The sequence below is a fragment of the Vreelandella songnenensis genome (genome assembly GCF_003002925.1).
GTDB classification, from domain to species: Bacteria; Pseudomonadota; Gammaproteobacteria; order Pseudomonadales; family Halomonadaceae; genus Vreelandella; species Vreelandella songnenensis.
In genome coordinates, this window is the sequence record NZ_PVTK01000009.1 from 114238 (window position 1) to 171568 (window position 57331).

At 59.8% G+C, this 57331-nt stretch carries 53 protein-coding genes and 1 tRNA gene (1 of these 54 cut by a window edge); 20 read left to right on the top strand and 34 right to left on the bottom strand.

Going from position 1 to position 57331, the window contains the following annotated elements:
• Positions 1-55: 55 nt before the first annotated feature.
• Positions 56-250, top strand: a complete 195-nt coding sequence (locus B0H98_RS14350) for a cell division protein ZapB (protein ID WP_106375750.1) — start codon at positions 56-58, stop codon at positions 248-250.
• Here B0H98_RS14350 and B0H98_RS14355 read toward each other — a convergent pair.
• From B0H98_RS14355 to B0H98_RS14390, 8 genes are all read right to left on the bottom strand, one after another.
• The gene (locus B0H98_RS14355) at positions 247-699 is read right to left on the bottom strand and encodes a GNAT family N-acetyltransferase (RefSeq protein ID WP_106375751.1); all 453 of its coding nucleotides are present in this window, start codon (positions 697-699) and stop codon (positions 247-249) included. The two genes, B0H98_RS14350 and B0H98_RS14355, sit on opposite strands and share 4 nt — an antisense overlap.
• Positions 689-1531, bottom strand: a complete 843-nt coding sequence (locus tag B0H98_RS14360) for a hypothetical protein (protein ID WP_106375752.1) — start codon at positions 1529-1531, stop codon at positions 689-691. Before B0H98_RS14360 ends, B0H98_RS14355 begins: the two co-directional genes overlap by 11 nt.
• On the bottom strand, positions 1528-1836 hold the full coding sequence (locus B0H98_RS14365; protein WP_106375753.1) for a BolA family protein: 309 nt from the start codon (positions 1834-1836) through the stop codon (positions 1528-1530). Before B0H98_RS14365 ends, B0H98_RS14360 begins: the two co-directional genes overlap by 4 nt.
• A gap of 40 nt (positions 1837-1876) precedes the next feature.
• Complete coding sequence (locus B0H98_RS14370; protein WP_106375754.1) at positions 1877-3280, bottom strand: MFS transporter; 1404 nt, start codon at positions 3278-3280, stop codon at positions 1877-1879.
• A gap of 101 nt (positions 3281-3381) precedes the next feature.
• Positions 3382-3768 (bottom strand): hypothetical protein, encoded by a 387-nt coding sequence (locus B0H98_RS14375; RefSeq protein ID WP_106375755.1) that lies wholly within the window; start codon positions 3766-3768, stop codon positions 3382-3384.
• A 90-nt stretch (positions 3769-3858) separates the two neighbouring features.
• On the bottom strand, positions 3859-5370 hold the full coding sequence (gene lysS, locus B0H98_RS14380) for a lysine--tRNA ligase (protein ID WP_106375756.1): 1512 nt from the start codon (positions 5368-5370) through the stop codon (positions 3859-3861).
• Positions 5371-5403: 33 nt separating this feature from the next.
• A protein-coding gene (prfB, locus tag B0H98_RS14385; protein WP_106375757.1) for a peptide chain release factor 2 occupies positions 5404-6502 on the bottom strand; the annotation gives its coding sequence in 2 pieces (ribosomal slippage) (positions 5404-6426 and positions 6428-6502; 1098 coding nt in all).
• Between the two features lie 236 nt (positions 6503-6738).
• Positions 6739-8094 (bottom strand): OmpP1/FadL family transporter, encoded by a 1356-nt coding sequence (locus B0H98_RS14390; RefSeq protein ID WP_106375758.1) that lies wholly within the window; start codon positions 8092-8094, stop codon positions 6739-6741.
• A gap of 286 nt (positions 8095-8380) precedes the next feature.
• Here B0H98_RS14390 and B0H98_RS14395 point away from each other — a divergent pair, with 286 nt between their 5' ends.
• The gene (locus B0H98_RS14395; protein WP_106375759.1) at positions 8381-8809 is read left to right on the top strand and encodes a MerR family transcriptional regulator; all 429 of its coding nucleotides are present in this window, start codon (positions 8381-8383) and stop codon (positions 8807-8809) included.
• On the top strand, positions 8806-11325 hold the full coding sequence (locus B0H98_RS14400) for a heavy metal translocating P-type ATPase (RefSeq protein WP_106375760.1): 2520 nt from the start codon (positions 8806-8808) through the stop codon (positions 11323-11325). Before B0H98_RS14395 ends, B0H98_RS14400 begins: the two co-directional genes overlap by 4 nt.
• Positions 11326-11389: 64 nt before the next feature.
• On the opposite strand, the gene B0H98_RS14405 is transcribed toward B0H98_RS14400, so the two are convergent.
• From B0H98_RS14405 to B0H98_RS14455, 11 genes are all read right to left on the bottom strand, one after another.
• Positions 11390-12007: a YitT family protein gene (locus B0H98_RS14405; RefSeq protein WP_106375761.1), complete on the bottom strand. Its 618-nt coding sequence runs from the start codon at positions 12005-12007 to the stop codon at positions 11390-11392.
• A gap of 43 nt (positions 12008-12050) precedes the next feature.
• Entirely contained in the window at positions 12051-13838 is a 1788-nt protein-coding gene (locus B0H98_RS14410) for a single-stranded-DNA-specific exonuclease RecJ (RefSeq protein WP_244183187.1), read from the bottom strand.
• Between the two features lie 15 nt (positions 13839-13853).
• Complete coding sequence (gene thrC / locus B0H98_RS14415) at positions 13854-15242, bottom strand: threonine synthase (RefSeq protein WP_106375763.1); 1389 nt, start codon at positions 15240-15242, stop codon at positions 13854-13856.
• A 6-nt stretch (positions 15243-15248) separates the two neighbouring features.
• Positions 15249-16565, bottom strand: a complete 1317-nt coding sequence (locus tag B0H98_RS14420) for a homoserine dehydrogenase (RefSeq protein ID WP_106375764.1) — start codon at positions 16563-16565, stop codon at positions 15249-15251.
• A gap of 126 nt (positions 16566-16691) precedes the next feature.
• The gene (locus tag B0H98_RS14425; protein ID WP_106375765.1) at positions 16692-17483 is read right to left on the bottom strand and encodes a DsbC family protein; all 792 of its coding nucleotides are present in this window, start codon (positions 17481-17483) and stop codon (positions 16692-16694) included.
• Positions 17458-18339 carry a site-specific tyrosine recombinase XerD gene (gene xerD, locus B0H98_RS14430; protein ID WP_106375766.1) on the bottom strand — a complete coding sequence of 294 codons (882 nt, stop codon included), beginning with the start codon at positions 18337-18339 and terminating at the stop codon, positions 17458-17460. Before xerD ends, B0H98_RS14425 begins: the two co-directional genes overlap by 26 nt.
• Before the next feature lie 147 nt (positions 18340-18486).
• Positions 18487-18843 (bottom strand): 50S ribosomal protein L19, encoded by a 357-nt coding sequence (rplS, locus tag B0H98_RS14435; protein WP_106375767.1) that lies wholly within the window; start codon positions 18841-18843, stop codon positions 18487-18489.
• Between the two features lie 173 nt (positions 18844-19016).
• Positions 19017-19778, bottom strand: a complete 762-nt coding sequence (gene trmD / locus B0H98_RS14440; RefSeq protein WP_106375768.1) for a tRNA (guanosine(37)-N1)-methyltransferase TrmD — start codon at positions 19776-19778, stop codon at positions 19017-19019.
• Between the two features lie 62 nt (positions 19779-19840).
• Positions 19841-20386: a ribosome maturation factor RimM gene (gene rimM, locus B0H98_RS14445; protein WP_106375769.1), complete on the bottom strand. Its 546-nt coding sequence runs from the start codon at positions 20384-20386 to the stop codon at positions 19841-19843.
• Positions 20387-20427: 41 nt separating this feature from the next.
• On the bottom strand, positions 20428-20676 hold the full coding sequence (gene rpsP, locus B0H98_RS14450; RefSeq protein ID WP_009724081.1) for a 30S ribosomal protein S16: 249 nt from the start codon (positions 20674-20676) through the stop codon (positions 20428-20430).
• A gap of 301 nt (positions 20677-20977) precedes the next feature.
• Complete coding sequence (locus B0H98_RS14455) at positions 20978-21964, bottom strand: LacI family DNA-binding transcriptional regulator (RefSeq protein WP_106375770.1); 987 nt, start codon at positions 21962-21964, stop codon at positions 20978-20980.
• A 195-nt stretch (positions 21965-22159) separates the two neighbouring features.
• Between B0H98_RS14455 and B0H98_RS14460 the strand changes: the two genes are divergently transcribed.
• The 5 genes from B0H98_RS14460 to B0H98_RS14480 all read left to right on the top strand — a co-directional run bounded on the left by B0H98_RS14460 (position 22160) and on the right by B0H98_RS14480 (position 26884).
• A complete protein-coding gene (locus B0H98_RS14460; RefSeq protein WP_106375771.1) occupies positions 22160-23200 on the top strand; it encodes an ABC transporter ATP-binding protein in 1041 nt (346 codons plus the stop codon).
• Positions 23197-24330 (top strand): extracellular solute-binding protein, encoded by a 1134-nt coding sequence (locus B0H98_RS14465; protein ID WP_106375772.1) that lies wholly within the window; start codon positions 23197-23199, stop codon positions 24328-24330. The genes B0H98_RS14460 and B0H98_RS14465 overlap by 4 nt, the downstream gene beginning before the upstream one ends.
• 67 nt (positions 24331-24397) lie before the next feature.
• Positions 24398-25276 (top strand): ABC transporter permease, encoded by an 879-nt coding sequence (locus tag B0H98_RS14470; RefSeq protein WP_244183188.1) that lies wholly within the window; start codon positions 24398-24400, stop codon positions 25274-25276.
• Positions 25273-26085 (top strand): ABC transporter permease, encoded by an 813-nt coding sequence (locus B0H98_RS14475; protein ID WP_106375773.1) that lies wholly within the window; start codon positions 25273-25275, stop codon positions 26083-26085. Before B0H98_RS14470 ends, B0H98_RS14475 begins: the two co-directional genes overlap by 4 nt.
• Before the next feature lie 31 nt (positions 26086-26116).
• Positions 26117-26884, top strand: coding sequence for a metallophosphoesterase (locus tag B0H98_RS14480; protein WP_106375774.1), 768 nt, complete (start codon positions 26117-26119; stop codon positions 26882-26884).
• A gap of 72 nt (positions 26885-26956) precedes the next feature.
• Here B0H98_RS14480 and ffh read toward each other — a convergent pair whose 3' ends face one another.
• Complete coding sequence (gene ffh / locus B0H98_RS14485; protein ID WP_106375775.1) at positions 26957-28381, bottom strand: signal recognition particle protein; 1425 nt, start codon at positions 28379-28381, stop codon at positions 26957-26959.
• 210 nt (positions 28382-28591) lie between these two features.
• Between ffh and B0H98_RS14490 the strand changes: the two genes are divergently transcribed.
• On the top strand, positions 28592-29389 hold the full coding sequence (locus tag B0H98_RS14490; RefSeq protein ID WP_106375776.1) for a cytochrome C assembly family protein: 798 nt from the start codon (positions 28592-28594) through the stop codon (positions 29387-29389).
• 85 nt (positions 29390-29474) lie between these two features.
• Positions 29475-30752, top strand: coding sequence for an HlyC/CorC family transporter (locus B0H98_RS14495; RefSeq protein WP_106375777.1), 1278 nt, complete (start codon positions 29475-29477; stop codon positions 30750-30752).
• Here B0H98_RS14495 and B0H98_RS14500 read toward each other — a convergent pair.
• Entirely contained in the window at positions 30749-31363 is a 615-nt protein-coding gene (locus B0H98_RS14500; RefSeq protein ID WP_106375818.1) for a 1-acyl-sn-glycerol-3-phosphate acyltransferase, read from the bottom strand. The two genes, B0H98_RS14495 and B0H98_RS14500, sit on opposite strands and share 4 nt — an antisense overlap.
• 53 nt (positions 31364-31416) lie before the next feature.
• Complete coding sequence (locus B0H98_RS14505; protein ID WP_106375778.1) at positions 31417-32031, bottom strand: TetR/AcrR family transcriptional regulator; 615 nt, start codon at positions 32029-32031, stop codon at positions 31417-31419.
• A 189-nt stretch (positions 32032-32220) separates the two neighbouring features.
• Here B0H98_RS14505 and B0H98_RS14510 point away from each other — a divergent pair, with 189 nt between their 5' ends.
• Both B0H98_RS14510 and B0H98_RS14515 read left to right on the top strand, forming a co-directional pair.
• Entirely contained in the window at positions 32221-32907 is a 687-nt protein-coding gene (locus B0H98_RS14510; protein ID WP_106375779.1) for an SOS response-associated peptidase, read from the top strand.
• Positions 32908-32960: 53 nt separating this feature from the next.
• A complete protein-coding gene (locus tag B0H98_RS14515; RefSeq protein ID WP_422822159.1) occupies positions 32961-35759 on the top strand; it encodes an insulinase family protein in 2799 nt (932 codons plus the stop codon).
• Positions 35760-35771: 12 nt separating this feature from the next.
• Here B0H98_RS14515 and sbcB read toward each other — a convergent pair whose 3' ends face one another.
• The 4 genes from sbcB to minC all read right to left on the bottom strand — a co-directional run bounded on the left by sbcB (position 35772) and on the right by minC (position 39317).
• Positions 35772-37265 carry an exodeoxyribonuclease I gene (gene sbcB, locus B0H98_RS14520; protein ID WP_106375781.1) on the bottom strand — a complete coding sequence of 498 codons (1494 nt, stop codon included), beginning with the start codon at positions 37263-37265 and terminating at the stop codon, positions 35772-35774.
• A gap of 79 nt (positions 37266-37344) precedes the next feature.
• Positions 37345-37596 (bottom strand): cell division topological specificity factor MinE, encoded by a 252-nt coding sequence (minE, locus tag B0H98_RS14525; RefSeq protein WP_018918334.1) that lies wholly within the window; start codon positions 37594-37596, stop codon positions 37345-37347.
• The gene (gene minD, locus B0H98_RS14530) at positions 37593-38411 is read right to left on the bottom strand and encodes a septum site-determining protein MinD (RefSeq protein WP_106375782.1); all 819 of its coding nucleotides are present in this window, start codon (positions 38409-38411) and stop codon (positions 37593-37595) included. The genes minE and minD overlap by 4 nt, the downstream gene beginning before the upstream one ends.
• A 147-nt stretch (positions 38412-38558) precedes the next feature.
• On the bottom strand, positions 38559-39317 hold the full coding sequence (minC, locus tag B0H98_RS14535; protein WP_106375783.1) for a septum site-determining protein MinC: 759 nt from the start codon (positions 39315-39317) through the stop codon (positions 38559-38561).
• A gap of 184 nt (positions 39318-39501) precedes the next feature.
• Here minC and B0H98_RS14540 point away from each other — a divergent pair, with 184 nt between their 5' ends.
• The gene (locus B0H98_RS14540; protein WP_106375784.1) at positions 39502-42318 is read left to right on the top strand and encodes a DUF349 domain-containing protein; all 2817 of its coding nucleotides are present in this window, start codon (positions 39502-39504) and stop codon (positions 42316-42318) included.
• 76 nt (positions 42319-42394) lie between these two features.
• Here the strand turns inward: B0H98_RS14540 and phbB are convergent, their stop codons facing one another.
• Positions 42395-43141, bottom strand: coding sequence for an acetoacetyl-CoA reductase (gene phbB / locus B0H98_RS14545; RefSeq protein ID WP_106375785.1), 747 nt, complete (start codon positions 43139-43141; stop codon positions 42395-42397).
• A 277-nt stretch (positions 43142-43418) separates the two neighbouring features.
• Here phbB and B0H98_RS14550 point away from each other — a divergent pair.
• From B0H98_RS14550 to B0H98_RS14575, 6 genes are all read left to right on the top strand, one after another.
• Positions 43419-43495: transfer RNA gene (locus B0H98_RS14550), tRNA-Met, on the top strand.
• A 364-nt stretch (positions 43496-43859) separates the two neighbouring features.
• Positions 43860-44792: a CysB family HTH-type transcriptional regulator gene (locus B0H98_RS14555; RefSeq protein ID WP_106375786.1), complete on the top strand. Its 933-nt coding sequence runs from the start codon at positions 43860-43862 to the stop codon at positions 44790-44792.
• Between the two features lie 218 nt (positions 44793-45010).
• A complete protein-coding gene (locus B0H98_RS14560) occupies positions 45011-46072 on the top strand; it encodes a sulfate ABC transporter substrate-binding protein (RefSeq protein WP_106375787.1) in 1062 nt (353 codons plus the stop codon).
• Positions 46073-46131: 59 nt separating this feature from the next.
• Positions 46132-46962 carry a sulfate ABC transporter permease subunit CysT gene (cysT, locus tag B0H98_RS14565; protein WP_106375788.1) on the top strand — a complete coding sequence of 277 codons (831 nt, stop codon included), beginning with the start codon at positions 46132-46134 and terminating at the stop codon, positions 46960-46962.
• A gap of 12 nt (positions 46963-46974) precedes the next feature.
• Positions 46975-47862 carry a sulfate ABC transporter permease subunit CysW gene (cysW, locus tag B0H98_RS14570; protein WP_208623623.1) on the top strand — a complete coding sequence of 296 codons (888 nt, stop codon included), beginning with the start codon at positions 46975-46977 and terminating at the stop codon, positions 47860-47862.
• Positions 47863-47896: 34 nt separating this feature from the next.
• Positions 47897-48976: a sulfate/molybdate ABC transporter ATP-binding protein gene (locus B0H98_RS14575; RefSeq protein ID WP_106375789.1), complete on the top strand. Its 1080-nt coding sequence runs from the start codon at positions 47897-47899 to the stop codon at positions 48974-48976.
• Between the two features lie 184 nt (positions 48977-49160).
• Here B0H98_RS14575 and B0H98_RS14580 read toward each other — a convergent pair whose 3' ends face one another.
• From B0H98_RS14580 to B0H98_RS14605, 6 genes are all read right to left on the bottom strand, one after another.
• A complete protein-coding gene (locus B0H98_RS14580) occupies positions 49161-49979 on the bottom strand; it encodes a hypothetical protein (protein ID WP_106375790.1) in 819 nt (272 codons plus the stop codon).
• Positions 49980-50166: 187 nt separating this feature from the next.
• Positions 50167-51186: an ABC transporter substrate-binding protein gene (locus B0H98_RS14585; protein ID WP_106375791.1), complete on the bottom strand. Its 1020-nt coding sequence runs from the start codon at positions 51184-51186 to the stop codon at positions 50167-50169.
• Positions 51187-51221: 35 nt separating this feature from the next.
• Positions 51222-52103 (bottom strand): ABC transporter permease, encoded by an 882-nt coding sequence (locus tag B0H98_RS14590; protein ID WP_106375792.1) that lies wholly within the window; start codon positions 52101-52103, stop codon positions 51222-51224.
• Entirely contained in the window at positions 52090-53397 is a 1308-nt protein-coding gene (locus B0H98_RS14595; RefSeq protein ID WP_106375793.1) for a threonine synthase, read from the bottom strand. The genes B0H98_RS14590 and B0H98_RS14595 overlap by 14 nt, the downstream gene beginning before the upstream one ends.
• Positions 53394-54251, bottom strand: a complete 858-nt coding sequence (locus B0H98_RS14600) for an ABC transporter ATP-binding protein (RefSeq protein WP_106375794.1) — start codon at positions 54249-54251, stop codon at positions 53394-53396. Before B0H98_RS14600 ends, B0H98_RS14595 begins: the two co-directional genes overlap by 4 nt.
• Complete coding sequence (locus B0H98_RS14605; protein WP_106375795.1) at positions 54251-55273, bottom strand: ABC transporter substrate-binding protein; 1023 nt, start codon at positions 55271-55273, stop codon at positions 54251-54253. Before B0H98_RS14605 ends, B0H98_RS14600 begins: the two co-directional genes overlap by 1 nt.
• A 218-nt stretch (positions 55274-55491) precedes the next feature.
• On the opposite strand from B0H98_RS14605, the gene B0H98_RS14610 reads away from it, so the two are divergent.
• Positions 55492-56418, top strand: coding sequence for a TauD/TfdA dioxygenase family protein (locus tag B0H98_RS14610; protein ID WP_106375796.1), 927 nt, complete (start codon positions 55492-55494; stop codon positions 56416-56418).
• Positions 56419-56552: 134 nt separating this feature from the next.
• Here the strand turns inward: B0H98_RS14610 and B0H98_RS14615 are convergent, their stop codons facing one another.
• Positions 56553-57331: the 3' portion of a Na+/H+ antiporter family protein gene (locus B0H98_RS14615; RefSeq protein WP_208623626.1), read on the bottom strand. It continues 559 nt past the right edge of the window; the window shows 779 of its 1338 coding nt (coding positions 560-1338); its start codon lies off the right edge, out of view; the stop codon is at positions 56553-56555.

The window sequence follows — 57331 nt, forward strand, 5'->3', positions numbered from 1 at the left end:
CTCATTCGCCCGGTGGGCACCTTAGTTGTTCGTTTTTTCAACCTTGGAGGTTTACATGAGCCTGGAACTGTTCAATCAGCTCGAACAGAAAGTCACCGATACGGTGGAAGCGCTGGAAATGATGAAGCTCGAAAACGAAGAGCTGCGTGATGAGAACGCCCAGCTCAAGCAGGAGCGCGAAGAGTGGGAACGCCGCCTGAACGGTCTTTTGAGCAAGTTCGAATCCAGCGACACCGGCAGCAACGCTTAATTCAGCACCAGCGACATCAGTAGCGCATCTTCACGCCCGGCGGTTTGATCGACAGCCGGGTAGTAGCCTTTGCGCTGCCCATCATGAACAAACCCGAAGTGTCGATAAAGCGCAATCGCCGCCTGATTACCGGCGCGCACTTCAAGCAGCAGACGCTCGCTTTGCCACTCACTCGCCTTGACCAGCACCGCCTGCATGAGCGCGCGACCCACCCCCTGATGACGACAGCTGGGCAGCACGCCAATGGCTTGAAGCTCTGCCTCGAACGGTAAGCGTGCCAGCAGGGCGTAGCCCACCAGCGTCTGCTCTTGAAAGCACCCAAGCACGCTACTGTCTGCGCGGGTAGCCATTAACGCTTCTTCAAGCAGGCTTGCGCTGACGCCACTCTGAGCCTGGGCTTCAAGCGCCGCCAACGGCGCGTAATCGCGTTGCGAAAGCTCAGTCACCATGTGGGGCGTCTTGTTTTGCACGTGCCTGCCACGCTTGCGCCAGAGCGCTCAGCATCGGCCAGAGCGCGCGCTTCGCCTCACCGCTTTGCAGCAGATGTTCAAGCGCAGGTCCTTGCCAGAGCGGCAGTGCCAGCGTCTGGCTTTGCGCATCCTGCACATTCAGCACGCGCAGGGTATCGGCAACGCTCTCGCTCTCTGCTCCCCCCCACCAGAGAACGCGCTCAAGCGCCCACTGCTTACGGCTGGCACTGCCGGCAATAAACGCCGAAAGCCCCTCGCGGGCCTCTTCCAGCGGCTCTTCCACGGCAAAGGTGTTGGCCATGGGCGGCCACTTGAACTGCGTGACCTCCGTTACGTCCTGCTCGATACCCGCAGCCAACAGCAGATTGCCCAGCAGGCGCTGCGCCTGGGGCGTGAGTTCGCCGGGGTGCAGGCTCAGCCAGCGATTGCCGATACACACGCAGGAGAGCGTAAAGTGCAGCGGTCTGGCAGGTGTCGCAGGTGAAGGTCTGGCAGCCGGCTCGACAGGCTTTTCAGCCTCCTGAGTGGCCGGCACTTCGGGCGCCGGCTGGCCAAGCAGTGCGCGCACCGCGGAAGGCGATGCCGAGGCGGGCGGCGGCTCGGCCTGCCGGGGTCTGGCGGGTTCAGCACGCGGAGCCGGGGCGTCGTCCAGCAGCGCCTGGAGGCGCTCGCGCGGCGGCGGCGCGGCTTGTGGCGTCTCATCCCACTCGCAGGCCTCGGTGGGCCGCGCATTGGGCAACTGATAGCGCGCCACCCACCCGGTAATGCCCATGGCATCCAGATAGTGGCGCCTTGCAACCTCCGGTGTCACTGGCCGCCGCCACGGCAGTTGGGCGAGTCCGGACGTTCACCGCCGCGCGCCTGCCACTCTGCAGGCGTATAAAGATGCAGCGCCAGGGCGTGTACCGGGCCCGACAGTTCGTCGGCCAGCAGGGCGTAGATCTTCTGGTGGCGCTTGACCGGCATCAGACCGTCGAAGCTCTCGCTTACCAGCGTCACCTTGAAGTGGGTTTCGGCGTTGGCGGGCACATTGTGCATATGGCTTTCATTCTCCACACGCAGCACGTCCGGCGTCAGCGCCGCCAACTTCTGCTCGATCTGTGCTTGCACTGTCATGCAGATTCTCCTCGACATTCAACGTTGTTATTGTACGCGCTTACTTGCCGCCAGACGATGCCCGGCGTTCAACAAGCGCGCGTCTTGCAAGCGGCATTCTGGAAAGACTGGCCAGCAGCGCAAGCCCGGATGTGGCCGCCCCCAGCCACAGCGTGACCTGAACCGCCAGGCCAAGCGCCAGAGCCGCCCCGACCAGCGCCACGCCAATCGATTGGCCGACGGTACGTACGGTACTCATCACCCCGGACACGTTGGCGCTGCGCTCAGCGGGCAGGCTACTCATCATTTCCCGGTTGTTGGGCGGCTGGAACAGGCCAAAGCCGATCCCGCACAGCGCCGTGCGCCACAGGCTTTCAGCCACGCCCATGGATTCATCCACCAGCGCCAGAGCCACCAGGCCCACAATCAAGAACCCAAGCCCGACACTGGATAAAACGCTTGGGTTGATACGATCAGCAAGCCGCCCGGCAAGCGGGCCTACCAGCATGATGGCGAGTGGCCAGGGAGTAAACAGCCAGGCGGTTTCCAGGGGCGTAAAGCCCATCTGCTCCTGGTAGAAAAACGACAGCGCCACGAAGGTCAGGCCCTGGCCGATAAACGCAAGCCCGGAGGCGGAAACGGCCAGGGTAAAGCGCTTTTCGGCAAATACGCTAAGCGGCAGCAGCGGATAGGGCGCGCGGCGCTGGCGGGCAATGAAGCCTGCGCCGCTGGCAACCGACAGCGTCACCCAGGCACCCGCCTGCCAAAACGGTGCAGCGTGCCCCACAGTATCCATGGCCAGAAAGAAGCTTGCCAGCATCAGCATGGAAAGCAGCGCCCCCAGAACATCGAAGCTTCCCAGGCGAGGCTTGTCGCGGGGCAGCGCACGGTGGGCAAGCCACAGCGAGCAAAGCCCGAGCGGCAGGTTGAGCGCAAACAGCCACGGCCAGTTCACAAAGGATAAAATCACGCCGCTCAGCGTAGGCCCGGCTGCATAGCCGCCCGCGACCACCAGTGCACTCAATCCCAGAGCGCTGCCCAGCAGGCGCGAAGGGAAGATTGCCCGGTACAGTGAAGGTCCGATGGAGAGCGTGGCCGCCGCGCCCAGCCCCTGCAGGGCGCGAAACGCCAGCAGCACCTCCAGATGACGGGAAAGTGCGGCGCCCAGCGCTCCCAGCATGAACGTGGTCAGTCCGAACAGATAGATACGCCGTCGGGTCGCAAGCTCGCTGATACCGGCGAACACCAGCAGAAAGGCCGCGCACACCACCTGGAACATGTTGGTGATCCATACCGCCCGCGCCGGGGAGGCGTCCAAGTCGGCGGCGATGGTGGGCAGGGCCAGGTTGATCATGGTGGTGTCGACCACCGCCATCAGTGTACCGGTGATCAGCGCCAGCACGGCCAGGGCGCGTTTTGGCCCGGGCAGGCCATCGTCACCGGGACGGGTTTCAAACAGTCGCATGGGCGGGGTTGTTCCTGAACGAAACGGCTAACACGTTAAAACCGGCCTGGGCCGGTTTTAACGTTTACAAGTGCTTTGACATCATGCCGAAGCGCTACGCGCTATTCCTGCTCGCTATCCAGCAGAAGCGCGTCATCCACATCGGAGATTTCCAGCGCCGTTTCGTCATCCAGATCGATGGCCAGATAGCTGTGCTCGACGCGTAGAAAGTGCTGAAACAGTGCCCAGTCAATCGAGTCCGGCCACTGGCGCTCGTCCTCTTCCCAGGCGCGAAGCTCGGTTTCGAGGATCTCGACATGGCGGTCGCGCACGAAGGTTTCGAGCGCTTCCGGGGTGTCCATTTCAGGAATCAGGTAAATGGTACTTTCACGTTCGACGTCGTCCAGTGTCAGGTCGTCGTCTCCCATGGTGGGTTCCAGCGCATTGATCCAGTCCACGAAGGGCTGGGTCGGCCTGACGCTCAGAGCGGAGCGGTTAAGCAGTTTCATGGGATTCTCCTCGCCGTCGAAACGTTGACCATTATGGGCGCTAAAACGCGCCCTTACCAACTTTTACTCTACCTCTTTCGATATGGGGCGTTACTCCACTTCCGGGCGCATGGCCGGGAACAGCAGCACATCGCGAATCGAGGCGCTGTCGGTAAACAGCATCACCAGCCGGTCGATACCGATGCCCTCGCCCGCCGTGGGTGGCATGCCGTACTCGAGTGCCCGCACGTAGTCGGCATCATAGTACATGGCTTCCAGGTCGCCGGCGTCCTTCTCGGCGGCCTGCTCGCGGAAGCGCTCGGCCTGATCTTCGGCATCGTTGAGCTCCGAGAAGCCGTTGGCGATTTCGCGCCCGCCGACAAAGAACTCGAAGCGGTCGGTAACGAACGGATTGGCATCGTTGCGCCGCGCCAGCGGGCTGACCTCGGCCGGGTATTCGGTGATGAAAGTCGGCTGGTCGAGCTTGTGCTCGGCCACTTCTTCGAAGATTTCCGTCTGAACCTTGCCAAGCCCCCAGCTCTCCTTGACCTTGATACCAAGCTTCTGGGCGGTGGCGCGCGCCGCCTCGAGGCTATCCAGATCCGCCTCAACAATGCCGTCACCATGATCCAGAATCGACTGCTTGAGCGTGAGGCGCCTGAACGGCTGGCCGAAGTCGTAGCTTGCGCCCTGGTACTCAAGCGTCGTGGTGCCCAGCACTTCCTCGGCGGCCGTGCGCAGCATCGCCTCGGTCATGTCCATCAGGTCATTGTAATCAGCGTAGGCCCAGTAGAACTCGACCATGGTGAATTCAGGGTTGTGGCGCGTGGAAAGCCCTTCATTGCGGAAGTTGCGGTTGATCTCGAAGACCTTCTCGAAACCACCCACCACCAGGCGCTTGAGGTAAAGCTCCGGGGCGATACGCAGATACATGTCCATGCCCAGCGCATTGTGATGGGTCACGAACGGACGCGCCGTGGCCCCGCCAGGAATCGCCTGAAGCATCGGCGTTTCCACTTCCATGAAGCCACGGGTTTCAAAGAAACGTCGCATGGAGCTGATCACAGCGGCCCGCGTCTCGAACGCCTTGCGCGACTGCGGGTTCATGATCAGGTCCACGTAGCGCTGGCGATAGCGTGCTTCCTGATCGGTCAGGCCGTGGAACTTGTCCGGGAGCGGGCGCAGGCTCTTGGTCAGAAGCTGGGCATCGATCATCATCACGTACAGATCGCCCTTGCCGGATTTATGCACCGGGCCGCGGGCGGCAACGATATCGCCGATATCCCAGCCCTTGACGTCTTCGAGCACGGCTTCCGGCAGGCCTTTCTTGTCCACGTAGAGCTGGATCTGGCCGGCCACGTCCTGAATCACGATGAACGGGCCGCGCTTTCGCATGATGCGCCCGGCCACCGAGACGTGATGGTCAAGCGTCTCGAGCTCGGCCTTGTCCTTGTCGCCGAACTGCTCCTGCAGCTCGACGGTCAGGCTATCGCGGCGAAAGTCGTTCGGAAAAGCGCTCTTTCCTTGCGCTGCTGCCAGCTCACGACGCGCGGTGAGCTTGGCGCGACGCTCGGCGATAAGATGGTTTTCGTTGTCCGGAGAAGACGCGTCTTGATTGGCCATGGGGCACCCTATTCATGTTCGAACGCTGAAAGATTACAGACCCTGCTTGAGACTGGCGACGATGAACTGATCCAGATCGCCGTCGAGTACCTTGTCGCAGTTGCTGGACTGGACGCCGGTGCGCAGATCCTTGATGCGCTGGTCATCGAGCACGTAGGAGCGAATCTGACTGCCCCAGCCGATATCGGCCTTGGAGTCTTCCGCTTCCTGCTTGGCCGCGTTGCGTTTTTGCATCTCGTGCTCCCAGAGCTTCGCCTTCAGCTGCTTCATGGCGAAATCCCGGTTGGCGTGCTGGCTGCGCTGGTTCTGGCAGGCCACGACGATGCCGGTGGGCTCGTGGGTGATCCGCACCGCCGAGTCGGTGGTGTTGACGTGCTGACCGCCGGCGCCGCTGGAGCGGTAGGTATCCACGCGCAGATCCGAGGGGTTGATCTCGACTTCGAAGCTGTCATCGATCTCCGGGGAGAGAAACACCGAAGCAAACGAGGTGTGACGCCGGCCGCCGGAGTCGAACGGGCTCTTGCGCACCAGGCGATGAACGCCGGTTTCAGTACGCAGCCAGCCAAAGGCGTGATCGCCCTGCACGTGGATCGACGCCGACTTGATACCCGCCACTTCGCCAGCGGACGCTTCAATGATCTCGGCCTTGAAACCGTGACTTTCCGCCCAGCGCAGGTACATGCGCAGAAGGATATTGGCCCAATCCTGGGCTTCGGTGCCGCCGGAGCCGGACTGAATATCCAGATAGGCGTTGTTTTCGTCCATCTCGCCGGAGAACATGCGGCGAAACTCGAGCTTCTCGAGGGAGGCCTGCATGCCGTCGAGCTCGCGCTTCACTTCCTCGACCGTGCCCTCGTCCTCTTCCATCTCGGCAAGTTCCAGAAGATCGCGGCTGTCGCCGAGCCCCTGGTCCAGCTCATCGATGGTGGCCACGATAGCCTCAAGGGAGGAGCGCTCCTTGCCCAGCTTCTGGGCGTAGTCCGGGTCGTTCCAGACATTCGGGTCTTCAAGCTCGCGGGAGACTTCTTCTAGCCGATCCTTCTTCTCGGCATAGTCAAAGATACCCCCTAAGAACATCTGTCCGCTCAGACAGGTCCTTGATCTGGTTGTGAATCGGGTTGGTTTCCAACATGGGTCGCCCTAGCCTTGGTCAGTGCCGCACGGTTCAAAAGAGAGACGCGCCGCTGGGGTGACCAGGCTTGATGACGAAGCCCGCACCCCAGCGGCGAAATTCCAGACGCGTATTGTAACGAAACCCCGCGCTCCCCGCACCCACCACGCGTAGGGCCTCAACGCATGAACCCGGCGAAAGCCGGGTTCATGAAGATGTCTTGATCAACGCGCAAGCGCTTTTCGCGCAGCTCGCGCCTAGAAGCGGTAGGTCAGCTGGGCACCAAAGCCATGGGCTTCGTTCTTGTAGTCAGCCGCGTAGGTGGCGCCACCGACAGGACGACCGCCGGTGGCCGCGCTTGCCAGCAGGTCGCTACGCTCCTGCTCGACCTGGGTGCTACGCTCGGTCAGGTAAGAGTAGGCGAAATCGAGCGTCAGATCCGGCGTCGGGCTCCAGCCAGCGCCAATCGAGAAGATGCGCCGGTCGTCGGAAGGAATCCGCACGCTGCGGTGCTCATCGTTGGTTGGCGTGTAGTCCAGGGTAACGCCGGCACGCAAGGCCAGGGAAGGCGTCAGCTGATATTCGCCGCCGGTCGCAAAAGCCCAGGCGTTGGAGTACTCCTGCTGCTCGTCGGTAATGTTACCCAGCTGATCGCCGATTACGCGGATCTCGTCGAAGTGGCTCCAGCGTACCCAGGAGGTGCCGAACATCAGCTTCAAGCGATCGGTCATCTGCTGGGTCAGCGAGAAGTTGACCGTTTCCGGCGTGGTCAGCTTCAGGCTCGCGCTGTCGTCGGCACGCACTACGTTACCCGCCGGGTCGCGCGCCACGAAGCTGCCTTCCAGGGTGTAATCGACCTTCGAACGGTAGGTCAAGCCGAACGTGGTTTCCGGCACGGGCTGATAGATCACCCCGAGGTTATAGCCCCACGCATCATCATCGCCTTCGACTCGCGAATCGATATCGGTGGCGGGATTGAAGCCGGCGCCTGAGGGCAGTTTGCGGCGCAGCTCACCATCCACCTTGTTGTAGGTAACGCCGGCACCCACGGCCCACTGATCATTCAGGCGGTAGGAGACCGTCGGCTGGGCGGAAACCACCTTGACCTCGGTATAGTCACCAAAGTAACGACCCTGAAAGTCGTTTTCATACTCGGTCTTGGATCCAAACGGCGCGTAAACCCCGAAGCCGAAGGCCAGACGATCCGTGACCGGCTGAGCATAGAAGGCAAACGGTATCAGCGTGCCGGGCACCATATCGCCCTCGTTGCCCCCGGGAATGGCGCCTACCGGCACCTGCACGCCCGCGGGTGCACCGCCAGTTGCCACGCCGGCATCCAGCGTGCGGTTAGCCCGGACGTTGTCGATATCAGTATTGACGTTCAGGTAAGTGCCACCCGCGGTTACCTGGGCGCGGTCAAGAAACGACATGCCCGCCGGGTTGCCGTAAACGATAGTGGCATCGTTCACGTTGGAGCTGCGGCCCGCGTGCCCGTAACCCTGGCCGCTGACACTCTGCTCGTTGACCTGATAGCCACCGGCATTGGCGTGGCTTGTGAAGACAGCTGCCGAAACCGCAGCTGCCAGCGTGAGCTTGTTGAATTTATTATTCATGGTCGGCCTCTTGTCCCATTGATCCCGCGGATAGGTGCACCCGCCTGCGATATTTTTATAGCGTGATCCCACCCTGCAGTTTTCGCCCAATGTGGCCTGGGGTTCAAGAGGCAAACGGGCGTTTTATTTTGTTTTTTGCTTATACATTAGTCGCACGAACGTTTTAAAACGTTGTTTTGATCGTATTAAGTCTTTTTTGGGACATCTGACATTATCTCGCTTGACCTGTGTGTAACCCATAGGTTTTACACTGAGGGCATTGCAAACGGCTATACGGGAGAGCGCGATGAAAGTCAGTGAGCTTGCCAAACACGGCGACGTGACCGCAGAAACAGTGCGCCACTACACCCGCGAGGGGCTGCTTTCCCCGAAGCGTCATCCGGATAACGGCTACCAGCTATATTCCAGCGCGGATCTCGAGCGGCTGCACTTCATACAGCGGGCACGCAAGCTCGGCTTCAGCGTCAGCGAAATACGCGACATTCTGCTTCACGCCGACCACGGCGACTCGCCCTGCCCGCTGGTACGCGACCTGCTGGCCAGCCGTTTACCGCAGATCCGCGCACGCATCGAAGAGCTTGAAGCCTTGGCCCAGCGCATGGAACAGGCGCTCGAAAGTTGGCAACACATGCCTGACGGCACGCCGGATGGGCACAGCCTGTGCCGCCTGATCGAAAGCTTTCCCGATGACGCATCTTCCAGGGAGGCGTTATGAGTACCGCCCACGATTCCCGCCACCTGCTCACGCGTACCGTCGGCAAAATGAGCTGCCAGGGCTGCGTCAAGCGCATGCGCGAGGCCATTCAGGCAGACGACCCGACGGCCGAGGTCACCGGCACCCCCGCCGAAAAACGCCTGGAGGTGGCCACCTCGCTGAGCGAGTCGGCGCTGGATGAGGCGCTGGCCAGAGCGGGTTATCCGGCAGATGTCGCCAGCCCAGCGCTAGCGACGCCAGAGGAACCCGCCGCGCTACCGGCAAGCCCGGCACCAGCCGCCAGCGCGTCCTCTGTGCGCCTGGCCATCAGCGGCATGACCTGCGCGGGCTGTGTCAAAAGCGTCCAGAGTGCTCTTGAGCAGACTCAAGGCGTGGCGTCGGCCAGCGTCAATTTCGCCACTCACATCGCCCAGGTGTCGGGCAGCGCCGAGCCGCAGGCGCTGATCGACGCCGTGGCCAGCGCCGGTTACCACGCCGAGCCGATCGTGGACATGCGTGAGGCCGAGCGCGTGCGCGCCGAGCAGGACGCCACTACCTACAAAAAGCGACTCAGAGGCAGCGCCGCCTCGCTGGCACTTGCGGTACCACTGATGCTCAGCATGTTTATCTACCACCCGCACCCGATGGGCACAGGGCGGCTTTACTGGCTGGCCGTGGGCCTTCTGACGCTTGGCGTGCTGGCCTTTCCGGGGCGCCACTTCTTCGTCAACGCCTGGCAGAGCCTCAAGCGCCACCAGGCCAACATGGATACGCTGGTGGCCATGGGCACGGGCACCGCGTGGCTCTACTCCATGGCGGTGGTGGCATTTGCGCCCTGGCTGCCGGAGGCGGCTCAGGGTATCTATTTCGAAGCCGCGGCCATGGTGATCGGGCTTATCCTGCTGGGCAACGCTCTGGAGCTTCGCGCCCGGGGGCGTACCAGCAATGCCCTGAAACGCCTGCTCGATCTACAAAGCCGTACGGCGCGGGTAATCCGGGACGGCGTCGAGCAGGAGATCGACGTGGACGAGGTGCGCGCAGGCGACCATATCCGCGTACGTCCCGGCGAGCGCCTTCCCGTGGATGGGGAGGTAACCGAGGGCCAGAGCCATATCGATGAATCGATGCTGACCGGCGAGCCGCTGCCGATCGCCAAGTGTCGTGGCGATGAGGTCAGCGCAGGCACCGTGAACGGCAAGGGGGGGCTTGTGTATCGCGCCACTCGCGTGGGCCACGATACCCGCCTTGGCCAGATCACCGAACAGGTGGCCAGCGCCCAGAACTCCCGCCCGCCAATCGGCGAGCTGGCCGACAAGGTCTCCGGCGTGTTCGTGCCTGCGGTGATGATCATCGCCGTACTGGCCGCACTCGTGTGGTTCAACCTCGGCCCCGAGCCGCGCATCATCCATATGCTGGTAGCGGCGACCACCGTGCTGATCATCGCCTGCCCCTGCGCGCTCGGTCTGGCGACGCCCATTTCCACCATGATCGGCGTGGGCAAGGCAGCCGAGCAGGGTGTGCTGGTCAGAAGCGGCGAGGCGCTGCAAACCGCCAGCCGGCTGACCACGCTGGTGGTGGATAAAACCGGCACGCTCACCGAAGGCAAGCCCAGCGTCACCGATGCCCATGTGTTCGGCGTCGAGCCTGCCACCGCCCTGGGCTGGGTGCACGCCCTCGAGCGCAGCTCTGAACATCCGCTGGCCTCGGCGCTGGTGAACTACGCCGAGCAGCACGGCGCCGTGACGCGCGAGATTAGCGATTTCGACAGCGTGACCGGTGGCGGCGTAAAAGCTCACACCCGCGATGGAAAAGCGCTGCTGCTGGGCAACGCACGCCTGCTGGAAGCGGCCGGCGTGGATCTCGCAGCCGCCAGGCAGCAGACGCAGACGCTCGAGGAGCAGGCGCGCACCCTGGTGTACCTGGCGCTGGATGGCGAGCTGATCGCTCTGTTCGGGATCAGCGACGCGCTGCGCGCGGACGCCGCCGCGGCAGTCAAGCGCCTGCAGGAAGATGGCCTGAACGTGATCATGCTGACCGGCGATAACGCGCGCACCGCCGCCGCCATTGCCCGAGAGGTAGGGATTACCACTTTCAAGGCGGGGCTGACGCCGGATGACAAGCACGCGGAGATCGAGCGCCTGCAACAGGCGGGAGACGTTGTCGGCATGGTGGGCGACGGCATCAACGATGCCCCGGCGCTGGCCCGCGCCAACGTCGGTTTTGCCATTGGCCAAGGAACCGATATCGCCATCGAGAGCGCGGGCATGACGCTGATGCGCGGCTCGCTGCACGGGGTGGCGTCGGCGATTGAAATAAGCCGCGCCACGCTTGCCAATATCAAGCAGAACCTGGCAGGCGCCTTTGGCTACAACGTGCTGTGCATTCCCATCGCTGCTGGGCTTCTCTACCCGCTGACCGGCATGCTGCTGTCACCGATCATCGCCGGGGTTGCCATGTCGCTCTCCTCCATCACCGTGGTCAGTAACGCCAATCGCCTGCGGCTATGGCAACCCACCCAACAGGAGAAAACCCCATGAGCCTACTGGTGAACGCGGCCGGGCTTGGCTTGATCGCCCTGGTCGTATGGTGGTTCTGGCTGAGCTAGCTGACGCCGATATAGCGCCCCGGCTTGTGATTGAGCGCGATGATCAGGTTGAGCGTGAGCGCCCCCAGCACCGAGTAGCCGACTCGGTCAAGCGGCAGCTGGGTAAGTGCGAGCAGCAATATCAGCCCGTCGATGCCCAGCTGCACGTAGCCGGCGCGCAGGCCGTGGCGGTCCTGCAGATAGAGCGCCAGAATGTTGATGCCCCCGAGGCTTGTACGGTGGCGAAACAGCATCAGCATGCCGATACCCATCAGCGCCCCACCCATCAGCGCTGCATACAGCGCCGGCACGCGCTCGAAGACCACCCAGCTCTGGGTCAATTCAGAAAACAGCGACACCAGACCAATGGCGGCAAAGGTGCGCAGCGTAAAGCTCCACCCCATGCGCTTGATCGCCAGGTAGTAAAACGGCAGGTTGATGGTAAAGAACCAGAACCCGAACCCCCACTGCGTGACGTAATTGAGCAGCAGTGCCAGGCCCGCCGTACTGCCGGTCAGCAGCACCGCCTGGGTATAGAAGGTGATGCCGAGTGCAACAAACAGCGTGCCCAGCAGCATGGCCATGACATCTTCGTAGGGGCGATGCGGGTCCTTGGGTAACGCTTCCACACGCATGGGACGTCCTTACTCGGGTGATCGAACCTGTAGAGAACCGGGGCTAGACGGCACGGGCATGCTCGACCATCAGCTGCAGCGACTCACGCCCCCGCCAGCGGTTGCGGTTGAGCTTGTAGGCACAGTGCAGCGTATCGCCGATGGCGAACGCGGGCAGCTCGCCGGGGGTCAGCGCACGAAACCAGATGGCCTTGCAAGTGATGGCGCCCATGGAGAGTTCGAGCATCAGGTGGGCGCCGTCGGCCCCCACCGGACGCAGCGCTTCGACAATAAAGCGCCCCTCGAACAGCGGCGGATCAAACTCCCGGCCGTACGGGCCCAGCGCGTCGATCTCCTCAAGCGTGGCAAGCGAGAGCTGCGCGGTAGAAAGCTCGCCGTCGGTCCAGAGGCGCGGGTAAAGCTCGCGACCTTCCAACTGCTCGGCGACCGCCCGGAGAAAGGCCTGCTTGAACGCATCCAATTGCTCGCGCGGTACGCCCACTCCGGCCGCGCCATCGTGCCCGCCAAAGCGCGGTAGCGCCTCCGGCGCCAGCTCAAAGGTGCGCTGTAGCGCATCACGCAGGTGCAGCCCGTCAATCGAGCGGCCCGAGCCGGTCAGCATATCGGGCGCAGCCGCCCGGGTGAGCACCAGCGCCGGCCGGCCGTAGGCCTGCACCAGGCGCGATGCCACGATCCCCTGAACACCGGGGTGACCATCTTCAAGCAGCACCACTACCGCCGGTTCGTCCGCCGCCAGCGCGCCGGCGGCAAGTGCCTTCGCCTCTTCGGCCATATCGGCCTCGATGGCCTTGCGCGACTGGTTATCCTGATCGAGCACTTCCAGCTGGCGGTTGGCAACGCCATCGCTTTCAGCAAGCATGAAGTGCAGGGCGGCGTAAGGGTCATCCAGCCGCGAACGGGCGTTGATACGCGGCCCCATCTGAAAGGCCAGGGTTTCAGCGTTGAACGGCACACTGTCGGCGCCGAGCCGCGCCGCCATGGCCCGCCAGCAGGCGGCATCCATGCGATTGATCAGCGTCAACCCGTGGCTCACCACCGCGCGGTTGGCGGGGCTTCCGCCCAGCGACACGCAGTCCGCCACGGTGCCCAGCGCAACGTAAGAGAGCCAGGGCGAAAGCTTGGGTGTGGCGCTGGGCAATGCGCCCCACTCCACCAATACGCCACGTGCCAGGGACATCAGAAGCCAGGCAACCATGCACCCGGCAATGGTCTTGTCCGGGTAGCCACAATCCGGGCGGGTCGGGTTGACGCAGGCATAGGCCGACTCAGGCGGACCTTCCAGCGGCAGTGCGTGGTGATCGCTGACCACCACGTCGATGCCCGCCGCCTTCATGCGTGCAATGCGCGGCTCGTCAGAGCTTCCGCAGTCGGCAGTAATCACCAGCGTGGGAAACGGCTTGAGCGCCAGCGTGCGCTCGACCAGCGGCAGGCTGATGCCGTAGCCGTCGTTGATTCGATGACCAATCAGGCTGTGAAGCCGATGTTCGGGCACGCCGAAAAGCTCCACCAGCGTACGCCGAATCACCACGTGGGAGGTGATGCCGTCCACATCGTAGTCGGTCAGAATGCCGATGGATTCACCCTCGGCCACCGCCTGGGCGATACGCTCGGCAGCGCGGCGGCCGTCGGCGAGCTTTTCCGGGTGAGCCAGATAGCGCAGGCTGGGGGTTACCAGCGGCGCCAGCTCACCTTCATAGCCAGGCAGGCGTGAGGCCAGCAGCCGCGCCTGAAGCTCGCTCAGGCCTTCTGACTGGGCACGCGCGTAGACAGCCTCGTCCAGGGGACGAGGCTCCAGCCTGGGCTGGGTGGAGTGCTGAGAAACATCAGGCAAAGCGGCTATCCTGGGTTAACGGCGGTTATCCGCAACAAACTGCTGTACGGCACTTAGCTCGGCGGGCAGCACCGTGTAGCGCTCTTCGCGCTCCAGCAGATCATCCATATGGGTAGGCAGCGGCACGCCCTGGAACCCGGCCTTCACCACGGCCTCGGCGAACTTGGCAGGATGCGCGGTGGCCAGCGTGATCATCGGCGTGGATTGATCGATGCGAGCGCGCTCGGCAGCCCGGTAGCCGGTGGCGGTGTGCGGGTCGAGCATCTCGCCGGTGCGGTGATGCGCTTCACGAATGACGTCGAGAATGGTCGCGTCATCCACGCTGTAGCTTGAAAACTTCTCGCGCAGCCTTTCAAGGGGTGCCTCGGCAAGCGCTGTCGGTTCTTGCTGAAAGCGCTCCAGGAGTGCGGCCACAGCGGCACCATCACGCTCGTAGGCGTCAAACAGCAGGCGCTCGAAGTTCGACGACACCACGATATCCATGGACGGCGCGAGCGTTGCCTCAAGCTCCTTTTTCGAGAAGTCGTTGGCGGCAAGCGTCCGGTGGAGAATATCGTTGGCGTTGGTGGCGATGATGAACTGCTTCACCGGCAGCCCCATCCTGTATGCCATGTAGCCGGCAAACACGTTGCCGAAGTTGGCCGACGGCACACAGAAGCTGACCTGACGATGCGGCGCGCCAAGCGCCACACCGGCGGCCACGTAGTAGACGATCTGGGCCATGATGCGTGCCCAGTTGATCGAGTTGACCGCGACCAGGCGCGTGCCGTTCAGGAAGTCCTGGTCGGCGAAGCTTGCCTTGACCATCGCCTGGGCGTCGTCGAAATTGCCTTCGATGGCGATATTGAAGACGTTATCGGCCAGCACCGACGTCATCTGGCGCCGCTGCACCTCGGATACCCGCTTATGCGGATGCAGAATGAAGATATCCAGGTTGTCACAGTGGCGGCAGCCCTCAATCGCCGCCGAGCCGGTGTCACCGGAGGTCGCGCCCATGATCACCGCGCGCTCGCCGCGCTTTTTCAAGAAGTGATCGAGCAGACGCCCCAGAAGCTGCAGCGCCACGTCCTTGAACGCCAGCGTCGGGCCGTGGAACTGTTCGAGCAGAAAGTGGTTGGCGTCGAGCTGCTTGAGCGGCACCACCGCATCGTGACTGAAGGTGGCATAGGCCTCGGTCACGAGGGTGCGAAACGTCTCGTCGTCGATCTCGCCATTGACGAACGGCTTCATCACCCGAAAGGCGATCTCGGCGTAGGAGAGCCCGGCCATGTCGGCCAGGTCCTCTTTGGACAGCGCAGGGATCTCTTCGGGCACGTAGAGGCCGCCGTCGCTGGCCATGCCGGTAAGTACCACTTCCTCAAAGGAGAGCGCGGGCGCCTGCCCACGCGTACTGATATAGCGCATATCGGGTTACTCCCCTTCGCTCAGGCTTTCCACACGGATACGCGTGACGGGCCCGGCGATATCGGCCATGGCTTCGATTTCGCGAATGGCTTCGTTCATCTGCTTCTCCTTGGTACGGTGAGTCAGCAAAATGATCGGCACCAGCTCGCCTTCGGTCGCCTCTTTTTGAATCAGTGCTTCAATCGAGATGCCCTGCTCGGCAAGAATCGTCGCGACACGCGCAAGCACGCCGGGGCGGTCCACCGCCAGAAGGCGCAGGTAGTAGGCCGTGGTGATGTCTTCCATCGGCATGATCGGCAGCTGGCTGACATCTTCGTCGATGCCGCTGAACGCCAGGTAAGGCACGCGGTAGTGATGGTCGGTGGAGATATCCCGGGCCACGTCGAGCAGATCTGCCACCACGGCAGAAGCCGTGGGTTCGGCACCCGCACCGGCGCCGTAGTAGAGCGTCGGGCCAACGGCATCTCCCATGACGGCGATGGCGTTCTTCACGCCGTGCACGTTGGCAAGCAAACGCTCCTTGGGAATCAGGGTGGGGTGAACGCGCAGTTCAAGGCCCTGGTCGGTGCGCTTGGAAATGCCCAGATGCTTGATGATGTAGCCCAGATTATCGGCCTGCTCGACGTCCTCGGCGGTAATCCGTGAAATGCCTTCGGTGAAGGCTTTTTCGAACTGCAGCGGCACGCCGTAGGCAATCGAGGCCAGGATGGTCAGCTTGTGGGCGGCGTCGATACCTTCCACGTCAAAGGTGGGGTCAGCTTCGGCGTAGCCCAGCGCCTGCGCTTCGGCGAGCACGTCTTCAAAGGCCCGGCCTTCGTCGCGCATATGGGTCAGGATATAGTTGCCGGTGCCGTTGATGATACCGGCTACCCACTCGATACGGTTGGCACCCAGGCCTTCACGCAGCGACTTGATGACCGGGATACCGCCGGCAACAGCGGCTTCGAATGCAACGATCACGCCCTTTTCATGGGCGGCCTTGAAGATTTCATTGCCGTGTACCGCAATCAGCGCCTTGTTGGCAGTCACCACGTGCTTGCCGTTGGCAATCGCGGTGAGCACCAGCTCGCGAGCCATGTCGTAGCCGCCGATCAATTCGACCAGAACATCCACGTTGGGGTTGGTGGCCACTTCGAACACGTCGGTGGTGGCATTGATACCGGTAATGTCGCAGTCGGGGTGAATACTGCGGTGAGCGACCTGCTCAATCACAATGGGACGGCCTGCACGACGTGCAATATCGTCTGCGTTGCGGGTCAGCACATTGAAGGTGCCGCCGCCGACCGTACCTAGCCCACAAATGCCTACTCTTACCGGTTTCAAAATACATCCCCTTTCGTGGTGGGCGCGCCTCGCGCCCGATCTTAAATTCAGTGTTCCAGCGTCACCGCCACTTGGCGGTGTTGTCTATCGGGTGGCACTTGTCGAGCGTGCCTTGTTGAATCGCGCTTACGCGTCGTCCAAGCCTAACATGGCAGCCAGCCTTTCTGGCGGTACATAACCCGGCACCAGCTGGCCATCGGGCAAAATAATCGCCGGCGTGCCCTGAACGCCTAGCGCCATGCCCAGATTATACTGCTCGGCGACCGGGTTATCGCAATCCGCCGGGCCGGTCAGCGGCTGACGCTGCTGGGCACGGGTCATGGCTTCGCTGGGGTTATCCGAACACCACGCCTGCTGCATCGAGGTGGCGGCGGCGCTGTCAAGGCCTGCCCGCGGGAACGCCAGGTAGTGTACCGCAATGCCGCGCTCGTTAAGCTCGGGCACGGCTTCATGCAGGCGCTCACAGTAGGGGCAGGTCGGGTCGGTAAACACCACCACCGTCGCCTTGGGCTCCTCTACCCCGCGGTAAACCACGCGCTCGGACTCCGGTACGCTGGCAAGCGCCGCCACGCGCTCCTGGTTCTTGGCCTGCTCGGTCAGGTTGACCAGGCCGGTATCGGTATTCTCGAAAAGATCGCCCACCAGGAAATGGCTGCCGTCGGCATTGGAGTAGAACGACTCCCCGCTCTCCAGGCGCACGTGGTAGATGCCGTCCATCGGCGTGGCGCTTACCTGCTCCACCGGCATCGCCTGGCCGTTGACGCTGAGCGACTCGCGCAGCTGGTCTGCCGTGGCATCGGCATGGGCGGTGAAAGGTAAAACGCTGGCCACGGCGAGCGTGAGTAAGGCAGAGCGTAAAGCGGGAGTAACCGTACGTTGACGCATTCTTTCTTCAACCTCGCGGATGATGTTCAGCATGCAGATTTTCCAAGCGCGCTTGGGCAACATGCGTATAAATTTGGGTCGTGGATAGATCGCTATGGCCTAACAGCAGCTGTACGACCCGTAAATTGGCCCCATGATTCAATAAATGTGTCGCAAATGCATGGCGCAGCGTGTGCGGCGACAGCGGGCGTGAGATACCGGCAGTGATGGCATGAGCCTTTATACGGTGCCAGAAGGTCTGCCGAGTCATGGCCTTATCACTGCGGCCCGGAAACAACGCTGGCTTCGTCGGGTCGCTCATCAGCGCCACGCGTGCCGTGGCCATGTAGTGGGCCAGCCAGTCCGCGGCCTCTTCGCCCATGGGCACCAGGCGGTCTTTATCGCCCTTGCCGCGCACCCGCACCACATTCTGGCGCAGATTGACCGCGTCCCCGGTCAGCGAGACAAGCTCCGAGACGCGCAGCCCGCAGGCGTAAAGCAGCTCCAGCATGGTGCGGTCGCGCACGCCAAGCGGTGTGGCGGTGTCCGGTGCCAGCAAAAGGCGCTCGACCTCGTCTTCATCCAGCGTATTGGGCAGCCCGGGCGTTACCCGCGGCAGCTTCACTTCGGCAAGCGGGTCGCTTTGCACATGGCCCTGCAGGCGCGCCCAGCGGTAGAAACTGCGCAGCGTGGACAGCAGCCGGGCATTGCTGCGCAGCTGATAGCCCTGTTCGCGGCGCGCCTCGAACCAGGCAGCCAGCCGTTCAGGTGCCGGGGTGAGCAGATCCTCACCGTGGCCCTCCAGATGCTGCTGCCAGGCGGTGAGATCGCGCCGATAGGCCGCTAACGTATGATCACTGGCCCCCTGCTCCAGCCATAGAGCGTCCAAAAAAGCATCCATCATGCTCATACGTTAGCCGCCCCAGAATAGTTTTTACCGTCTCGCAATAGTGGTCAGACACATAAACAAAACCCCGCCCCGCAAAGCGGTGACGGGGTCCTGGTATCCGGGCGCCACGCGTGTTCAGCCACCGCGTACGCCCGAGAAAAGTGGCGCTTAGGCCAGCTTTTCCTTGATACGCGCTGACTTGCCGCTGCGCTCGCGCAGGTAGTACAGCTTGGCTTGACGCACGTCACCACGACGCTTGACTTCAAGAGAGTCAACCAGCGGGCTGTAGGTCTGGAAGGTACGCTCGACACCCACACCGTGAGAAATCTTGCGCACGGTGAAAGCGGAGTTCAGGCCACGGTTACGCTTGCCGATAACCACACCTTCGAAGGCCTGCAGACGCTCGCGGGTGCCTTCCTTGACTTTAACCTGAACGACGATGGTGTCGCCGGGAGCAAAAGAAGGGATCTCTTTACCCATCTGCTCGTTTTCGATCGCCTGGATCACCTTGTTCTTGCTGCTCATCTTCATGCTCCTAAATAACGTAATGGCTTGCCACGCAGTTGTGGAAGGGGCAAACCGTGATCCCGGCGCTCGAAACGAGCTTCGCGGGAGTCGTTATGGGTGACGCAGGTACGCAGGCAAGTTGCCTTGTTCGCCCTGCACCGCCGCTCTGATCCATGTAGTTGAAAAACAACCTACCTGGCGGATAGAGCGTGTTCCTCGATAAACTCGTTCAAAAGCCGCTGCTGCTCGGCATCAAGCGTACGCCCTTCCAGAAGGTCCGGGCGGCGCTGCCACGTGCGGCCTAACGACTGCTTCAAGCGCCAGCGCTTGATGGCGGCGTGATTACCGCTTAGCAGCACATCCGGCACGTGCTTCCCGTCGATGACTTCCGGACGGGTATAGTGCGGGCAGTCCAGCAGACCGTCGTTAAACGAGTCTTCGATAGCGGAGTCCTGATGCCCCAATACGCCGGGTACCAGCCTTGCCGCCGCGTCGATCAGTACCATGGCAGGCAGCTCACCGCCACTCAACACATAGTCGCCAATCGACCATTCTTCATCGATGTCACTTTCCACCACGCGCTCATCAATACCTTCATAGCGCCCGGCAACCACCACAAGGGGGCCTGCCGCCGCCAGTGCCTGTGCGCCTTTCTGATCCAGCTTGCGCCCCTGGGGCGAAAGGTAGATCACGGTCGGCACAAGGCCGGTTGCCTGATGTGCACGTTCACGCGCGTCACTGATTGCATGACGTAGCGTATCGACCTTCATCAACATGCCCGGGCCACCGCCGTAAGGGCGGTCATCCACGCTGCGATGGCGGTCGGTGGCATAATCTCGCGGATTCCAGAACTCGAGTGAAATACGCTGCTTCTCGACCGCACGACCCACTACGCCTTGCTGCGTAAGGGCATCGAACATCTCGGGAAACAACGACACCACGCCGATCCACATCGCGGGCGCATCCACGTTACTGCCAGTTCCCGACGCCTGCGCATCGAAGAGTGTGTCACTGCTCAAAACTCAGGATCCCAGTCAACGACCATACGGTCATCTTCAAGGCTGATTTCGACAATCACATCATCAGGCAGAAACGGTAGTAGCCGCTCGCGCTTGTCGATCGCGTCCTCATCACCGCGAACCACCATGACATCGTTGGCGCCGGTTTCAAACAGGTAGCTTACCCGTCCCAACCGCTCGCCGGCTTGAGTGAAAACAGCCAGGCCTTCAAGCTCATGCCAGTAATACTCATCGGCTGCAAGCGCAGGCAGTGCATCCTTGGGCAGTACGATATCCGTCTGGGCCAGTGCTTCGGCCGCATCCCGGTCATCCACGCCTTTCAATTGCACTACAAGGCCCTTGCCCTGCCGACGTCCCTGAACAATGGTCATCCGCGTCAGGGTTTCCCCCTTGCGCACCCACCATTCGGGGTAGTCCAGAATGCTGTCCATGGGGTTGGTGTAGGAATACACCTTGAGCCAACCTTTCACCCCGTGAGGGCTAGTCAGCTTGCCTAACACCACGTGCGTGTCGTCAGTATGGCTTGTTTCTAAACGCGTCATCGACGACCTCGACTTACAACATCAGACTCAAGCGAACAGGCTCAGGCCTGTTTACGCGCTTCTTTAACCAGCTCAGCAACACGACCAGACAGCTGGGCGCCTTGGCTCTGCCAGTGAGTAACACGCTCGAGATCAACGCGCAGACGCTCTTCCTGACCACGGGCAACCGGGTTGAAGAAGCCGATACGCTCGATGAAACGGCCGTCACGGGCGTTACGCGAGTCGGTAACAGTCAGGTGGTAAAAGGGACGCTTCTTGGCGCCACCACGTGCCAAACGAATGGTAACCATACGATAACTATCCTTCGGTTGAGGTTACGAGAGTGGGAAGTAGCGAAGACCGCTATCAGAACACTCATCATGCTGTTTTCTGGGTACTTTTATCACTTACAAGCAAGTGAAAAGGGAGTACTTTAAGCGCTTCAAGGGCGGATATCGCGGCGATGCTTGCGCATATATCGCCAACACCCACGCATGAAGAGGCCGCATTCTACGCAAATGTGCCCGGCTTGGAAAGCCTGACAGCCAGAAAACTCACAATACGTCAACCGCCGCTGCACGCGGATAATCGTTGGTATGCAGCCATTCAAGGTCAGGCGCTGGTACGCTCGACCAGCGTAACGCCGACTCTCACCACCTGCGTTGCTCGCCCCGGGGTCTGCAGTCGGGCTTTCAGCAATTCAAGCGCTGCGTGCGCCGTCTCACTCACCGGATTGCGCACGGTGGTCAACGGGCAGCGCCCCAGAGCCGCGCCCGGCACGTCGTCGAAGCCGGTCACTGCCAGGTCGTCCGGTACCTTTATACCGCGCTGGGCGGCGGCGTCCAGCACTCCCAGTGCCATAGCGTCATTGGCACATATAATGCCATCAAGACCCAACCCGGCATCCAGAAGCCGCCCGCCCTCGATTACCCCACTTGCCTGGGAGAAATCTCCCCGTCGCCGGGTCAGCAGCGTCACGCCGTGATCAGCAAGCGACGCTTCAAGCGCCCGCCCGCGCTCCTGGTCCGAGAAGGTATCCAGCGTGCCACCCAGCCAGGCGAGACGCCGGCGTCCCTGCCCGGCCAGCCGTGCGGCGAGCAGGCGCATGCCTTCTTTATTATCACAGCACACCGCATCGGTTGCGCTTTTCTCCAGCACCCGACCGATCAACACCAGCGGTGCGCCTGAAGCGCGGCACCTATCAGCAATTTCCCGGCTGACCAAGCCGGCAGCGACAATCGCGCCATCCACCTGATAGGCCAGAGCGTGGTCAAGCATCTCGGTAAGACTGCCCCCCTGAACCGCCAGGAGCAGCGGCTGATAGCCTTGAGTACTCAGCGCCTTGACCAGATGCTCCAGCAGCCAGGCCTCGTAAGGCCTGGATATTTCACCTACCACCACCGCGATCAGCCCGGTGCGCTGGCCAGTCAGCCCGCGGGCGATCAGGTTGGGCCGATAGCCAAGGCGCTGGGCGACGCTGTGCACATGCTCACGTTTGCGCATCGAAATCGATGCGCCGGGCGTGAACGCACGCGACACCATGGCGCGCGACACTCCCGCGGCCCGAGCCACGTCATCCGCCGTTACCCGCATGGGCATGTCCCGCCTGCTCTAGAGAGTTCAAGCATCCTTTAACGCTCTTTTCGCCTGATGACGCCGCCATCCTAGCACCCCTCAAGCGCTCATAACGTGTTTTAAAACGTACATCAAAGCGTCACGCAGGCGTTCTAGGATACCTCCATCCGCAATTTTGCACGCGCTTTCAAAACGGAGTGAACAGCATGGAGTCCGCTTATGAGCACTGAAGCGCTGACCCTCAACAACGTGACGGTAGACCTGGGCCGACAGCGCATCCTGGACGACATTCATCTGGACGTATCGCCGGGAAGCTTTACCTGCCTGCTCGGGCCTTCAGGCTGTGGCAAGACCACGCTGCTGCGCGCCATTGCCGGCTTCACACCGTTAAGCCGCGGCGAGATCCGCCTGGGCCGCCGCGCGCTCACCCACTTGCCACCGGAAAAGCGCGAGACGGCGATGGTGTTTCAGTCCTACGCGCTCTGGCCGCACATGAGTGTGGAAGAAAACCTTGGCTACCCGCTGAAGCTGCGTGGCGTTACGCGCACCGAGCGCCGGCGCAAGGTGGCCGAGATGCTTGCCCGCCTGGAGCTTTCCGGTTTCGAGGAACGCGCCGTCACAAAGCTTTCCGGCGGGCAGCGCCAGCGCATTGCCCTGGGTCGCGCCCTGATCATCGACCCGCCACTTCTGCTGCTTGATGAGCCACTCTCCAACCTGGACGCCGCCATTCGGCGCAGCTTGCGCAGCGAACTGCGCCGCCTGCAGAAATCGCTGGGAATCACCACCATCATGGTGACCCACGATCAGGAAGAGGCGCTGCAGATGGCCGACCAGATCGTGCTGATGCGCGCAGGCCACGTGGTTCAGGTCTCGACCCCGCAAACGCTTTACCAGCAGCCCGCCGACCTGGGTGCGGCCCGCTTTCTGGGGGTTGATAACACCGTTACCCGTACCCCTCAGGACCCGATGGGTGAAAGCGGCGCCGTTACCTTCGGCTTTCGCACCCGCGATGCGCACCTTGACGCGCCGCCCTGCCCCCAAGCGCTCATCCGCAAGGGCCGCGTCACTGAATGCGTGTACACCGGCGATGGCTATCACGTCTTGATCGATACCCATGACGCCGAGCTCTTCGCCACCTCCGCGACCCCTGTTGCACCGGGTACCTTTGCCGCGCTTCAGGTGCCCGAATCGGCTCTTATTCCCTTCGGGCCGGATGACCGGCATCTGCCGCCACTTGATCGACACGAGGATATCGCATGAAACCCCTAGCCCTTACGCTTGGCCTGCTGACCAGTGCGGTCGCTGCCCCTGCCATGGCCGCCACAACGCTCAACGTGTTCACGGCGGGTGATGACAACATGGTCGAGTACATCAACGAGTTTCTCGCCCCGCGCTTTGAGGCCGAACATCCGGACGTTCGCGTTCGCGCCCTCGGCACGGGCCCGGGTGATGCTGGCAGCCAGGCCATCTACGAAACCTTGAGCGCCCAGCGCGAAAACGCCACCTGGGGCGTGGACGTGGCGGTCATTCATCAACGCATGGCGGGGCAGATGGCAGAAGAGGGCCTGCTGGGGGCTTATGTGGATAGCCTGCCGACGGGAGAGCTTGCCAGCGCAGCAAGTGCCCGCAATGCGCTGGGCGTCGATGTGGAAGGCTATGTGATGCCGATGTTCCAGAGCCAGATTGCCATCGCCTACAACCCGGCACTGCTGGGGCAGCCCCCGCAAAGCTATCAGGCGTTGGCCGAATGGGCCGAAGAGCATCCGGGGCAGTTTGGTTACAACGGCATAACCGGCGGCATGGCGGGCGTGGGGTTCGTGTTTGGCTGGATGTACGCCTTCACCGACATGATGGACACCCTGCAGAACGGCCCTTGGGAAGAGGACGCACCTGAGCACTGGGCAGAGGCACTCGATCAGCTGCGCACCTTCAATCAGCACGTCACCCTGACACCCGGCAATGCCGGCACCATGGATGCCATGAACCGTGGCGAAATCGCCATGGGTCCGGTGTGGATGGACATGTACTACACCTGGATGGCCGATGGCCGCCTGAACCCGGACTTTCGCCTGCTGCTGCTGGAACCCGGCATGCCGGGTCAGCCGATGTACTACGTGATTCCCGAGCGCGCCGAACACGCCGAGCTTGCTGCCGAGTTTATCGCCCTCGCCACCAGCCCCGAAGTTCAGGCGGAAGGCATCGTGGGCCGGTTCAACTGGTTTCCCGGCATCGACGCCGAGCACGTGCGCGACGTGCTGAGCGACGCGCAGTGGGCGCAGCTCTACTCTGACGTAACGCCGGAGACACTGGCCGAGCGCGGTTTGTCCATGCCCCAGGCCGACTACTTCCGCGCCATTCTGGAAGCCTACGAAAGCCATGTCAGCCACTAGGTGAACGGCCCGCCTGCCATGATCCACCCTGGAGGGCCTTGCGCCCTCCTTCATTACGGAAGTCCTCATGACAATGTCGTCTCAAGCCTACTCACTGCCTGCCCCGCGAAAGCGGCTGCCTCGCATACGTTTGGGGGTGCTGCTGGTCCTGCCGGCGCTGACGGCCATCACGCTGCTGTATGCGCTGCCGCTGATGCGCTCGCTGGTCACGGCCTTTCGTGACGGCAGCGGCGCCTGGACCACCGAACACGTGGTACGCGCGTTTTCGCTTTATGGTCGCGACATGCTGTTCTCGATGGGCGTGGTATCGGCGTCGCTTGCACTTATCGCGGTCATGTCCATCGCGATTGCAGGCTATCTGACGCTGGGCGCGACGCCCTGGGCGGTGCGTGTATTGCGCTGGCTTTACCGCTGGCCGCTGTTTATTCCATTTGTGGTCACCGGCCAGATCGCCCGTTCGTTTCTGGCCACCAACGGCATGATGAATAACGTGCTGGTGGAAACCGGGCTGATGGCATCAAGCAGTGCCCAGAGCTTTCTTGACTGGCGCGGCCTGGTGCTCACGTTCGCCTGGAAGCAGATTCCATTTGTCACGCTGCTGCTGGCTGGCGCCATGGCGGCGGTCGAGCGCAGCCATATAGAAGCCGCACGTAACGCAGGCGCCAGCCGCCTGCGCTGTCTGTTCGAGATCGTGCTGCCCCAGGCCGCGCCCACGCTGTGGGTGGGGCTGATTCTCTCGATGGTCGCCATGCTCTCGGTGCTGTCGGTACCAATGATGCTGATCGCAGGCAACCCCACCATGATGACCTCGATGATGGCTCACCGCATTACCTACTACGGCGACTACGGTATCGCCAACGCTCTAGGGCTCTTCTCCTACGCGTTGACCGCCGTGACGGCGTGGTTCTACCTGCGCCTGACCCTGCGCCGGGAGGCCGGCGCATGACCATCGCCAGGATCGCCTCTCCACTCGTGCTGGGCGCGCTACTGGGCCTGGTCGCGTTTATCGTGTTCGGGCCGCTTCTGAACCTTGCCATGTGGGCGTTTGCCGAGCAGTGGTTCTACCCCAACCGGCTGCCCACGGGCTGGGGCTTCTCCTTCTGGGAGCGCGTGTTTCGCCCCCGCGCGGGCGCCTGGACCTCGCTTTTCAACACCGTACTGGTGGCCTGTGCGGCCGTTGCACTCTCCATGGCGCTGGCGATTCCCGCCGGCTACGCCCTGGCCCGCCAGGCGCTGCCGGCGCGCAGCGTGATCATGCTGCTGTTTCTGCTGCCCCAGGCATTTCCCAACCTGCCGATTTTCGTCAACATCGCAGCGATCTTCTACCAGTGGGGACTCAACGGCACGCTGGTGGGCGTAGTACTGGTGCACGCTCTGCCGGGGCTTGTATATGCCGTGTGGATCGCCACCGCGACGTTCTCGGCCGTTGACCGCTCGCTCGAGGAAGCCGCGCGCAATCTGGGGGCGTCGCCTCTGCGCAGCTTTACCGATATCACCCTGCCCCAAGCCCTTCCGGGGCTACTGGCCGCATCGATCTTCGTGTTTCTGGACAGCATCGATGAGTTCACCGGCACCTTCTTCGTGGGCGCGCCGGAGATCACCACGCTGCCGCTTCTGATGTTCAACGCCTCCATGGGCGGCAACTATCAGGTCGCGGCGATTACCGCTCTGATTCTGCTGATTCCATCGGTGGGGTTCATGCTGGTGATCGAGCGGTTTCTGAAAGCCGATGTCCTGTCCCGCGTTGGCCGTTAAGCCGATCGCCTATTGAGTGAGCCTTACCGTCATGCTGATTGCCCATTTATCCGATTTACACCTGTATACCAGGCGCTCCGAAACCGGCCAGGCCCGGGCTGATATCCGCTGCGTCGTTGAGCAGATCGTAAGCGACCTGCTGAGTCTCGAACCTCGACCGGATCTGGTCGTGATCAGCGGCGATCTGGCCGATGGCGGCACGGACGAGGACTACCGGCTGATCCGCCAGCTATTGGCACCGCTGCCCATGCCCATCATGGCAGTGCCCGGCAACCACGACCGCCGGGAAGCGATGCGTCATATCCTGGGCGAGCGTCTTGCAGGATTGCAGGCGGGCAGATTTCTGCATTCGCGAGTGGATGTCGGCGGGGTAACGCTGCTGGGCCTGGATTCGGTGATTGTCGGCAAGCCTCAGGGCGCGCTGTGCAGCGAGCGTCTGGACTGGCTTGCACGTGAGCTTGAAAAGGCAGAGCCGCTGACCTTTCTGATCATGCACCACCCGCCCTTCATGACCGGCAACCCCCATTGGGACGCGTACAGCTTGATCGAGGGCCAGGAGCGCTTCATGGCCATTATCGACGCCTCGCCCAAGCGCATACTCTGCGGGCATATTCATCAACCGCTGCATATACACTGGGGGGCGCACTACGGCGCCATCGCCGGCAGCCCGGCGTTTCAGTACCACCTGGTGCCCGGCAGCACGGCAGCACCTACTGAAAGCCAGGTGGCCTACTCCTACCCGCTGCACCACTGCCAGCCGGACGGCAGCGTGCTGGTTCACCTGCGCCATGTAACATAAAAGCCAGCACCCGAAGGTGCTGGCTTTCAGAGTGCGGGCCTTGCCGGCCCGCCACAGGGTACAAGCCTGCGCCTAACGCCAGGGCAGGCCACCCGGGCCACCCATACCGCCGCCCATGCCACCCATACCACCGGGGCCGCCAGGGCCACCGCCGCCGCCCATCATGCCGGACATGCCGCGCATCATCTTCTGCATGCCGCCTTTCTTGCCGGCTTTCTTCATCATCTTCTGCATCTGCTTGTGCTGCTTGAGCAGGCGATTCAGGTCCGGCACTTGAAGGCCGGCACCTGCCGCGATGCGGCGCTTGCGCGAGCCGTTGATGATATCCGGCGCGCGGCGCTCCTTGGGCGTCATGGAGTTGATCAGCGCTTCAAGCTTGCCAAGCTCCTTTTCAGGGCCTGGGCCCTGAGCCATTTCCGCCATCTGGCCCATGCCGGGCAGCTTGCCCAGAAGCCCGCCCATGCCGCCCATCTTCTTGAGCTGCTGAAGCTGGTCGCGGAAGTCTTCAAGATCAAAGCCATCGCCCTTCTTGACCTTGCTGGCAAGCTTGGCGGCCTTGTCCTTGTCGACGGTGCGCTCGGCTTCCTCGATCAGCGAGAGCATGTCGCCCATGCCGAGGATGCGCGACGCCACGCGGTCCGGGTGGAAAGGCTCGAGCGCGTCGACCTTCTCACCCACCCCCATGAACTTGATGGGCTTGCCGGTAATGTGGCGAACCGACAGCGCCGCACCGCCGCGGGCATCACCGTCGGCCTTGGTGAGAATCACCCCGGTCAGCGGCAGCGCATCGTGAAACGCCTTGGCGGTATTGACGGCATCCTGACCGGTCATCGCATCGACGACGAACAGCGTCTCCTGCGGCGAGATGGCCTTATGCAGCGCCTGGATCTCCGCCATCATGGCTTCATCGATGGCCAGGCGGCCGGCGGTATCCACAAGCACCACGTCATGGAACTGGATCTTGGCGTGCTTGATGGCCGCTTCGGCGATATCCACCGGCTTCTGGTCGGAGCGCGAGGGGAAGAAGTCGACCTCGACCTCCTTGGCCAGCGTCTCCAGCTGGTCGATAGCCGCCGGACGGTAAACGTCCGCCGAAACAACCAGAACCTTCTTCTTCTCGCGCTCGCGAAGATAGCGTGCAAGCTTGGCCACCGACGTGGTCTTACCCGCACCCTGCAGACCCGCCATCAGCACGACCGCCGGCGACCCCTTGAGCGTCAGGCCTTCGTTGGCCTCGCCCATGATCGCCTCGAGCTCCTGCTGGACGATCTTGACGAACTGCTGACCGGGCGACAGGCTCTTGGAAACTTCCTGCCCCACGGCGCGTTCGCGCACGCGCTCGATAAAGGCCTTGACGACCGGCAGCGCCACGTCGGCTTCGAGCAGCGCCTTGCGCACTTCGCGCAGGGTGTCTTTGATATTGTCGTCGGTCAGGCGTGCCTGACCCTTGATCGACTTCAGCGTCTGGGAAAGACGCTCACTGAGATTCTGGAACATGGGGCCTCTCTGCCTCCGTCGCTGTCGCCGGGCGCCTACGCCCCTGGACTGATGTGCAGGGATTATACGCGCTCAGGCCTTTAGTCTCCATGGCTGTGCGCGTTGGCTAACCATGGCTGTGCGATACGGCTTCGATTGGTTATAGTAGTCAGGACTACTCTAACCTGACTGTATTCACTGCAACGCGCGGCCTCGCGCACGGATAGCATCATGCAGGCGCTGCCTTTCGCCACCATCGCTTTTATACTCTATGTTGCCGCTGCCACCTGGCAGGGCATGACGCTTTTCCGTCGCGTACCGTCTCGCCAGGGAATGGTGCGCGTGCTTGGGGCGCTTGGGCTACTGCTGCACATTCCGGTGGTGGTGGAGCTGATGAGCCAGGCCCCGGGCCTGCTGCCCGGTTTTACCACCAGCGCCACCCTGTTCATGGCCGTGGCGGTTAATGTGCTGCTGGTCGCGAGTCTTTTCAAGCCGGTGCTCAATGCAAGCATCGTGCTGTTTCCGCTGGCGGGTGTGGCGCTGATCAGTGCCACCTGGCTGCCCAATCACGCAGGCCATACCGGCCTGACACCGGGCATTCTGCTTCACGCCGTAAGCTCGGCGCTGGCCTTTGCGATGCTGGCCATTGCCGCCGCCCAGGCAGTACTTGTGGGCCTGCAGAACCAGGCGCTGCGCCATCATCATATTCGCGGCATCGTGCAGTCGCTTCCGCCCCTGACCACCATGGAACGCGTTCTGTTCGAGCTGGTGTGGGCGGGTGTCGTGCTGCTCACGCTCTCGATTGCGAGCGGGTTTATCTTTCTGGATAATATTTTTGCCCAGCATCTGCTGCATAAAACCGTACTTTCGCTGGGCGCCTGGGTCATCTTCACTACGCTGTTGATAGGCCGTTACCGTTTCGGCTGGCGTGGCATGCGCGCAGTACGCTGGACGCTGGGTGGTGGTGCTCTTCTGGTACTGGCCTATTTTGGCAGCAAGTTCGTGCTTGAGATTCTGCTCAATCGTTAAGATGTATACGCGGCCATGGTGGTCTTGACAGGCCACCCCCCAACTTCTACAAATCGAGCTTGATACGGCTAAAGGAATTTTCGACTTGAGCGATGACTTCCCTCTGGGGTTACTGTTCGGCCTGCTAGGCTTGCTTGTACTACTGTCTGCCTTCTTCTCCAGCTCTGAAACCGGCATGATGTCGATCAACCGCTACCGCCTGAGCCATCAGGCCAACAGCGGGGATCGCCGCGCCAAGCGGGTCATGCGCCTTCTGACCCGGCCAGACCGGCTGATCGGCGTCATCCTGATCGGCAACAACTTCGTCAACAACCTGGCCGCCTCGATTGCCACCATCATCGCCATCCACTTTTTCGGCGATGTCTCGGGTCCGGCCATCTCGACGGCGCTTTTGACCATCACCATTCTGATCTTTGCCGAGGTCACGCCCAAGACTTACGCGGCGATCAAACCCGAGCGGATCGCCTACCCGACGTCCATGGCGCTGGAACCACTTTTAAAGCTGCTCTACCCGTTGGTGTGGCTGGTCAACATGATCTCCAACGGACTGCTGCGAATACTCGGCGTGAAGAGCGTGGAGAACGGTGGCGATAGCCTTACCCGCGATGAGCTGCGCACCGTGGTACATGAAGCCGGCACGCTGATCCCCTACCGCCACCGGGCAATGCTGCTGTCGATCCTTGATCTCGAGAACGTCACGGTCAATGACATCATGGTGCCCCGCCACGAAGTGCTGGGCATCGACCTGGACGATTCGCTGGAAGATATCCTGACCCAGATCCGCACCAGCCAGCATACGCGCCTGCCGGTCTACAAGGGTGATATCAACAACATCATCGGCATGCTTCATCTACGCAACGCCGCGCGTTTTCTATCCCGCGATGAAGTCACCAAGGCGGCTATCGTTCAGGAGGCCCGCGAGCCCTACTTCATTCCTGAATCCACACCGCTGCACACTCAGCTGCTCAATTTTCAGAAGCAGAAGCGGCGTATCGGCATCGTGGTGGATGAGTATGGCGACGTAGACGGGCTGGTAACGCTTGAGGATATTCTGGAAGAGATCGTCGGCGAGTTCACTACTGACGTTTCCGAAGACGATGAGATTCATCAGCAGGACGACGGTAGCCACGTCATTGAAGGCACCGCCAATATTCGTGAAATCAACAAGATGCTTGGCTGGCACCTGCCAACCGACGGGCCGAAAACGCTCAACGGCCTGATTCTCGAGCACCTTGAAGCCTTCCCGGAAGGCTCGGCATGCCTGCAGATCGGCAATACGCGCATGGAAATCCTGGAGATTCGCGACAACCTGATCACGTCGGCCCGCTGCTGGCAGAAAATCCGCCTGCCCCGGCGCGCCTAGTCAGCAGGGTGGTGGCCGATGTCCTTGTCGGCTGCCGCTTTCAGGCCGCGCACCTGATCTTCCAGGTAGCTGCGTAGCGCCACACCACCAATCATTTGCCTATCAATTGGCGGCCCGAAATGCAGGCTCACCGGTGCTCTAAAGCGGCTGGGCCACTTTTTAAGCGCCTTGCCACCAAAATGCGATGTCCACGAGCCCCAGAGTCCGGCAAGCCCTGCAGGAATTACCGGCACGTTGTCGCGCGCCAGAATGGTTTCCAAGCCGCGTCTAAACGCGTGAATTTCACCGTCCGGGGTCAGCCTGCCTTCGGGAAATACCATGACTACTTCGCCATGCTGAAGAGCGCGGCTGACGTCATCGAGCGTGCGGCGCAAGGCACCGGGGCTGCGCCGCTCGGACTCGATAGGGATGGCGCCGACCAGTTGAAACCACCACTTGAGCCCCGGCGAATCAAAAATCGGCTGATCCATCACAAAGCGCAGCGGCCTGGGGCTTGCGCCCCCCAGCACCAGCGCGTCCATGAAGCTTACGTGATTGCATACCACCAGGGCTGCGCCCTGCTTGGGTATATGGTGGCTCCCACGGATGCGCAGCCGATAACACAGCCGCATGGCCAGATAAATCAGGCAGCGTAGAACATGACGAACCGCCTTGACCCACCATCTCACGTTGCCGGCTCCCGGTGTCTGAGCCCTGCCAGCACCGTGCTGACCAGTTGATCCAGCAGCTCGTCCACTTTTAGCTGCTGGCCCTGCCAGTAGCCCAGGCGCTCGTTCAGCCCCAGCTGCACAAGCCCGTGCACGCTGCCCCACAGCGTGCGCCCAAGCCGACGCGCTTCCAGGTCATCCAGGCTGGGCTGATACTCTTTCAGGGAGGTTTCCACCTGAGTGAACAGCGCCTCTATCAGATCGCTCTGGCGCTGATCGAGTTCGCCTTCCTGGGCCAGGGGGTAGTCAAACAGCAGCTGCCAGCGGTAACAATCCTGTTCGGCAAAGTGCCAATACGCGTGTGCCAGCGATCGCAGCCAGGGTTCGGGGGCATCCTCGGCAAGCGACGTGATGGTATGCTGCAGACCGGCCAACGTTTCCACATTGACGTGCTGCAACAGATTGTTAAAGCTGCCGTACAGTTTCAGCAGCGTGCTGGGCGCACAGCCAACCTCTCTAGCCAGGGCACGCAGTGATAAACCATGAACTGGCTGCTTGGCCAGCCAGTCATCACAAGCGTGCATGACCTGCGCATGGAGGGCATCGGGCGCATGCTGTCTAGGACGAGCCATGGCGATCTCTTCAGGTCAACGGCAAACGGATAAGAATGCCTCACCGCGCTTTAGCGTGAGCAAGGGGTAATATAGGATACCTTACATCGAACACTGTTTTCGATACTAAAGCGTTACATTTCGTGCATTATTGTGCGCCATTTACCCGCTCACTGCATGATTATGCCGATTCTGCTCAAGGAGGCAGGCATGACAGGACGCCTACACGTGCAAAACCTACCGCTTGCGCGTCTTGTGCCCTCGCTCAAGATCGTCTCGCCGCTGGTACAGTCTCCCAATCTATCGCCCCGGCAGCCGGTATCGGCCATTCGTCTGGTGCAGGGTGAGTATCAACTGCAGCCGCTTTTCTGGGGACTGACGCCGCCCTGGCTCAAGGTGCTGGATCATGCCCCCCACTGCGCCAGAGCTGAAACGCTGAGCTCAAAGGCCATGTTCCACGAAGCCTTTCAGGCCAGGCGCTGTGTCATTCCGGTAAACGGCTTTTATATCTGGAAAGTGTCACCGCGCAGCAAACAGCCTTACATGGTGACTCAGGTGAGTCGTGCGCCGCTGCTGCTGGGGGCGCTGTGGTGTCGCTACCACACGACGCTGACCGCCTTTACCGATTCAACGGCGTTGATCAGCGTACCGGCCAACGCCTGCCTTGCCCCGCTGAGCGACCGTTTGCCGGTCGTGATTCCCGAACATGCGCTGACGACCTGGCTTGACCCGGAAAGCCCCATCGATGCGGTGAACGCACTGTTAATGCCCGCGCCTCTGGAACTGTTGGGCGCTTTTCCGGTATCTAAGCATGTCAATAATCCTGCCTATCAATCCGCCGCTTGCGCCCACCCGATCGGGCCCATGTTGCAGTGGTCCATCTCACAGGAGCCATGATGTTACGACCCACGAGTATCGTCTCTGAACACGCCTTCTATCCGCACCTGGTCATGGTCGCGACCCTCAGCGCCGTGTGGTTCTCCTCAAGCGCTCTGGCGGCCAGCGAAGACCCGGTGGAAGAGGTGGTGACGCCGATCGCAAGCCCCTTTGATAGCCGCGACTACCGCGTGCTGACCCTTGAAAACGGACTGCAGGCGCTGCTGGTCAGCGACCCGGAAGCCGACAAGGCCGCCGCCTCGATGAATGTTCGGGTAGGCAGCGCCCAGGACCCGGACGATCTTCTAGGGCTAGCCCACTTTCTCGAACACATGCTGTTTCTGGGCACCGAGCCCTACCCGGAGTCGGACGCCTACCAGCGTTATATCTCCGACCATGCGGGCTCGCACAACGCCTTCACCGCCCAGCAGGACACCAACTACTTCTTCGATATCGAACCCTCCGCCCTGCCCGGTGCGCTCGACCGGTTCAGCGAGTTCTTTCTCTCGCCGCTGTTCAATGCCGACCACCTGGAGAGCGAGCGCAATATCGTGCACTCCGAGTACATGGCCCGCATCCGCGACGAGTCGCGGCGCGAAAACGATGTGCTCGATCAGTTGCTCAACCCGGATAACGCCACAACGGGCTTTGCCGTTGGCAGCCGCGAGACGCTGGCCAATCCGCCGGAAGGCGAAGCCACGCTGCGCGAACGAGTCATCGACTTCTATCATCATCACTACGATGCCAACGTGATGAACCTGGCCGTCGTTGCGCCCCAGCCGCTGGATACGCTGGAAGCGTGGGTGATTGAGCGCTTTGCCGATATTCCTGATAACGGCCTGGACGTGCCTGCCATCGATGCCCCTTTGGTCGATACCACCACGCTGCCGCGTTACGTGGAGCGCCAGTCGCTGCAGGACCGCCGGCAACTGCGCTTCTACTTCCCGATTCCCGACCCCACCGACGAGTATCGCAGCAAGCCTACCCAGTTGATCTCTCACCTGCTGGGTGATGAAGGTGACGGCAGCCTGCTGGCGGTACTGCGCGACGCGGGCCTTGCCGACGGGCTTTCTGCAGGCGTTGGCCGCGGTGACGGCAATGACGCGCTGTTTACAGTGTCCATCAGCCTGACCCCGGCCGGCGCCGAGCGTCTGGATGATATTCAGGCCACGCTATTTGACGCCATCGAGCAGATCCGCACTCAGGGCCTGGACGACTGGCGCTACGCCGAGCAGCGCGATCTCAGCGAACAGGCCTTCCGCTTCCAGCAGCACGGCGCGCCCCAGCAGGAAGCGACCCGCCTCTCCATGAGTCTTTCGCGCTACCCGGTGGAGGACGTGCAATACGCGCCTTACCGCATGGATGCACCGGACCGGGAGCGGGAGCTTACCTACCTGGATGCCCTGACGCCGGACAACATGCTGCGCTTCTACTCCGCGCCGGATATCGAAAGCGAGACGCTTTCACCGTGGTTCAACACCCAGTGGCGCGAGCAGCCACCGGCACAGGCAGGTAAAGCACTTACCGGACTCGCCCTGCCCGAACCCAACCCGTTTATTGCCAGCGACCTTGCCCTGGTAACGGGCCAGGACGAGCGCCCCAGCCAACTGATCGACACGCCCTCGTTCAACGCCTGGCACATGCAGGATTCACGCTTCAACACGCCCAGCGTCGAGTGGCGCCTTAGCCTGCAGTACCCGGATGCCAGCTACTCGCCGGAAGAGGTAGTGCTGACCCAGCTGCTGGCGGGCTGGCTCAACGACAGCCTGAACGAATCGCTCTACCCCGCCTGGCTTGCCGGGCAGTCGTTCAGCGCCTATCCCCACGCCCGCGGCATGACGCTGTCGTTTTCCGGCTGGCGTGATGGCCAGACGCCGTTGATCGAACAGGCCCTCCAGCAGCTTGAAACCGCAGACATCAGCGAAAGTGCCTTTGAACGCGTGCGCTATCAGCTGCAGCGCGAATGGCGCAATGCGCCACAGTCCGGGCTTGCGAGCCAGGCCAGCCGCACGCTGGGTGAAGCACTGCTGACACCGCAATGGTCCACCACCGAGCTTCTGGCCGCCAGTCAGCGCATGGAGCGCCACCATCTTGAGGATTTCCGCAAGCGTTTCCTGGGCGGGCTCTATGCTGACGCCATGGCGGTAGGCAATCTGGATGCCGAGCTTGCTCGGGAGCAGGCCGATATCATGCGTAACCAGCTGCGCCCGCGCCTGACACGCACAGACATTCCCCAACTGACGCCGCTTGCGGTCAGCGATACGCCCCGCGTACTCAACCCGCAAAGCACTCGCGAGGAGTCGCTGGTGCTGCGCTATCTGCAGGGCCGCGATCAGAGCGCCAAGGAGCAGGCGGTCGTCAGCGTCATCGCCCAGTGGCTGGAGACGCCCTTCTACCAGCGCCTGCGCACCGAAGAGCAGCTTGGCTATATCGTCAACGCGGGCTACTCGCCCCTGCTGCAAGCGCCGGGCATAGCCCTGCTGGTTCAGTCACCGGATGTGAAGAGTGACGAGGTGGCCGCCCACATGGATGCGTTTCTGGAAGAGGCCGGCCAAGCGCTTGAGCAGCTGGATGACGAAGCCCTCGCGCCCTATCGCCAGGCCGTGCATGACCGTCTGCGCCAGCGCGACACCAGCCTTGCCGGCATGGCCAACCGCTACTGGCAGGCCACCGCCCTTGACGAGATACGCTTTGACCGCCAGGAAGCGCTTGCCGAGCTGGCACTTGACGTGAGCGCGGAAGATATTCAAGCCGTATGGCCTGCGCTGTTGGGCCACCAGCTCGACGTGCGCTACAACCCCGGCGACACGCCAAGCCCTGTGGCGCCTTACCGCGAGGGTCTTGCTCCGCTGGCTAAAACGGCCGACCGGTAACTTCCCACCCGCTCAGGCGTCAAAGGCCTGAGCGGGCATCATGGCCTCCACGTACATCACCAGCTCTTCCAGAATCTGGCGCTCGCGATCATCAAGCGACTGCTGGTTGTAGCGCTCGATTTCACGGGCAAACGCCTTGAGCGTAAAGCCCGAGAGCGCCGGGTCGTTGATCCGCATCCAGCGAAACGCCTCCCACTGCTCGCGCTCGTCGCCCTCCAGCGTCTCCGGGTAGCTGCGCGCCCGAAAGCGAAACAGCATCTCTTCAAGACGCGCATCCTGAAAGGCAAACCGCTGACCCACCAGATCCCAGGGGTCCATTTCGCGCACGCGGTCCATCTGCTGGCGGTCCGCCGCCGAGAAGAAACTGCCGCCGTACAGCATCAGGTCGGGGTCCTGGGGCGCATCTTCAAAACCTGACTTGAAGACTTCGGCCACCTTGGCCGCCACGCCGCGCGCTTCGCGCAGGGTTTTCCAGTGCTGGCGGCAGGTCACGATATCCAGCCCCAGGCGCTCGACGATCGCGCCGTAGCTGCCCTTTTGCGGGCCATCGATATCCTTGAGCACGCTGGCCGGAAAGACGACCGGGCAACGGTTGATATGAATCACCTTCAGCGGAATGCGCACTTCGCCTTCAGCGAGGTCCTGCTGGCTGACGAAGACGCGCTCGCGGATCTGCTCCGCCGACAGTGCCATCAAATCCGCAGGGTCCACGCTCAGGTCGTAGACGATTAACCCGTTGGGGTTGGTGGGGTGCTCGGCCAGCGGCATGACCAAGGCACTACAGCCGCGGCTTGCCGGATAGCGGCGCGAGATATGCAACAGCGGTTTGGCATTGGGAAGGTCCAACTGCTGGGCAACGGCGCGTTTGCCGCGCAGGCCCAGCAGGTAATCGAACAGCTTGGGATTGCGGGCCTTCAAAAGGCGTGCCAGGCCGATGGTGGCGCGCACGTCGGCCACCGCGTCGTGGGCGCCCTCGTGGGCAATACCGTTGGCTCTGGTAAGGTCCTCGAGCTTGAAGCTCGGGGCACCATCTTCCTTGAGCGGCCACTCGATACCTTCAGGGCGCAGGGCATAGAACGCGCGTACCACGTCAATCAGATCCCAGCGGGAGTTGCCGTTTTGCCACTCGCGGGCGTAGGGGTCCAGCAGATTGCGGTAGAACAGGTGGCGCGAGACTTCATCGTCAAAGCGCAGACTGTTGTAGCCAGCCACGCAGGTGCCGGGCTCGCTCATGTGACGCTGCACTTCACTGGCAAACTGCGCTTCAGGCAGGCCGTGGCGCTGGGCTTTTTGCGGGGTAATACCGGTAATCAGGCAGGCGGCGGGGTGCGGCAGGTAGTCGTCTGCCGGTTTGCAGTAGAGCTCGATTGGCTCGCCGATCTCGTTTAAATCTGCATCGGTTCGCAGGGCAGCAAACTGAGCGGGCCGATCCCTTCGTGGGTCGGCCCCGAACGTTTCATAATCATGCCACAAGAAACTGGCAGGGGCGGCATTGGATGGCGCCATGAACAAGCACTCCGCAAGGCAAAAACATCAAGCCTAGCACACCCGCTGCGTATCTCGCCGCCCCGTTTCAGCGTTGCCGCTAGCTCTTGGGCAGCGTTACGTTCAGCTCCAGTACCGAGCAGTTGTCTTCGCTGTCCAGAGAGATCTGAATGGCGTTGTCGTCCACATGCACATAACGACGAATGACTTCGAGCAGTTCGCGCTCAAGCAGCGGCATGTAGTCAGGCTGGCCGCGCTGACTGCGCTGATGCGCCACGATGATTTGTAACCGTTCTTTGGCCACCGAGGCGGATTTCTTGCGCTCACGCTTCAAGAACTCCAGGAGTTTCATCGACGGCTACCTCCAAACATGCGGCTTAGCAGGCTCTTGCGCTGCACTTCGTGAAAGCGTAGCGGAAGCTCTTCACCCAGCAGGCGCGAAACCGTGTCGCTATAGGCCTGGCCCGCATCGCTTGCGGCATCGTGAGTCACCGGTACACCCTGGTTCGAGGCACGCAGCACGGCTTCGGACTCAGGAATCAGGCCCAGCAGGTGAACCGACAGAATTTCACGAATGTCTTCAAGGGTCAGCATGTCGCCCGTGGTTACCCGCTCCGGGTTGTAACGGGTAATCAGCAGGTGCTCCTTGATCGGGTCGCCGCCGCGCTCGGCGCGCTGGGTCTTGGACGCCAGCAGGCCCAGGATACGGTCGGAGTCGCGTACCGAGGAGACTTCCGGATTGGTCACCACGATCGCCTCGTCGGCAAAGTACATGGCAAGCTGCGCGCCACGTTCGATACCGGCGGGTGAGTCGCAGATAATGAAATCAAAGTCTTCCTTGAGCTTTTCCAGAATCTCCGCAACCCCTTCCTGGGTCAGCGCATCTTTATCGCGGGTTTGCGACGCCGGCAAGATGTACAGATTTTCAACGCGCTTGTCGCGAATCAGCGCCTGATTCAGACCTGCTTCGCCCTGAATGACGTTGACCAGGTCGTACACGACCCGGCGTTCGCATCCCATGATCAGGTCAAGGTTTCGCAGACCCACGTCAAAATCGATCACCACGGTTTTTTTACCGCGCAGTGCAAGCCCGGTCGAGATCGCCGCTGCACTGGTGGTTTTGCCGACCCCCCCTTTACCTGAGGTCACAACAATAATTTTAGCCAAGATTCACTTCCTTCTTGAAATCGTTCATCGCGAGCGCAGGACGCTGAACGAATAACGGGAACGTCAATGTTATAAATATGCCCTACTGTAACGGATAGACAGCGCAGCGTCGCTAAGCATTAAGCATGGAAGCGCCGCATCGCCCGATCACCCCAGCGGTTTGATCTCAAGCTGCTCTTCGGTAAAGTGAACTTCCACGGCGCAGCCCAGAAGCTGAGAGTCGATATCTTCCAGACGCTTATAGTTACCCGCGACTGACAGAAGCTCCGCTTCAAGCTCGCGACAGTAGATTCCAGCGTGGGTGTTGCCATGAATACCCGCCAGCGCCCGCCCCCGCAGTGCGCCGTATACATGGATACTCCCCGCCGCCAGCACCTCGGCACCCGCATTGACCGCCCCGATCACCACCAGGTCGCCGTCGGCCGCGCTTACCTGCTGCCCGGAACGAACGGTACCGCGAAAAAGGCGTGTTACCGCCGTGTGGCTCTCTATCTCACTGCTGGTTGTCTCGGCCTGAGCGGTTTCCTCGGCCGTGGATATCGGCGTGCGGCTGACGCTCTCCAGCGCTCTGGCCCGCCCCTCTTCAACGGGTGCAAACCAGCCAAGCCCCAGCGCCCAGGCAGATTGGCGCACAGGCTCGGCGCCACCGCGCACGGCGACCGGCAGCAGCTTGTGATCCCGGCAGACGGCACAGATTCTTTCCAGCGCCAGGTGCGGCTCATCAAGCTTTTCCACGCTAAGCACAACCGGTGTATGCTGAAAGAACGCGGGAGACTGAGACAGTTTACCGGCCAGCTGCCGCCGGATATGCTCGGGGTCGGCGCTTGTCAACTCCATGACGGTCATCGGCAGCATGCCGCCTTTGAAGGTAAACGCCACGTCGGCACTATCGGCGTTGAGGCTCATAGCCGAAACTCCATGTCATGTTCAGGTAAGATAAAGGTAGCCCAATTTGGCGCCTTTTAGGGTGAAGAATCAATGTCTATCACACCCCGCTAAGGCAAAGCTAAGCGACAGCGCCGGTGACTGCAACCGCCGGTTCAACAAGCGCTGATTTTTTCATGCTATGCACCTCTACGCAGGATGATTCATGCACGGACTGTTAAGACGCCTGTTCGCCCCTCGGTGGCAGCACCCGGACCCACAAGTGCGCCGACAGGCCCTCACTCGGCTTGACCCCACTCAGCCCGAACAGCGCGAAGCGCTGCAAACCCTTGCGCATGATCGCGATGAAGACATTCGCCTGGCCGCCCTTCTGGCGCTGGATGATGTAAAGGCGCTGGTCGAGGCGTATGCCGAGCACCGCGAGCAGGAAACGTGGTTCAACGCCGTATGCCAGCGCCTCAGCGGCACACAGGGCAGTACCGATCTGCATCAGCGCCAGGCGCTGGTGGAGCGCCTGGACGAGCCGCGCCTGCTTAACGCCATAGCCCTTCAGGGTGACAACCTAGACTTGCGCCTGGCCGCCCTGGCCCGGCTGAGTGATGAACATGACCTGATGCATCAGGCGTGTCATAACGGCGTGGCCGCGGTTCGCCACCGCGCTGCCGAGCGTATCGACAGCGAAGAGCACTTGAAGCTGCTTTTAAAGCAGGCACGCCGGGATCGCCAGGTGACGCGCATCGCCCGTGAAAAGCTTGGCCGCATGCGCAGCGATGCCGAATGGCTTACCCAGCAGCAGGCTCAGCGCGAGCAGACACTTCAGCAGCTGGAGCAGCACGCCCGGGCGCCCTGGGAGCCGCTGTATGGCGGCCGTTTTCGCCATCTGGAGCGCGAGTGGCAGCACCTTTCGCATCCACCTAGCGCCGAGCAGGAGCAGCGCTTTCATCAGGCAGTACTGAGCTGTCGTAAAACGCTGCACGATCACGAAACCCAGGAGCAGGCTCGCCAGCAGAGCCTTGCCCGCCGGGAAGAGGCCGAAACCACGCGCAACCAGCTGCTCGAAGGGCTTGAAGAAACCCTTGATGGCCTGCGCCATGCGGGTGAACTGACGAACCAGGATATCGACAGCCTGCGTGCCCAGCGTCAGTTGCTTGGCCAGCGCTGGCAGGCGCTTTCCGATATGCACCCACCCAGCGAAGCTGCCCGCCAGCGCTACACCCAGGCGATTGCCCAGTACGAGCTATGCCTTGAAGCCTGGCAGCGCTGGCAGGATATCAGCGTCGTACTCGAGCAAGCCCTGGCAGATCACGACCACAGCGCCATGACTCGCCTGCTGAAAGCGTGCGCGTGGCCGGAAACGCTGCCACCGCCGGCGTTGGTGCAGCGCGCTCAGGCAACTCTGGCCACCGAGGCATCCACGGCTCACGATGCGGACAGCACCTCGGTATCGCTGGCCACCCTTGAAGCCGAGCTCGACAGCTTCGAGCAACTGCTGGAGCGCGGTGCCTTTAAAAGCGCCAGCCACCTCCATCAACGCTTGAAGCCGCAGATTGACGCGCTGACAACACTGCAGTCCAAGCCGCTCAGGGCACGCCTGAAACAGCTCGGCGCACGCCTGGCCGAACTGCGTGACTGGCGCGGCTTTGTGGCCGGGCCCAAGCGCGAGCAGCTGTGTACGAGCATCGAGGCGCTGGCCAAGGACCAGCATATGGCCGAGGCGGCACTTGATCGCCACCATCGCCAACTGGTCAAGGAGTGGAAATCCCTGGGCGATGCGGCAGCCAATCGCGAGCAGTCGGCGCGTTTTCGCGCGGCCTCCGACCAGATTCACGCGCGCCTGGCCCCCTGGCGCGCCCAGCTCGGCGAAGAGCGCGATGCCAATCTACAGGCCCGCGTACAGCTCTGTGAACAGCTTGAAACTCTGCTCGCCCAGCCGGCAGACGATGCCGACCCGGATGTGCTGCGCGAGATCCGCGACAAGGCGCGCCATCAGTGGCGCCACTATTCGCCGGTTCCCCGCGAGCAATCAGAAGCGGTCGGCCAGCGTTTTGGCAGGATTCGCCATCAGCTTCAGGCGCTGATCGACCAGCGCGCCGAACAGATTGCCTCGCAAAAGCAGACCATGATCGAAGAGGTGCGGGCGCTGCGCGGGGATGAACAGCAGCCGCTTGCTGCGCGCATTGCGCATACTAAGCAGCTCCAGCAGCGCTGGCGCACGCTGGGCCGTGCTCCTAAAGGCGCCGAACAGGCGCTCTGGAAAGCATTCCGCCGGGAGTGCGACCATCTGTTTGCCCAGCGTGATGCGCATAAAAACGAGCAGGCAGCGCGCCAACAGCAGCAGCTTGACGCCCTGCAGACGCTGATCGATGAGATGGACAGCTGGCAGCCGACAACGGCGGCAGATGCCGACACGCTGGACCGCTTCATGGCGCAGATCGCAAAGCTCGAACCGCTGCCCCGCAACCGGCGCAGCGAAGGCATGCAGCGCCGCATCGAGGGTATCGCTCGCGCCCGACGCGAACGTTTGAGCCGTCTGAAAATCGCCGACACGGTTCAGCAGTGGCATCGTGCCCTGCCGCTGATCAATGCTCATTTGGCTGCCGACCAGCGCTGCCTGGCTGGAGAGGCGGTTGAGACCGTCAACATCCATGAGGTCATCGATACACCGCTGCCCGCGCCTTTCATCGAGGCGCACCACGCGCGCAATCGCCAGCGGCAAAGCGTTTCGCTTCCGCTGACCGATAACGATCAGGCAGCACTTGAAACGTCGCTTTCCAGACTGCGGGTGCATCTTTCGCTGCTCACCAGCGGCAGCGTCCGGCAAAGTGACGAGCCTTTACGCCTGGCGATCCAGGTCGAGCGGCTCAATGAGGGAATTCGTCAGGAAAAAAGCCGTAGCGAGGAGATTATCGACGTACTGGCCGCCCTGCTCGCGCTTGGGCCACTCACCGCCGCGCAGTGGGAGCAGGAAGTGAAGGCGTTCGATAACCTGCTGGAGGATCTGGCCAACACTACGCTTGACTGAAACCGGCCCTGGCAAACATACAACGGGAGGCGATCAGCCTCCCGTTTGCATTGTCGGCAGTGATTAAACTACCGGCCTAGCCCATGAACTGGCCACCGTTGATATCGATGTTCGCCCCCGTGATGAAACCAGACTCCTTGTCGGCAAGAAACGTGACCAGCCGGCCAATCTCTTCCGGCGTGCCGTAGCGTTTTACCGGAATCGTTTCACGAATGGCCTCGCGCACCGGCTCTGGAATCTTCATGATCATATCGGTGGCGATATAGCCTGGCGACACGGTATTGACCGTGATGCCCTTGGTGGCGGTTTCTTGCGCCAGCGACATGGTCAAGCCGTGCATGCCTGCCTTGGCAGCCGCGTAATTGACCTGACCGAACTGCCCCTTGCGACCATTGATGGAAGAGATATTGATGATGCGACCGTAGCCGTTTTCAAGCATCATCTCGATCACGCTGCGGCAGGTATTGAAGACGCTGTTCAGGTTGGTGTCGATGACCTGATACCACTGTTCGTAGGCCATCTTCTTCATGGTGCCGTCGCGAGTTATACCGGCACAGTTTACCAATACGCTGACCGGCCCGTGCGTCTCGTGAATCTCGCGCGCGGCTTTCAGACATGCGTCATGGTCGGAAAGATCGACCCCCAAGGTAGTGATGTTTTGATAACCGTCAGCCTGCTGGGTTTCAAGCCAGGTCCTGGCCTTATCGGGGTTGTTGTACCCCGCCACCACCCAGTAACCCGCATCCGCCAACGAACGGCAAATTGCCGTGCCTATTCCACCAGTTCCACCAGTTACCCAGGCGACGGGCGCTTGATTGGCCATTGACTACCTCCCTGATATGACAAATGGCTTGGACTGTGAGCACTGTTATGGCGCCGCAAGCCATTTCGAATAAGCGCTACGCGCTTTTATCATTCACAGCATGCCACCGCTTTTGTTGTCAGGTGGCCTACCGACAGTAAGCTTTTTATTGGGGCTATTGGAAGCATAGCTTTACTCTTGGCATATTGCAGTACGATGAATTTCACGCTTTGAAAAAGTAGTTTTCGACTAAAGGTTGACGTGGCGTCAAAAATCCGTAGAATACGCCTCACGTTGATGCGGGGTGGAGCAGTCTGGTAGCTCGTCGGGCTCATAACCCGAAGGTCATCGGTTCAAATCCGGTCCCCGCTACCAATATTTATCAGAAAAGCCGTTACCGAAAGGTAGCGGCTTTTTTGTGTCCTTTAATGCCTATTTCGTATGACAAACATATCGTAGCTTTTCTTTCCCCATTCTCCATATTTCTAAGATGCATAGCCGTATAGCGACCTTTGCAAGGCGTTTCACATGATTGCCTTCACCTGTACATTATATATATGAACAAGTGCGCGATACCCCATGAGTGTGTCAACTGACTGGGCAAGGGACGATTCTTCAGCGCATCGATTTCTTTAAAAGTGATATAGATATCAGAAAATATAATTATTATATAAGAGGAGTGTTTAATATTCTTTTTTGAAATATATAGTGCGTTCTATTGATTGAGTACCCCCTCGCCATGAATATTCAGCAGTTACGCATCGTACGCGAGACAGTGCGGCAGCATTTCAATCTGACCGAGGCATCTAATGCCTTGTTTACTTCACAGTCCGGGGCAAGCAAGCATATTCGCGATCTGGAAGAAGAGCTTGGCGTCGAGCTTTTCGAGCGGCGTGGTAAGCGAATCATGGGATTGACTATTGCGGGTAATACACTGATCGACTGCATCGAGCGCATTCTGCTCGATGTGGAAAACCTCAAGCGCTCCGCGCATCAGCTTACCCATGTGGATCAGGGCAGCCTTGCGATTGCGACCACGCATACGCAGGCGCGCTATGCTCTACCCCCCATTATTGCTCGTTTCAAGCAAGCCTTTCCCAAAGTGCATCTAGAGCTTCATCAGTGCAGCCCCGAAGAGATCGTTTCGATGCTTAAGGCAGGTAAGGTGGATATTGGCATCGCCACCGAGGCACTGCATGAAGAAGGGCAACTGTTTGCCTGCTTTCCTTTTTATCACTGGTATCACGGGGTTGTGGTACAGGAAGATCACCCCCTCAACGACGGCATTCCCTTGACCCTTGAGCGCATTACACAGCACCCGATTGTGACTTATCATGAAGGGTTTACCGGACGCGCCCGTATCGATACGGCTTTTTCGTCCGCTGAGGTGTTCCCGGATATAGTGCTTACTGCACTGGACGCGGACGTCATCAAGACCTACGTCGAACTGGGGCTGGGCGTTGGCCTGATTGCCTCCATGGCGTATCACGAACAGCGCGACCAAGGTTTGAAGCTGCTGGATGCCAGCGGCTTGTTTCCTCGCAATACTACCTACCTCGCGCTGAGGCGAGGTCATTTTCTGCGTGGCTACGCTTACCAGTTTCTGAAACTCTGCCGCGAGAATCTGGACGAAGAGACGGTGCAACGCGTTCTGGCAGGCCGTCAGAGCTGATACCGCGTCTTCATCACTATGAAATCCGATAATTTGTTTTCACAAGATATGTGAGCGTCTCTGCCAGTATCTCCCCTTTCTCATGCCGACCCACCACTTATTAAAATAAATGATAAACAATCCATTTTTTATTGGTTAGTTTGCATAAAAGATCTAGCTAGGCTGCCCCTATCCACTCACCCATGACCACTCATCGTTTAAATCGGAGCAGCCTGACCATGCATCCTCCTCACTCTGCAAGCCCGTGGCAATTTTCCAAGCTCACCGCGGCCATCCTGATCGGCGGCGCGGTACTGGCTGGCGGCTTGAGCACGCCAGTCCAAGCGCAAAGCGCAAACGTTGAACTACTCAATGTATCTTACGATCCTACTCGCGAGTTCTACCGCGAATACAACGACTTGTTCAATACGTTCTGGCAAGCCGAACATGATCAGTCAGTCATTGTTCGTCAATCCCATGGCGGCTCAGGCTCCCAAGGACGCTCAATTGTTGACGGGATCGATGCCGATGTGGCTACACTCGCGCTCGCTTACGATATTGATGCCCTGCACGATCGTGCCGATCTGATCCCCGCAGATTGGCAGGCGCGCCTGCCCAATAACAGCTCCCCCTATACGTCGGCGATCGTTTTGCTGGTGCGCGACGGCAACCCGAAAAACATTCAGGGCTGGGATGACCTGGTCCGCGACGATGTAGAAGTGATCACCCCCAACCCCAAGACGTCCGGCGGAGCGCGCTGGAACTTTCTTGCGCTTTGGGGTTATGGCCTGGAAAAGTTCGATGGTGACGAGGAAAAGACTTACGACTTCGTTCGTCAGGTATACGAGAACGTGCCCGTGCTTGACTCGGGCGCGCGGGGCGCCACCAATACGTTTGTCCAGCGTAGACTTGGAGATGTCTTCATTGCCTGGGAAAACGAAGCCATTCTATCTCTAGAGCAGCTGGGGCGGGGCGAATTCGAACTCGTTGTTCCCTCCTTGAGCATCCTAGCAGAGCCTCCTGTGACGGTAGTGGACGCCAACGTGGACCGCAAGGGTACGCGTGAAGTCGCCGAGACCTATCTGGAGCACCTGTATTCTGATGAAGCCCAGCATCTGGCTGCCAAACACTACTATCGCCCCAGCAACCCCGACATTCTTTCTCAGTACAGCGAAGACTTCCCGGATGTTGAGCTCTTCACCGTTAACGATGTCTTCGGTGGCTGGCGCGAAGCTCAGCAGCGCTTCTTCAACGATGGCGGCGTGTTCGACGACATCCTCGAAGAAATCAATACCCAATAGACTTTTATGACTCGATCGTCAGGGGGCTGACGCCTCTTGGCATGTTAACGGGATCCTATATGTCGATCACCCTTGTCAAACGACGGGTCATACCCGGGTTCGGACTCACCATAGGTTTCACCCTGCTTTATATGGGGCTGGTGTTTTTAATACCGGTAGGCGCCTTTCTGCTTTACACCACCACCATGAGCTGGGAAGCCTTCTGGAGCGCCGTCACCCAGCGTCAGGTGGTGGCCTCTTACAAGCTTTCGTTCGGTGGCTCCTTGATCGCCGCCAGCATCAATCTAGTATTTGGCACGCTGGTTGCTTGGGTACTCGTGCGCTACCGCTTCCCGGGCAAACGCTTTGTCGATGCGCTGGTGGACTTGCCCTTCGCTCTTCCCACCGCAGTAGCCGGGATTGCCCTGGTCACTCTGTACGCCAGCACAGGCTGGGTCGGACAGTATTTGGACATCTTCGGCATTCGCGTGGCCTACACACAGCTTGGCGTCGTACTGGCGCTCACTTACATAGGCCTGCCGTTTGTGGTGCGCACGGTTCAACCCGTGCTGGAGGATCTGGAAACTGAACTAGAAGAAGCCTCGGCAAGCCTGGGAGCCGACCGGTTGACCACAATTCGCCACGTTATCTTTCCCGCCCTGTTTCCCGCCCTGCTGACCGGCTATGCGTTGGCCTTTGCCCGTGCACTGGGTGAATACGGTTCTGTGGTTTTCATCTCTGGCAACTTGCCATTTCGTACTGAAATCACTCCGTTATTGATCGTCGCCAAGGCGGAACAGTACGACTACCACGGGGCTGCTGCGATCGGCACCGTGATGCTGGTGGCGGCATTTTTAATGCTGTTAATCATTAACGGTCTGCAGTGGTGGGCCAGCCGCCGCCATGGATAACAGGAGAACACCGTGATAACGCCATCAACGGTTATTGATACCAATGACACCATTGCCAAACGTTGGCGACGCGCTACAGAAGAACCCGTTTGGATTCGCATCACTTTAATCACCATTGCCTTAACGTTTCTAACGCTCTTTTTAGTGCTTCCCCTGACGGTGGTGCTTTACGGCGCTTTTGAACACGGCATCGGGGTTTGGTATGCAGCAGTAAGTGATCCTGATGCGCTATCTGCCATTCGCTTAACGTTACTTATCGTGGCTATTGTAGTGCCACTTAATACGCTCTTTGGGGTGGCGGCAGCGTGGTCTATCGCCAAATTTGAGTTCCGCGGCAAGTCAATTTTGATCTCACTGATCGATATGCCCTTTGCTATATCACCTGTGGTGGTGGGCTTGATATTCGTGATTTTGTTCGGCTCCCAAGGGTGGCTCGGGCCATGGCTATCTTCCAATGACATGCGAATTATCTTTGCCGTGCCTGGCATCGTCATCGTCATTGCCTTTGGAACGCTACCATTTATTGCCCGAGAGCTGATCCCTCTCATGCAGCAGCAGGGTAAAGAGGAAGAAGAAGCCTCGTTAACGCTCGGAGCCAACGGCTGGAAAACCTTCTGGTATGTCACCCTTCCCAACATTAAGTGGGGACTCATCTACGGCATCATTCTGTGTAACGCCCGGGCCATGGGTGAATTCGGCGCGGTAGCGGTGGTGTCAGGTCGCATTCGCGGCGAAACCAACACCATGCCACTACACATTGAAGTGCTCTACAACGAATACATGTTTACCGCCGCTTTTGCCGTCTCTTCGCTTTTGACAGGCCTTGCACTAGTCACCATTGCGATTAAGAGCGCCGTTGAGTGGAACGATGAACGCCGCCAACGTATAGCCGCCGCCTGATCCCTCAGCGCATCATAGAGATAAGAGACTATTTATGAGCATCGAAATCGATCACGTTAATAAACACTTTCGCGACTTTGTCGCGGTCGACAATGTCAGCCTAACGTTCCGTGATGGCGAACTCACTGCCCTGCTCGGCCCTTCTGGTTCCGGCAAGACAACGCTTTTGCGCATAATAGCCGGACTAGAACAGCCAGATACCGGGCGAATCCGCTTTCACGGCGAAGACACTACCGACCTGCATGTCAGCGAGCGCGGTGTTGGCTTTGTGTTTCAGCACTATGCGTTGTTCAAGCATATGACCGTGTTTCAAAACGTCGCTTACGGGTTAACCGTCCGGCCACGCAAAACCCGTCCTAGCAAAGATGAGATTAAGCAGAAAGTCATGCGTCTGCTGGAACTCGTACAGCTGGACTGGACCGCCCACCGCTACCCCCATCAGCTCTCTGGCGGCCAGCGCCAGCGAATTGCGCTGGCCCGTGCCCTGGCGGTGGAGCCTAAAGTGCTGTTGCTGGATGAGCCTTTCGGCGCACTGGATGCCAAAGTACGCGCAGAACTACGCCGCTGGCTGCGCCAACTACACGACGATATCCACGTGACCAGTGTGTTCGTTACCCATGACCAGGAAGAAGCGCTGGAAGTCTCAGATCGGGTTGTGGTGATGAACAAAGGCCGCGTAGAACAGGATGGTTCACCGGAGGATGTGTATGACCACCCGGCCAACCCATTCGTGTACCAGTTCCTCGGCAATGTGAACCTGTTCCATGCGCGAGTGCATGATGGGGTTGCCCGCATTGGCGATGTACAACTGCCAGCGCCTGAATTTCAAGGCTACAAGAATGAGCACGGTCAGGCGTATGTAAGACCCCATGAGATTGAGGTATTCGCCGGGCGTGAACACTCGGATGCACTGCACGCCAAAATCGAGGTGATATCGGTAGTCGGCCCTACCGTTCGTCTTGAACTGCGCACCGACAACAGCGAAGAGCTTGTTCACGCAGAGCTTACCAAGCACCGCTTCCGCGCCTTAGGCTTAGCACAGGGTGGTGATGCCTGGATTCGCCCCACTTACAGCCGCGTGTTCTTGCCAGATGAACGTGTTTCAAATGACTAAGGGGCTCGTGAGAAAATGGGCGCGCTGGTGCAGCGCTGGACCAGCGATTAGCCTGTTCCATCGCAGATAAGGCCCAGCCGTCCCCATGGCCTGGCCTCGTGATATTGCTAACTGGGTAGATGAGCTTTGAGCAATGCTGACCGTTCATAGAGGTAATCAAGAAGGGCTTTATACCCGCGGTGATTCAAAAAATGTTCTTCTTAATTGATACACCACTTACCAGCGCCGGCTTCAACTGCATCATGATTCCCAGATCTTCCGGCCAATCAAGTCTTGGCCACCATACGTTCAGACCTGCGAGCCGCGTCCCCTTTCTCCACTCCACTAACCTAGGGAAATGTTCGCGACTTTTGCGCGCCAGAAGCAAGGCATCCGGCGGTGGCGTTACCCAACGTATACCGTTCTGCTTCAAGCGCTGCCACTCCTTCGAAGTAGTACCCAACGGCACAGCTTGCGCCAACAACGGATAGCCACGCTGATGAAAGCTATGGGCAGCGTCCTGAGAATGCTCCTCTTCCAGTACCATTGAGCCATCTAACCGCAAGACCACTTGGCTAGGATGCAGGCCCAATTGGGTTAACAAACTTTCAAATACACTGCCATGGGAAACCTCGATGGCCTGGATATGGCGCCAGTGCACATCTACAATCAGCGGTTTGGTGCTAGCCCCATTCAGAGCCAAATGATTCAAGGCATGAAGAACCCGTAGAAAACGGTCTAAAAAAACCACATCTTCCTGGTTCCAGGAGAGAAAATAGAGCCAGTCTGATGGATGCGGTACGTCATGTTGGTCACGAATTTCTACCCCTGCTTCCCAAGCGGCAATATCTAACCGCTCCAATGAGAAGATAGGCTGCTGTGATGGATACAGCGTCAAATTGTAAAGCTGCCCCCATATCCGCCCATCCTCCCAATGGAACGCCGCATGGTGTTGCAAGCTGGCGTTGGGATTAAAGACATAAAGGTGTTCATTAAGATAGTTGGTAACTTGCGTTAATGGCATGACGTTATCCTCCCGATGGGGATTTAAAAAAGCGCGAAAGTGTTAACGAGTCGATGGACAATCGACATTTAGCCATTAATTTCAACTGATTTTTCATTCTTGTCCTCTCTCTATTCATTGTGTTTTTGCTTCAAGTCCTTGCTGTCTGCTTTGAGCGCTTAAAACTTACGAATGACAGGGTTCAATGTTAACTACCTGGATGCTCATGAGCCTCTTCAAAGAAGTAGTCTTGCCATGACTCGGCTTGATGCTCTAGAACGCCCAAGTTATGCAGCTCTTCTGCGTAAATAAAGGTTCTTTCTGGAAACGCAGTAAACGTGATTTCAGGATCATTAATGATGCTGCGTACTAGCTCGGGGTCTAGTCGTGACTGCTGAACATTGATAAATGTCTCAGCAGCAGCATCTTTATCACTATTGATGATTTCTGCGGCCTCTATCAATGCATCATAAAAAGCGCGATAGGTTTTCGGGTTCTCCTCTCGGTAGGCCTCAGTAGTGTAAAGCACATTAAAAGTCGCCGGGCCACCGAGAATATCGTAAGAGCTAATAACCGACCTTACATTAGGATTTTCAAGCGCTTGGTGTAGGAAAGGCGGGCTTGAAAAGTGCGCACTAATCTCTGAGTGCCCTGATATGAGAGCCGCAGTGGCCTCTGCATGGGGTATGCTGACCGAAATTTGATCAAAGTGCTGGAAATCTTCAGCACCGAAACGGCGTGCTGCTTCGATTTGTAACGTTCGTGACTGGAACCCAACACCAGCTGCAGGCACGGCAATCCTGTCCTGATCCGTAAAATCCTCTAAATCCTGCACATCTGGATTATTGGTTAACAAGTGGTTAGGCAGCGAGCCCAAGGCTGCTATTGCCTTCACATTTTGCCGCCCCTGGGTTCGATCCCAAACGGTTAACATCGGCGGCACGCCAGCAGACACAACGTCTAAACTTCCCGACAAAAGCGCTTCGTTCATCGCCGTAGCGCCCGAAATGGTGCGCCATTCAACGTCAATATCAATCCCTTGCTCGCGCCCATGCTTTTCAATTAGCGCCTGCTCTTGAATAACATCCAAGAGCAAATAGCCCATACCAAATTGCTGAGCGATACTGATTTCGCCACGCTCTTCTGCATGGGCGCTAGCGCCTCCCACCAGGGTGATGATGCCCAATGCGCCATAACGTAACGCTTTCTTAGTCCATAACGTTTTCATAGGTTGTCCTTGAGTAGAGGTCGTAACGAACGTCATCAGCGCACCATGCCCCAGCGCTTCACCGTTAGGCGCTCAATGCTGTCAAAAATTATGTTTTCCATCAGCAGGCCAATCACAATGACGACGACCAAGCCTGCAAAAACGTTATCGGTGTAAAGCTCGTTACGGTTCTGGAAGATGTACCAGCCAAGCCCGCCTTTGCCTGAAGAAGCACCAAACACCAGCTCGGCGGCGATCAGGGTGCGCCAGGCAAACGCCCAGCCAATTTTCAACCCCGCCAGCAGCGCGGGAAGTGCTGCAGGAATCAGAATGAAGGCCACATAGCGCAGTCCCTTAAGCCCGTAGTTACGCCCTGCCATACGTAGCGTTTCTGAAACGCCTTGAAAGCCTGCATGAATATTGATCGCCATGGCCCACAGCACCGAGTGCACCAATACAAAGATCAAGCTGGCCTCGCCCAGGCCGAACCACAGCAGCGCCAGCGGCAACAGGGCAATGGCGGGCAGCGGGCTGAACATGGACGTTAACGTGGTGAGCAAGTCTCGCCCAATACGGGTTGAGACCGCCAAGGTCGTTAACGCCAGGGCGAGAAACGCACCTAAGGCAAAACCTTTTAGCAGCACGCTCAGCGATGCACTTACCCGTGCCAATAGAACGCCTGACGCCAGCCCATGCCAAAGGGCACTCGCGGTCTCCATGGCACTGGGCAGCATCAGCGGATTGTTTTGTACCCTGGCAACCACCTCCCAGGCGACTACCAACAGCACCAGAATGACGCTTTTACGCACCACGCTTTGATCCCACAGCCGCTGACCAACACCGCGAGTGACTTTTAGCTCGCGCACATCAACGGGCGGTAGATCAAAGAAGCGATCAACCCGTGGATCAACGGGGCCACGCAGGTCATGTACGCTCATGGGAATCTCCTGATGCCGTCGTGAAACCTGTAGTGGGAATAGCGCTCTGTTTATCCAGCACGTCAACGCGAAACGATTGGCTATCCGGGTATTTGATGCCTGCGCCGGTATTCAGCGCCACCACGCGCTCATGAGTGCCGATTTCGCCGAGGGTGCTTAACTCCCGTGCGGCAGCGAGAACAGCGGCACCTTCTGGGCATACAAAGGTACCCTCTAGCTGTGCCGCTCGGGTTTGCTCCCAACGAATCGCCGTTTCACTCACCGCAATGGCTCGGCCACCGGTGGCATATAGGGCGTCTAACACCAGAAAATCCCCCAGTGCTTTGGGGACGTTGATACCAAACGCATGGGTATGACTGCGCTCCCAGAATTCCGCTACTCGAGCGCCCTCTTGCCACGCCTTCACAATGGGCGCGCAACCATTGGCTTGCACGGCAATTAGCCGCGGCAGCTTGCCGGTGACACATCCCAGCGCCTGAAGCTCCTGCAAAGCTTTGTAAATACCGATCAGCCCCACGCCACCGCCCGTGGGGTACAGAATCACATCCGGCAACTGCCAGCCGAGCTGCTCGGCTAACTCCAGCCCCATGGTCTTCTTGCCCTCAATTCGATAGGGCTCTTTCAAGGTGGAAGCATCATAGTGGCCGGTGGCTTTTACCCACTCGCCAATCTGCTTACCTGAATCACTAATCACCCCATCGACCAGGGTTAGGCTGGCACCGGCAGCGGCACACTCCTGGCGGGTAATAAAGGGGGCATCTACCGGCATACTAATTGTGGCTTTAATGCCTGCCCGGGCGGCATATAACGACCACGCGGCACCGGCATTACCATTGGTTGGCATGGCTAAGTGGGTAACACCCAGCTCTTTCGCACGGGATATGCCCACCGCCGCACCCCGCGCTTTAAAGGACCCCGTGGGCAGCAGCCCTTCGTCTTTCATGACCAGGTTATCCAAGCGCATATCGGCACCCAGTACAGGCAACTCAATCAGCGGTGTGACCACTTCACCTAGGCTGACGATGGCGTCTGGCGACGTCACGGGCAGCAGCTCGTGGTAACGCCACAGGCTCCAGGGGCGCGAGGCAAGATCCGCCTTCGACCATGACGCTTTGAGCGCCTCCAAGTCATAACGCACCAGCAGCGGCGAGCCACACTGGCACAGCTGTTGAATTTGTTGATGGGCATATTCAGCAGCACAGCGCGGGCAGTAAAGCCCTTCAACATAGCTATAACGCTGGCCTGCTAAGGGAGTGACTTTTTCATCTACACGCGGGATGACTAACGCACTCATGGGGCCACCTCATTTTCAAATAGCAGCCGATGAATGGTTTGGGTGCGCGCTTTGGTGGCTTCACTTCCCAAGCTGTGCAGGCTATCGTCGGCGCAGCCTAGCTCAGCACGCACCCGGCCTGGGTGGGGTGACAGCAGCAGTACCCGGTTACCTATTACCTGGGCTTCTTCAATGGAGTGGGTAACAAACAGTAGCGTAAAGCCTTCTTGCTGCCACAACGCCAGCAACTCTTCCTGCATTTTGCGCCGGGTGAGCGCATCGAGTGCGGCAAAGGGTTCATCCATCAGCAACACCCGTGGCCGCATGGCCAGCGCCCGGGCGATGGCCACACGCTGCTTCATGCCACCGGAAAGTGTATGCGGATAGGCATCCGCAAAACGCCCCAGCCCAACTTTTTCTAGCGTTTCTAACGCCCGCTGCTCCGCCGCTTTGCGCCCCAAGGTGCGCGAAGCCACCAGCGGGAACATGACGTTCTGCTTGACGGTTTTCCAGGGAGGCAGTTGATCAAACTCTTGAAACACTACGATACGGTCGGGCCCTGGGCCATGAATGGTGTTGCCATCCAGACGAATGCTGCCTTCTGCGGGGGTTAAAAACCCCGCGATGGCTTTGAGCAGCGTGGACTTGCCGCAACCGGATGGGCCCAGCAGTACAAACCGATCCCCTTCCTGCACGTTAAAGCTCACCTGTTGCGTTGCTTTAACGACATGCTGACGGGTTCGGTACTCAAGGGTGACGTTGTCCACTGCCAGCCGTGGGGTTGTTGCTGCAGCTGAAGTGTTGGCAGGTGAGTAAGCCTCGCGATCCAGCGAGGCCTCACCCAGCACATGGCGCTTACGCAGTGCAATCGACATTAGCTCCCCTCCCAGGCATGGATATCGTCAAAGAAGTAGTCCTGCCATGAGGTGGGCTCATTACGAATGGCACCGACCTCAAACAGAAACTCTGCCAAGGGGAAGGTATTGTGGGGCACCAGCGAGAAACTCACCTGCTCATCGATAATGATCGACTCAAGAAAATCGACATCCAGCTGCGTACCACTCAAGCGCTGATAGATAGTTGCCGCTTCGCGAGGATCTTCTTCAATGAAGGTTCTTGCTTCCTCAAGAGCCTCTAGAAACGCCGCGTAGACCTCAGGGTTATCAGCGCGAAATGCCTCTGTGGCGTAAAGCACCGTTGGTGAAACAGGGCCGCCGAGAATTTCGTAGGAGTCGGTGATTTTGTGCACGCCTTCATGCTGAAGCGCCTGATACTGGAAAGGAATAGCGGAGAAGTGGGTGTTGATTTCAGTACCGCCGCTGATCAGTGCCGCCGTGGCATCCGGATGAGGCAATGCCACCGTATTGCCTTCTAAGCGGTCAAATTGATCTTGCCCAAAGGTATCCGCCACCGCCTTTTGCAGAAACCGCGACTGAACAGATACGCCAACAGCGGGCACGGCAATGCGGTCATTGTCATCAATATCTTCAAGCGTCTGAATATCGGGATTATTGGTGATCAAAAAGTTAGGGAACTCCCCGAGCGACGCCACCCCTTTTACATTTTGGCTGCCATGAGTCCGGTCCCACACCGTTAACAGCGGCCCCACCCCAGCCCCGGCAATATCGATGCTGTTAGAGAGCAGCGCATCATTCACGGCCGCTCCGCCTGAAAGCTGCAGCCATTCCACATCAATATCCACACCGCGCTCGGCACCATGTTTTTCAATCAGTTCCTGGTCACGGGCAACGTGGAGCAGTAAATAGGTGATGCCAAACTGTTCAGCAATACGCAGTTGCTCTGCCGCTTGAGCGTGGCTGGCACTTGCCAGCGACACCGCCAACAGCGTGGCTAAACCAGAGGTACTAATAGAAGTACTAATGAGAGTTCGAGTCATGGCGGTGCTCCTGAACATAAAATGTCAGGTCACCTTATGGCGCTCCGATATTACTCAGAAGTGAGTTTTCGAGAAGTCCTTATCAGCGAATAACTGAACTACTTATTCACTGCCTGCTGATATCTAAATCATAAAAAGCACGGTTATTTAAGTTATTTGGGTTCATACAGCGGCTCTTCGATAGTGAGTTCACACTCCATTTAAAAAGAGCAACACACATGACACAGGTACAACGCTCACAGAGCACTCTTCGTGTAAGCCCTTTAAGCGGTCATATCGGTGCCGAAATTGAAGGGTTAGATCTCGCCAGCCTGGCTCTCGATAATCGGGATAACGAAGGCTTCGCTACGCTTAAATCTTTGTTTCTCCAGTACCAGGTAGTGATTTTGCGTAATCAAACTCTCACGCGGGATCAGCATATCGCGCTGGGTAAACGCTTTGGCGACCTGCACGTTCACCCTATGGCGAAAGGCCCTGAGGGCTACCCGGAAATTTTCCCCATTGAGGCCGATGCCAACTCGTCTAACGACCCGAAAGCCATTCGCAGCGGCAAGCGGGCAGTCAACGGTGGCCATTGGCACTCGGATGTTTCTTGCGATGTAGAGCCACCGCTGGGAAGTTTGCTGTACCTACGCGATGTGCCTGAATATGGCGGCGACACCCTGTTCAGCAGCGGTTATGCCGCCTATGAAGCACTTTCCCCCGCCTTGCAATCGCTGCTTGAAGGCTTAACCGCCGTTCACTCAGGAGAAGCTACTTATCGCCTCCATTACGGTCATCAAGCGGCTAAAGATCGTAGTCAATTTGGCTTCAAGAACGGTGCGGATTACCCTGAGGCGGTGCATCCCGTGTTGCGCACTCACCCAGAAACCGGGCGCAAAAGCCTATTTGTAAACCGCGGCTTTACTCGGGAGATTGTTGAGCTTTCCCACACAGAGAGTCAGGCGCTGCTGGAGTTTCTCTATCGCCACCAGGAAACGCCAGAGTTTACCGTTCGCCTAAACTGGACACCCAATAGCTTGGCTATTTGGGATAACCGCTGCACCCAGCACCGGGCTATTTTTGATTACTCTGGGCAAGCACGAAGGGGTGAGCGCGTGACTATCAAAGGCGACCGCCCTTTTTTCAGTGATACAGCGGATTGAATGAACCATGGATCGGCATCCTGATGCCTAGCCCATCAGCGACATCAGGATATCCTGCCAATAAAAATTGATAACTGCATCTTTTTACAGCAAGCGTGTTCGAGCAGTCAAAGCGGCACTGACAAAACCTACATCTACAGCAGCATCGCCGCTACCCAGGCAAATATCAGCAGGCCGACGTTGGCGTGGGAAAAGGTGGGCAGCACACTGTCCTTGATATGGTCGTGCTGACCATCGGCATTCAGCCCGGCCGTTGCCCCCAGCGTAATAGTGGAGGCAGGTGAACCGGCATCGCCAAGTGCCGCCGCGGCGCCTAACAGAACCACCGTGGCCATCGGAGAAAATCCCAGCGTCAGGGCCAACGGCACGTAGATGGAGGCGAGAATCGGTACGCTGGCGAACGAGTCACCAAAGCCGATGGTGATGAACAGCCCGACAATCAGCATCAACGCCGCCCCCAGGGCCATATTGCCGCCAATCATGTCGGCCGTGGCGGAAACCAGCGAGCCAATTTCGCCGGTGGCGCTCAGCAGGCCGGAGAAGCCCGAAGCGATGGTGATGATCACCGCAATCTGCGCCATCATGCGCAGGCCTTCGGTAAATACATCGTCCTGCTCGCGCCAGCGGAAAACGCCGGTGAAGCCCAAGATGATAAAGCCAACCATGGCGCCTATCAGCAGCGAGTCGAACTGAATCTGGCAGATCAAGGCGGCCGCAAGCGCAGCAAGCGTGAACATGCACTGGGTAAGGTTGAGCGGCTTGGGTGGCTTGTCCGTCTTGAGGTCGGTCAGCGCCACGGTCTGATAATCGCGCGGCGTGCGGTAGGTGTAAAAGACCGCCACACACATGCCGAGCACAATCCCCATGACCGGCAGGAACATCGCCTTTGGCAACATGCCGGCGGTAACCGTCA

Bases quoted from the DNA above. Each gene is read 5' to 3' on its own strand.
- B0H98_RS14390 (WP_106375758.1), bottom strand. From the start codon at position 8,094: ATGAATAATAAATTCAACAAGCTCACGCTGGCAGCTGCGGTTTCGGCA.
- rpsP (WP_009724081.1), bottom strand. From the start codon at position 20,676: ATGGTTACCATTCGTTTGGCACGTGGTGGCGCCAAGAAGCGTCCCTTT.
- B0H98_RS14490 (WP_106375776.1), top strand. From the start codon at position 28,592: ATGCAGGCGCTGCCTTTCGCCACCATCGCTTTTATACTCTATGTTGCC.
- B0H98_RS14500 (WP_106375818.1), bottom strand. From the start codon at position 31,363: ATGCGGCTGTGTTATCGGCTGCGCATCCGTGGGAGCCACCATATACCC.
- B0H98_RS14455 (WP_106375770.1), bottom strand. From the start codon at position 21,964: ATGCCCATGCGGGTAACGGCGGATGACGTGGCTCGGGCCGCGGGAGTG.
- lysS (WP_106375756.1), bottom strand. From the start codon at position 5,370: ATGGCCAATCAAGACGCGTCTTCTCCGGACAACGAAAACCATCTTATC.
- B0H98_RS14555 (WP_106375786.1), top strand. From the start codon at position 43,860: ATGAATATTCAGCAGTTACGCATCGTACGCGAGACAGTGCGGCAGCAT.
- B0H98_RS14580 (WP_106375790.1), bottom strand. From the start codon at position 49,979: ATGCCATTAACGCAAGTTACCAACTATCTTAATGAACACCTTTATGTC.
- B0H98_RS14425 (WP_106375765.1), bottom strand. From the start codon at position 17,483: ATGCTGAACATCATCCGCGAGGTTGAAGAAAGAATGCGTCAACGTACG.
- B0H98_RS14590 (WP_106375792.1), bottom strand. From the start codon at position 52,103: ATGAGCGTACATGACCTGCGTGGCCCCGTTGATCCACGGGTTGATCGC.
- cysT (WP_106375788.1), top strand. From the start codon at position 46,132: ATGTCGATCACCCTTGTCAAACGACGGGTCATACCCGGGTTCGGACTC.
- B0H98_RS14505 (WP_106375778.1), bottom strand. From the start codon at position 32,031: ATGGCTCGTCCTAGACAGCATGCGCCCGATGCCCTCCATGCGCAGGTC.
- B0H98_RS14515 (WP_422822159.1), top strand. From the start codon at position 32,961: ATGGTCGCGACCCTCAGCGCCGTGTGGTTCTCCTCAAGCGCTCTGGCG.
- B0H98_RS14575 (WP_106375789.1), top strand. From the start codon at position 47,897: ATGAGCATCGAAATCGATCACGTTAATAAACACTTTCGCGACTTTGTC.
- B0H98_RS14405 (WP_106375761.1), bottom strand. From the start codon at position 12,007: ATGCGTGTGGAAGCGTTACCCAAGGACCCGCATCGCCCCTACGAAGAT.
- minE (WP_018918334.1), bottom strand. From the start codon at position 37,596: ATGAAACTCCTGGAGTTCTTGAAGCGTGAGCGCAAGAAATCCGCCTCG.
- B0H98_RS14375 (WP_106375755.1), bottom strand. From the start codon at position 3,768: ATGAAACTGCTTAACCGCTCCGCTCTGAGCGTCAGGCCGACCCAGCCC.
- B0H98_RS14370 (WP_106375754.1), bottom strand. From the start codon at position 3,280: ATGCGACTGTTTGAAACCCGTCCCGGTGACGATGGCCTGCCCGGGCCA.
- minC (WP_106375783.1), bottom strand. From the start codon at position 39,317: ATGAGCCTCAACGCCGATAGTGCCGACGTGGCGTTTACCTTCAAAGGC.
- xerD (WP_106375766.1), bottom strand. From the start codon at position 18,339: ATGAGCATGATGGATGCTTTTTTGGACGCTCTATGGCTGGAGCAGGGG.
- B0H98_RS14365 (WP_106375753.1), bottom strand. From the start codon at position 1,836: ATGACAGTGCAAGCACAGATCGAGCAGAAGTTGGCGGCGCTGACGCCG.
- B0H98_RS14460 (WP_106375771.1), top strand. From the start codon at position 22,160: ATGAGCACTGAAGCGCTGACCCTCAACAACGTGACGGTAGACCTGGGC.
- B0H98_RS14600 (WP_106375794.1), bottom strand. From the start codon at position 54,251: ATGTCGATTGCACTGCGTAAGCGCCATGTGCTGGGTGAGGCCTCGCTG.
- B0H98_RS14480 (WP_106375774.1), top strand. From the start codon at position 26,117: ATGCTGATTGCCCATTTATCCGATTTACACCTGTATACCAGGCGCTCC.
- B0H98_RS14475 (WP_106375773.1), top strand. From the start codon at position 25,273: ATGACCATCGCCAGGATCGCCTCTCCACTCGTGCTGGGCGCGCTACTG.
- B0H98_RS14355 (WP_106375751.1), bottom strand. From the start codon at position 699: ATGGTGACTGAGCTTTCGCAACGCGATTACGCGCCGTTGGCGGCGCTT.
- phbB (WP_106375785.1), bottom strand. From the start codon at position 43,141: ATGGCCAATCAAGCGCCCGTCGCCTGGGTAACTGGTGGAACTGGTGGA.
- B0H98_RS14560 (WP_106375787.1), top strand. From the start codon at position 45,011: ATGCATCCTCCTCACTCTGCAAGCCCGTGGCAATTTTCCAAGCTCACC.
- trmD (WP_106375768.1), bottom strand. From the start codon at position 19,778: ATGTGGATCGGCGTGGTGTCGTTGTTTCCCGAGATGTTCGATGCCCTT.
- B0H98_RS14510 (WP_106375779.1), top strand. From the start codon at position 32,221: ATGACAGGACGCCTACACGTGCAAAACCTACCGCTTGCGCGTCTTGTG.
- B0H98_RS14605 (WP_106375795.1), bottom strand. From the start codon at position 55,273: ATGACTCGAACTCTCATTAGTACTTCTATTAGTACCTCTGGTTTAGCC.
- B0H98_RS14595 (WP_106375793.1), bottom strand. From the start codon at position 53,397: ATGAGTGCGTTAGTCATCCCGCGTGTAGATGAAAAAGTCACTCCCTTA.
- rimM (WP_106375769.1), bottom strand. From the start codon at position 20,386: ATGACGCGTTTAGAAACAAGCCATACTGACGACACGCACGTGGTGTTA.
- B0H98_RS14470 (WP_244183188.1), top strand. From the start codon at position 24,398: ATGACAATGTCGTCTCAAGCCTACTCACTGCCTGCCCCGCGAAAGCGG.
- rplS (WP_106375767.1), bottom strand. From the start codon at position 18,843: ATGAGCAGCAAGAACAAGGTGATCCAGGCGATCGAAAACGAGCAGATG.
- ffh (WP_106375775.1), bottom strand. From the start codon at position 28,381: ATGTTCCAGAATCTCAGTGAGCGTCTTTCCCAGACGCTGAAGTCGATC.
- B0H98_RS14610 (WP_106375796.1), top strand. From the start codon at position 55,492: ATGACACAGGTACAACGCTCACAGAGCACTCTTCGTGTAAGCCCTTTA.
- thrC (WP_106375763.1), bottom strand. From the start codon at position 15,242: ATGCGCTATATCAGTACGCGTGGGCAGGCGCCCGCGCTCTCCTTTGAG.
- sbcB (WP_106375781.1), bottom strand. From the start codon at position 37,265: ATGGCGCCATCCAATGCCGCCCCTGCCAGTTTCTTGTGGCATGATTAT.
- B0H98_RS14395 (WP_106375759.1), top strand. From the start codon at position 8,381: ATGAAAGTCAGTGAGCTTGCCAAACACGGCGACGTGACCGCAGAAACA.
- B0H98_RS14585 (WP_106375791.1), bottom strand. From the start codon at position 51,186: ATGAAAACGTTATGGACTAAGAAAGCGTTACGTTATGGCGCATTGGGC.
- B0H98_RS14540 (WP_106375784.1), top strand. From the start codon at position 39,502: ATGCACGGACTGTTAAGACGCCTGTTCGCCCCTCGGTGGCAGCACCCG.
- B0H98_RS14350 (WP_106375750.1), top strand. From the start codon at position 56: ATGAGCCTGGAACTGTTCAATCAGCTCGAACAGAAAGTCACCGATACG.
- B0H98_RS14465 (WP_106375772.1), top strand. From the start codon at position 23,197: ATGAAACCCCTAGCCCTTACGCTTGGCCTGCTGACCAGTGCGGTCGCT.
- B0H98_RS14400 (WP_106375760.1), top strand. From the start codon at position 8,806: ATGAGTACCGCCCACGATTCCCGCCACCTGCTCACGCGTACCGTCGGC.